Consider the following 57671-nt stretch of genomic DNA (forward strand, 5'->3'; position numbering starts at 1 on the left):
ATTTGCCAAATTGGAGCGCAACACCGACAATGTCCCAACACCGCCGAGATAATCATCACTATCTGCTACAATACGCCCCGTAGCACGCCGCAGAGCGCCACCCATTTTCATAGCGGCTAAAAAAACTGCAACCCTATTTCCCACAGGAGACCAAAATAACCATGTTGAGTATATCGCCGTCAGTGTCGATCCCCGACGACGAAATCGAACTGAGCGCCATTCGCGCGCAGGGTTCGGGCGGTCAAAACGTGAACAAAGTGTCGTCGGCAATCCATTTGCGCTTTGACATCAACGCCTCGTCGCTACCGGAGTTTCACAAGCAGAAACTATTGGCAAAAAGCGACCAACGAATAAACAAAGACGGCATTATCATAATCAAAGCACAGCAATTTCGGACTCAAGAAAAAAACCGTGACGATGCTCTATCAAGACTACGGGACCTTATTAAAGATGCCATTAAAACCCTGCCGCCGCGACGAGCGACCAAACCAACAAAGGGCTCGCAAAAACGGCGCATGGACAGCAAATCCCAACGCGGAAAAATCAAAGCACTGCGGGGCCGCATAGACGACTAGCCCGCAGTATTAAGCACCCCTCGGTTTTATCGTATAGCGCCCCTCAAGAATAACTTCCAGAATAGCAACAAGCTTACTCCGCAAAAACAAGGCGCTACTATGTACCTAGATGAAGACATAAAAAACTTCATGGAAACGCTGGTCGAAGAAGAGTTTTCAGCACAAAGCCTCAACAAGGCTTACGACCACGAATATCTCCAAGACCTATTTTGCATAACATTGAATCAACTAAAGCCCCATTACGTGCGCAACACCATAGACGTAAGAATTAACTTCACGTCAGCTGAGCGCAGCGACATATCAAAGAAAATAGCGGTCGCTATTAATGAAGGGCATAAAATCTTGAATTCTGGCAGACGCTCGGCAGAGCGCGATTAAATACAAGCGCTTATCAATGGGGTCTGAGTCATTGATTTTGATTTTCTCGGAATACTACCGACTTCCCATCTCCTCCTCGCCTCAAAGGCGCAGACCGTCGCCCGGTTTTAGCTTCAATCTGCGCCCTAAACGGTCACTACCCAAAACCCACGCCTTGTTTGTTGCTTCACGTATCGCCGTCAAGTCACGCTCAGGCATCCTGCCTCGAAACAACACGCCGTAAGCACTCTGTCTCTCCTCATCTATTATACCTAACTGGGTATATATCGGATGTGGCGTCGATAACTGAATTGGCTTAGCCAAAGCATTCCCCTGATAACTAGACCAAGGGTATTCAATGATTCGTTCAATCTAAGTTACAAGTAGAAATAGATATTACAACGGTAATCAGCCTCTTCAACGGTGTCGTAATACTTCGGCGTTTTGTATTTATCACCAAGCCCAGCCTTTATGTCTTTTTCTTTCTGCACCGTATAAGCATTTAACTTTACCATTTTCTTTTCTATCGTGGCCTTTGTTTCCTCATCATAGTAATGTTCGAAAATATAGCCACCACAATCTTTAGTCCCTTGGCCCATCGCATGCTTACGCTTCATTACCCAAGATAAAGCCAAACTTTCATCAGACAGAACACTTACATAAATATGCCCCCAAAATCCTTTAGGTACAGCGGATTCTACGTCGATTTTTTTTTCTATCCAAATTCCATCTGACGCCGTCTTCCAACGTACTACGAGATATTCAGGGGCGCGCAAAGCATCCAAAGCACCAATACTCAAGTGTCGATTTTTCCGAATAGGAGGGGATGATGAGGAAAGATAATATACGACTCTATCTTTTTCATCATGCATCTCCACTTGATAAACCTCAGAATCGCTTTGATTATGAACAATAAAGCCAAAAAGCTTCGTTTGTTGCATCACGCAACCAGTGCATAACATGACAACAAACACTCCAAAGCCGTATATTTCAATTATTTTCATTATTGCACCGTGATATTCACATTTTGCTGTAGCCACTGTCGATACTGATCCATATCGATGGTACCTCGCTGGTTGTCGTTGCGGTTTTCGTTAATCATTGAGGAAAGGTCAGGAAACTGCGGTGTGGTTCGCTGCCTTTCCTCTGGACTTAAAGGCTCCCATTGAACACAAGGACCTTTGTAGCGGCGCTCGCACTTCCTACCTGATGTACTAAAAGGATCGTTGGGGTAATAAATAGCCCGATCTGCGTCAAGCCAGTCGCTAAGTAATTCTCGCTCATCATGAAGTACCGGATCAATAACCGTTTGATGCTCCACCGATAGGGAGCCAAGATTTACCCCAGCATTCACGGCCTGCTGGTACATCCATTGCAGGGCAACATCGGACAAATCACTATCGGCATAGCCGCCACCAATGTCAGAATGAGCACCGATAAAGCCTTGTTCTACAACATTACCAGAAGTGATCGTTGCACCCGCCACCGGCGATACAGACGATAGCGGAAATAGCGGCCGATGCTCATTCAATGCAACAGCCTGAGCCACTTGACCAATACGTGAATCAATTGAAAAATCGTACCCCAGATCAGCACTATTACCCGCTAACCCCATTGAGCCCACCGTGTCAAAGAGACCCATAAAACGGATATTGATCGGGTTGCAATCGGTGACGATGTCGCCCCAAAAATCTGCATCGATACGTTCAAATACCTCATTAGCAAACTCCCGCGCTGCCGCTGCGCCGCGACTAAAGCCGACAATATCGATCACACGATCCCATGAATCATTTTCTAATAATATACCTACCTGATCTAGAGCATCATTAATACGCTGCCTGGAACCTAGGCCAGTAGAGCCGCCAACTACGTAGTCAACCCAACCAGCGGTACCCACCCCCGATCGATAAAAAACATCGGAATCAGAATAACCCGTTTTGTAATAATCTCGAAAATGCGCCACATTGGTTGCTGCATTGGCGTTAAACCCGCCCAAGTTCTCAGAGTCATTCCCCGTCCCATCAAAGGCAAATAAAAACAGGCCCCAGGGATCGGTATTAGCCACCGGGTTGGCCATGGCATAGGCAAAGGTGTTGGCACCTCCCATTATTCCGATAGGGTCACTTTGGGTATAGCGGCCTGTTTCCGGATCATAATAGCGATGGTAGTTGTAATGCAGGCCGCTTTCCTCATCAAAATACTGGCCAGCAAAACGCAGATTGAGGTTGGTGAAAGTACTGTCGCCGTCAGGATCTTCATCAGGCAGCCCCACGCCGAACGCATCGCTCTGCCACTGCCAAACCGCTGTTTGATCCTGATTTGTGGCCAGCCGAGGTGTGTTAAGGTGGTCGCTATGCAGGTAGGTAATGATCGGAACTTGCTCACCTTGCTGGTCGATCATCGCAACAGGCATACGCTGCCACCAAAGGTAAAAACGGTTGCTCTGCACCCCATCCTTAGGACTCCAAATCGTTTCCCCCAGTAACTGCCCATCATAATTATAGTGAAAGACAGTATGTTTTGGCCCCTGTTCAGTCATCGCAAGTTTATGCGTGCGCTGCCCCAAACTATTGTATGCGTAGGTCGATTTTAGTCGCCGATTGACGTACACCGCGACCAATTGGTTGATTTGGTTATAGACGTATCGGCGATCTCGACGGGGATGTGACTCAATCAGTGTGCTCCCGTTTCCGCTCAGTAATAATTGCGTGCCGCCGTATGTCTTAATGTGACTACTTTTTATTGAATAGTCTGAACTAATACTTGCCTGTTGATCACCCAAAGATAAGTACTGTGCCAGCCGATTGCCAACGGCATCGTACTTGTATTCTTTAGTGGGCAAGCGGTCTTCGGCAGGCATCTCTGCCACTAGACGTGCTAACGCATCGTAACGGTAATGCGTGCTAGGCTCCCCCACCTTGCCGTGGGTATCAATGAGTTCGATCTGGTTGCGCGTGTCGTAATGATAGTTCTGTTGCCGCAATAGAGCGTCGACCTGAGTATTTTTCAGATATTGTCTAGTTAACCTGCCGTCTAGATCATAGTTGGCACTTGCTTCAGCGCCATTCCCGTAACGCCACGCCGCCGGTGTATCTCCCAAGGCGTAAATAACTTTGTCGATTATCGTTTGCCGAAAACCTGAGCGCTGGTAATAAATTTTGCTTACGCGTTCTCGGTCATAGCTAAATCGTTGCCGGTCACCGCTGGGAAGCTGTATGTAGTCCAACAGACCTTTGCGGTTGTAGTGGTAACCCACACTAAAATTTGCTGTTTGACCGTTGAGCGTAAAAGCGCGCACTTCGTTGGTCAGACGACCAAGGAAGTCGTAACTGTAATCAATGGTGCCACTGGCATCTTTAATGTGGGTAAGCTGCCCGATACCTCGGCCGTGTTCTGCATCCGTACTGTCATAGCTATAGGCAACATCATTTCCAGTATCTGGGTAGTCAATAGCAACAAGACGACTGGCGAGATCATAGCGATACTCTGTGACCATTTGCGCGGAATCCGCCTCTGCAAGTGTAGCGCCACCCCGCGTCCGAATTTTATTGCCCGCACTATCATAATGATGCAGTAGCACGCCCGTATCGGGGCTTTGCATCATGACTATGTCGCCAAAGCCATTGTAAAAGTAGCGAGTCTGCTGGCCTTCGGCATCGGTAATACTGGCCACCCGGCCCTGCAAACTGTAGTCAATAATGGTTTTACCCTGCAAGGCATTCAGGGTTTGGGTGAGCCGACCCAAGCCATCGTATTGCTGAAGGGACGGCTGGTCATTACCCTCCTTCCGCATACTCAGTAATTGCCCGCTTTTGGTGTAGCGGATATCGGTTCGCTGGCCGTATTGACCCAAAACGGAAATCACCCTCCCAAGCGAATCCAGTTGCCGATCGAACTGCCGTACCGGCAAGCCATGACTATCATAAGCAGTTTTCTCCTGCCATTGTCCGCTGACCGGCGAAGGAGTAATGCTCAACATCTCCCCCCTATGATTGACCACCCCAGTCAATTGCCTTGCGGCATTGTAATCAAATTGCTGCCAACTGCCGTCGGGCAGGGTGAGCTTTTGTAGCAGGCCATTGCGGTCGATGTCCAGGTCGAGGGCTTCTTCAAGATCACCGCCCCGGCGGGTCAGGGTATCCAGATGACGGTGAGCATCGTAGCTGAGGCTGACCTGGATGCCGTTGGGGAGTTCGGCTGCCGTAACTTGGCCGTGGCGGTTGTAGGCGGTGAGGTGGGTGGTCTGGCCCAGAGGGTTGGCGATGGACTGGATCAGGCCCTGAGGATTGTAGGTGATGCGGGTGATGTCGTCGCTGCCGTCGTCTTGGGCTGGCAGAGGACCATTGATTTCCACTTCTTTGGGCTGAGCTAGATTGTCTTGAGTGAAATAGTAAGAGTAGCGCCAAGTACGTTGCTGGCCATAGGTGCGGTAAGGCTGCTCTTGTTGGCTGAGGTCGGTATCAGTACGGGTAAGTAGTCGGCCTGCGTCGCTGTAGTGAAACTCACGTTTGAGGTAGGTCTGCCATTCGCCAATGATATAAGTGCTGTAGGTAGCCTCGGTAACCAACGGCAGATCGGGGTGCCATTGTTGTTCAATACGGCGGGCGCCTTCTTCTGGCAGCCATTGACCCGCGTGTTTAGCGAGACCGTCCTCTCGCTGTTCTACCAACCCCCGCTCGTTGCGGGTATAGCGGGCGGCGTGGCCACTGGCATCCACCGCCAGCTTAAGAAAACCCAGAGGATTGTAGCGATGATCCTGGCGGGTTTCCGGGCAGGTGGGGGTGGCCTGGCCATCGGCGCGCACCAAACGGCGGTAGCCAGGCCGGGCAGCTTCGAGATGGAAAACCGTCGTTCGCCCAGCGGCATTGACCATGGCAACAGTGCCATCACGGCGATAATCGAAGGTAAGCTTCTCGGCACCCTCGCCGTGTTGGCTGAGTACAGCCCGGCCTAAATGATCATAAGCCCAGGTAGCGTAGCGCTGGCCTTCAGCATCGGTAAGTCCGGTCAGGGCATGGGCAAAGCGGCTGTCTTCATAGTGGTAGGTGGCAGTGTTATCGCTAAACACCGCCCTCACGCTGGCCCAGAGACCGGGGCCGCTACGCTGATACGCTTGCAGGTTACCCGCATGGCTGTATTGGAAGCGCAGCTGGTCGCCATCCGGCAGGCTGACACGGCTCAGCCAATGCTGCTGGTAATGCAGTTGCAGCGCTGGGCCACGGCTGTCGGTAATGCTGGCCAGGCGCCCTTGTTCATTGTAGGCCAGAGTATGGGTGATACCATTGGGGTAGCGGACGTTTTGTAGCTGCCCCAGGGAATCGTAGCGTTCCACCACGCCATTAACGGTGGTGTAAAGCCAGCCGTCATCCGCTTCAATGAGTTGGTCCACCACGCCATCGCCCTGCCAGTGGCCACCATCTTGGTTAAATACATAAACAGCGCCATCGTCACGCAACATCTTGAGGGTATTGCTGTGTGGCGATGGCCTTGGTGGTGTGACTGTGGTAGCAACGTCTTCTGGCTTTTCCAGTGAGCGCGGCAGTATGACTTGACGACTGTAACTGTGGCGCCAACCGTAACCCAGCGCACTGCGGATGGGGCTTTGCAGGCTGTTGTAGTAACGCTCAAAGACCAGAGGGGTGGCACCGGCATGACGGTAGTCAAATTCCCGCTGAAATTTGTTGCCGGTGCCAATATCAATTGGGTTGCCGAAGGCGGTGTTAGTGGAGGCAACTGACGAGGCCGAGGGTGAACTTAAAGGGTCGCCACTGCCTCCGCCCGTGTCTGCGGCACAGGACTGCCCCCCACCAGGATTGGGATTAAAAGGGTCTTCACTGTCGGGGTTGTCATCATCGCCGCCAATGCCGCCGACACCGCCATCCTCAGATTCGCCACCGGAGCCGTCCTGGCCATCACTGCCCTCACCCGCCGAAGGCCCACCACTGCCGCCGGAACCGCTACCGCCACCTATCGGTGCCAGACCCGCTGTATCCTTGGGATAAAACCAGCCCTGATAGTAGTTGGAGGCCAACTGGCTGGCCATTTCTCCCACATGCTGTTGCAGTGCGGGACCATAGCTTTGCACGCCGGCCAAGCCAACCAATACCCCAATGGACAGAATGGGCAGGTATTCCGCCATTACTGCGCCGCAGATCGCACGCCGTGGCTTGCGTATGGATATACCCAGTATGTTTAATAGCCGAGTTAGCATGGCCAAGTCCCTTTGTTTGCCGGAGGCCAGTGACCTCACCATTCTTTCGAAGGTTTCCGTTCCTTCTCATTAAATCCTTACTTTCATCAACAGGAGGCTTCTGCGCTCTATTCTTGAGGACTAGAGCCGAGCAGTTGCACAGTAACACGCCGATTCTGCTCCCGCCCCGCCGCGAAACGATTATCCGCGTAGGGATTTGCCTCACCCTGTGCCAGCCGTTCAATGTGTAAGCTGTCCAGACCAGCCTGTGATTTTAGCTCGGCGGCGACATGATCCGCCCTGCGCATCGCCAGCGCACGATTGTAAGCCGGCGCGCCATGATTATCGGCATGGCCGGTAATCACCACTTTGCTAACGTTTTCGCGCTGAATCTTTGCCGCCAAGGCGGTGAGTTCGCGCCTGGACTGTTCAAGCAAGTGAGTACTGTCGTATAGAAAGAACAACGATACCCTGTCATCGTCAGCGGCTTGATTTGCAGGCTGAAACGGCGAACTGACAGGCCCGACCAGCCTCAGGAATGAACGTGGCTGGTCATCCAGCTCCACTATATAGAACTGGGCGTAGTACTCTGCATTGCCCGACCCCGTGGCCTTGGCCAACAGATAGTGTTGGGTATCCTCCTTACCAAGCAGCTTGTCGCTAAGATACAACTGCCAGCCGCTTATATCACCGCATTGAAGGTAATCACAGCGGTAGAGCGTTTCAAATTTCAGGCGCTCCAACTGCCGCTCGACATCCCTGTATAAGGGTAGGGCCGTAGTACCAGGCTTGTGGTCGACAATACGTACGGAACTCTGCGCCTCTAGCTGGAGAACCTGTTGAGCCTGATAGCCTTCCGCGCCGTCCTCTGTGCGCAGATACTGGATTTCGCCCGACACCAACTCCAGCATTTTGTGTTGCCGGGTGGATTGATAGAACACTTTGCCAGACGAAAGGCTGCTATAAAGCACGCTTTGATAGGGATCGGCAAAGGCAACTTTCAGGCAACATAACAGTAAAATGGAGACAAGTTTTTTCATACTGGCACCGGATATATTCCTCATTGTCACATGCTACAAGTCATGACCACCCGGGTAAGAAACCCGAGGCTGTCGCGTGCGTTTGCGTTATATACAGGTGCAACCAGCGGAAAAGGCGGTTCCCGGGACACAAACTGCCGGTAAAGCACCTGCAGCTTATCGAAGGTTTCGGCCCGGTATTTTGCAATCGCCTGGGCGCAAGCGGGACCAGCCATCAATGTGGTCGCTAGCGTTTGTTTCTTTAACGCAATGATATTTGCCAATGCACGGTCCGCTTCACGATGGTAATCACGCACCACACCAGGGTTTATGTACTGCAGTTGATACGCAGGCTGCTGCCTCTTGCGATCCAGCTCTTCAGCAACCAGTTCGCCTTCCTTTTGGGCCGCCACCCCCAGCGCACTATCCATCTCCGCCAGCTGGGAAAGTACTTGCTGCGAATCTGCCGACCATGCCGGCAGGCTTAATAAGCAGAAAAAAACCACCCTAAAAATTCTCACAATTCACCCCCGCCTCTTCATCACCTTCACACCGGAACCCCGACTGCATACGTATAACCGTGTGCCCCACAACGGGGATAAAATAGCGATTTTCGCCAAACGCCGCCGTCATGATTTCACAAGCTTGCCAATCAGCTTCTGCGGCATTTACCGCTCGCAATGTACGCCAGATAATAAAGTTGGCCACAGGCACTTCCAGGTCGTAACAGTAACGCGAGCGGACACTCAGCAAATTGGCATCCATCAAGTTCACCTTGCTGCCATCAACGGTGTGAAGAGAGGAATCCCTCGCGTCAAGATTGTCCACCGGAATCTCGAACACACTCTTCACCGCGGGTTTGAAAGCGCCACCATAGTCGCTGAACGGACATCCCGCCCCGGAACACGGCTCAAGGTCTTTAACGGGCACGGCAAAATAATCGAAGACTTCCCTGCTTGGCCAGACCACCTCTATGGGTTTGTAAGTATGGGACGTGGCCAACGCCACTTTGGAAGCCAGCAATTTTGCCTGATCCGGACTGTCAAAAAGCCCCTCTGTGGTGCTACCACTGCGAAGTTCCGGCCTGATCTGCCCCAACGCCACCATCCGAGACCAGAACACCCGCTCCATTTTAGCCATGTAACCATGATTTAACGCTCCGGATCGGGCAGCTAGGAAAGTAGCGTTATTAACCGTGGCCTTGCCCCGATACACGAGCGCAATTTGAACTATGCCCATCACCATGATTACCACCAGAGGAAAAGCTATCAGCATTTCCGGCAGGGCTTGACCCCGCTGCGAGGGGTGACTGTTCAACATCAAACTCGGCATCTACTGGCCAGTAATGGCCGTAATCAGGCCATCCTTGAGCAAGAGGAAATTGCGTTCGTATTCGGGGTTGTCCACCGCCGTGCGCTGATACCCTTCATCGGCAAGACTCATCGCCTCCTTTACTTTTAGCAGGGCGAGGTTGTACCAGGCCTTGGCAACAGAGGAATCAATATTGATGCAACGCCGATACATTCTGTCGGCCGCCGGATACTGGCCAGTACGAACATAAATATTTCCAAGCATGAAATGTACGTCGTAGTTGTCTTCGATCCGGTCACTTAGCTTGAGCAGCACACGCTCGGCATCACTATACAAAGCACGATCGTAATAGGACTGCGCCTCTACCATTGGACTCTGTGGCTTTACATTCGCCGCCGTGGCGCTACACGCGGAAATACCAAGTATCATGAGCAATACCGTTACCGGTCTAAAAATCCACAACATCACCTACCTCCAATTTTTGATTCAACACACCCGCTCCGGACTCGAGAACATAATAAGAACCGGGACATGCCAAGGTTTTAAAAGGGGCGACCGAATCATGGCAAGCCAACACCTTGCGAGACGAATCCAAAAAGACAATACGCAAAGGTCTATTCATAAAAAAAGTATGAATGGATGAACACGGGTATATCACTACCGCTCCCCGCCTTTTAGCCTCCGGCGAAAACATCCCGAGCAAGCGCGACAAAAATCGATTGGCATGAACAGGTGGCGGAGCAAGCTGGATCACGGGCGTTGATGTCGTCATTAAAACGCCTCCATTAATTTCATGCCTATGGGGAAAAAGATAATGATGAACGTGGTTGGAAATATGAACACCACCAAAGGGAAGATCAGTTTTACCGGCGCTTCCATCGCCAGTTTTTCTGCCTTTTGAAATCGCTCAATACGGCGCTGATCAGCTTGGACCTTTAAAGCATCGCCAATAGACGCGCCGGTTTTTTCTGCCTGAATCACGGTGGTAACAAATGCGTTGATTTCGGAAAGTGACAACCTATCTGCCATCAGACGGAAAGCCTCGCTCCGCGGCACACCGGCACGCAAGTCTCGCATACACTTTTTAAATTCGGTTTTAAGGGGAGACTCCGGCCCTTTATCTACAGACTGCGCGATCGCACTACTCATATTCAGGCCTGCCTGAGTGGCCATGGTGAGAAAATCCAGGTACACCGGTAGCGACTTCACCAGCTCACGCTCCCTTCGTTTCTTAAAATCATTTACGCTGATAAGCGGCATAAGAAAGCCAAGCAGAAAACCTGTTGCTACATACAGGTAATCAATTGCCCCCAGCATATAGCCACACAAAGCCGCTACACCAGCCATCACAGTGGCGGCGGTCAATTGCAGTCCAAAATACTGAGTTGAACCCATCATGTAATTTAGCCCCGCCCGCTCTAGATGCTTTTTATAAAACACCAGCCACTCTACCGGCAGTTTGTCGCCAACATAGTAGGAAAACATATTCACAATGGGCCATACCCGTCTTAAAGATTTTGGCAATGGATCCAGATAATCGCGCTCATCACCGGGTACTTCCTCCCGAATACCGTATATAGACACATACATCACAACGATAGAAACTGGCACCATAGCTATCGCCATATATTTAAAAAGAATCTCATCAAACATCGATATTCACTATTTTCTTGATGGTTTTGTAGCCAAGAAATTCAAGAACAACAATCACAAAACACGCTATCCAGCCACGCCAATCGGTATACAGTTTGGCCATTGTTTCAGGTTCTATCAGATAGATAGCAAAGCCCACGCCAATGGGGAGCAGGGTCATCACCCAGCCCTGCAGGGTACCCATCGCGGTAAGGCTTTTAATTTTTCCTTCCATTTCGGCACGCCTGCGAATGGTATCCGAGAGCCTGAACAACACCTCTGACAGGCTACCACCCACTTCCCTGGAAATTTTCATTCCGGCCACAACCAATTCGAGATCAGAAATCGGAACCCGACGATACATATTGTCAAGCGCAGAATTAAAATCGACGCCTAGCTTCAATTCATTCAGGAACAGGCCAAACTCCTGACCAAGGGGGCCGTTGTTCTCATTTACAACTATAGTGAGCGCACCGCTAAGGTTAACCCCCGACTTCAACATACCCGCTGTCGCCATCAATGCATCCGGAAGATCCCTATTAAATTTTTTATAACGGCGATTTTTTAGTATCGTCACCACCTTGGCGGGTGTCAGGAGCACCAGCAAACCAAGCACGATTGACGTCCATACCGAACTACTAATGATGTAAACCAAAAGCGCAATAATGACGAACGCCGCCGCACTGATATATTTAATGGTTTTGTCATCGATAAAAATAAAAATTTCATGCAGTGAAACCGTAGTGACATCTTTTACCTGTTCGTCATACTGGCTGATTGCGGAACGGGTACTCCCTCCCACGGAATAGATAACTGCCAGCAGCGCCAGAAAAGACAGCGTTGCCACCAGAGCGGGAAACATCATCAACCCGCCTGCCGCCTGGAGAAAATATCCAGATCCACTGCTATGCCCCTCGCTGCCAGCTGTTCGTAGAACTCTGGCACCTGCCCCATGGCTTCAAATTGACCGATGACACGACCGTCTTCGTTATAGCCCGATTGCGTAAAACGAAATATTTCAGAAAGTTGGACAATATTCCCCTCAACACCAGTGACTTCCGATATGGATGTGATTTTCCTGGAACCACAGGCAAAGCGTGTCTGCTGTACGATAATATCCACCGCGGAGGCAATTTGTTCGCGAATGGCCGCCACCGGAAGGTCCATGCCCGACATCAATACAAGTACTTCCAGCCTGGAAATACAGTCCCTGGGCGAGTTGGAGTGAACCGTTGTCAATGATCCATCATGACCGGTATTCATCGCCTGCAGCATGTCCAGCGCCTCGCCGCTGCGACACTCCCCAACAACTATCCGGTCAGGCCGCATACGAAGACAGTTTTTCACCAAGTCCCGAATCGTCACCGCACCGGATCCTTCCTGATTTGGAGGGCGAGCCTCCAGTGACACCACATGAGGCTTGTTGAGCTTCAACTCGGCCGCATCCTCAACCGTGACGATTCTCTCGCTATCAGGAATAAAGTTAGACAAGGCATTCAGCAGGGTTGTCTTCCCCGACCCCGTGCCGCCAGAAATAATAATATTCAGGCGCTGATTAACCGCGATATCCAAAAAGTCAGCCATTTCTTTATTCAGCGAAGAAAAGCCGATCAAATGTCCAATCGTCAACTTCTCCTGCATAAATTTTCGTATGGTGATAGTCGGCCCTTTTAGTGCTAGAGGAGGAATTATCGCATTAACCCTCGAACCGTCCTTCAATCTCGCGTCCACCATGGGTGAGCTTTCGTCTATCCGTCGGCCTAATGGCGTGACGATTCTTTCAATGGCACTGAGAACCGCCTTGTCATCGCTAAAACAGATGTCGGATTTTATGAGGCGCCCGCCCTCTTCGTAGTACACTTCATCACAGGAATTCACCATGACTTCACTAATGTCATTGCGGGCCAAAAGCTCTTCCAGCGGCCCCAGCCCAACGGCCTCATCCAGCACCTGTCTAGCAAGGTCACTCTTGGACAAGACACGGGGGAAATCAGCTGACTTTGCGATAGCTTCCGAGATAATTTCCGCCGATAAAGCTCTTAACTCGACATCGTTCAACGTCGAGATATTCGTTCTTCTTAGATCCATTGTTTTGAGCAAAGAGGCGTGAATCTTTAGTTTCCAGGCCCGTATCAGCTCCCGACGCTCAGCGTCGTCATTTGGCATCAGGCTTGAAGCTTCGATATTTATCTTTTCTTTCTCGATGGGAACAGCGCTCGTCGCCAGTGCAGGCTCCACGGGGACTACACCACCCAGAAGCTTCTCAGGCTCAGCTTTAATGGCGAAATCTTCAAGCATGATTATATAATCGCCAATGCCAATTTTGTCGCCTTGTCGAAGCGGGCCATACTCACCCATGATGCGGGTGGCATTAACATAAATCGGATACTTTTGGTCTGCCTCCCTGACAAACACGCCCCCGGAAAGTTTGTTGACCTCTGCGTGACACTTCGAAACCTTCCAACCACTCAGATCAACCAAACAGGCGGAGCCTTTGCCAATCAGGAATGAGTCCGCCTCGCAAAACAGTTTTCCGACCATTGTTCCCTTTTTGGTTTGCACAAGAACCTTCATAGCTATTCCATTAATGCAGCGTCAACGGTGATATGGGCCTGGTTTTCCCTAAGCATTTCGGTAGCAAACGAGCTTAACGCCCGGTCGGTTTCATCGCCTGGGCTGATAAGTTTTGGCGTTAACAACACCACCACCTGCTTGTTATCCGAGTCCTTGTCCTCGACGCCAAAAAGATATTTTAAAATAGGAATTTTACTCAGACCGGGGATACCCGATGTCGCTTCAGAGTCTGCTGTTGCAAACAGTCCCGAAATTGCTACGGTTTGATTGGCTTCAAGCTGAACAACTGTTTGGGTCTTTCTGTTTCTGGTACCGGGAACACCGTTAACGGTCACAGATGGATCTATGTCACTGAGGTCAACGGTAACCTCCATATTGATAATACCGTCATCAATAGTAGGCGATACTTGCAATATCACCCCATAGTCCTGACGTTCGACTGTTGTCGCTCCCAGCGCATTGATGACGGGAATGGGGAATTGCCCGCCTATGTGGAACGATGCCGATTCACCGCTGACCGCAGTGAGCTTCGGCGCGCTGAGTATTCTCGCCTGCCCGGAACTTTGAAGAAAATTAAGGGTAGAGGCAAGATGGGAAGTAATACCGAAATACTGGAAGAAACTACTATCACCAAACGGAATGGCGTTAATAATACCTTCATTTGTTCCATCGGGATCTTCCTGAAATATCCTGAATCTACCTGGCGTTATATCTTTGTGAAAACCGTATATCGGACCCGATGTTGCCGTATCCCATTCGATCCCCAGCTTTTGGACGTCATTATCATTGATCTCAACCAATACCGCATCAACACGAATAATCGGATTTCTTTTAAAGGGACGTTCTTCGAGTATAAAAATAGCATCCGGCGTTAGTGCTCTTACTGCTTCAATGCTGGCCATGTTATTTTTATTAATCTTGCCCTCTACAACCAGTCGGCTATCCATAGAATAAACCTTCAGTCCTGAGATTTTAGCTGTCAGGGCTCTCGCCATGCGCACGCTCTCTGACACGTAGCGATTTTGAACATTAATTTTATAGAGAAGCTTCCGTCCGCCATTACGCCAGATTTGCATGCTGGACTCACCAGGCTCCAACCCAACTATCATCAACTCGCCATTCTCCAGTGTTTTGTACCCTACTTTACTGGGGTCTCCAATAGCCACATGAGTTAAGCCGTTGATCTGGAGTGTTCTCACTTCACCTACTTCTATAGGCATATTACTGGGATAATCTGCATAGCCCAGAGCCGGAAATAGCAAAAGGCATAATCCGAAAATCGCGGGAATCTTTATAAAAAATTGCAACACCCTCTCCTTACTCATGCATTTCTGCCAAGTCATTCCCTGACTCCTGACGAGCTTGATCTACCAACTGATCCCCGCTCAACACCTTGACCAATCTGCCCTTGGCGTTTCTTACCGCCGCGCCGGGTTCTCTTTCTGTACTGGTGACCAGAACAAAATCCTGGTAAGTATTTATAACCCCTTCCGCTGAAGTACCAGCGTACACAGTAACTGCCCCCGAGCCAGTTGGCGATATATTGTAAGTAGCGGATTTAACATCTTTGTCGTTTCTCAAAAGGAAAACCAATTGATACTTTATTTGAGCTTCGTAAATCGACTGTACGTACTCACCTGCGACACCCAATGTGACGGTGGAATATTGCGCATTTTTATACATGCCCCGAACTTTTGGATCGGCCACAGAAAAATTACCCGTAGAGAGAACCCGAACACGATCCAATATCAGCTCGAATGCCGCGCCTTTATTTTTTATGACGCCAAGATCTATGTAGTCCCCTGCCTCAAGCATATGTGCAATACTGCTAACACCATCCACTTCCAACGTAACGGCTCTCTCGCCAAAGGCGAGCAAGTCTGAAAATTTATCAATTCTAGAAACCCCTTCAACCATATATCGCAGCAGGGGCTTTCCCTTTGACATCGGCGCCGATAAATATTTTTCCTCCACGTCCGGATAGGACGTCGGATAGATGACGCCATCGGGAACATATTCACTCGGTATGCTTTTAATCATCATAGTGTCCAGGTCGACCCTTGCCCCGACGGGCAAATCTATTTTCGCCACCACCACATCCACCAGCCTCGCCTCAGACCTGATTTTCTCCCGCAGCCCTTTTTCCCTTACCTCAAAGTAATATCTGGTAAGGAAGAACGCGGCAACCGCACAACAGAGCGCCAGTATCAGTGCAATAGGGTATCGATATTTCGCAATGGACATAGACAGACGTCACTCGTCGACGGGCTGAGAAACAACATACTCATAACCCTTGTAGTTTTTTTGAAAAGACTCGACCAGCACACCAATGATTGCTCGGCCCCCAAAAACCTCTATCGGCGTAAATAAGACCGCCACTACGACCAATGTACCTACAATGTATTCGGGCAAAGCCTGCCCTCGCTGCTCTTTCATTTCTGAGTACATTTTATTTTTCCTGCCATACACCCACAATTCTCGTTGACCCATCCGAATCACTAATCGCAAATTCCAATTGCTGACTTTTATCTTCAGCGCTCACGTATGATAAAAAAATCATACCGCTCTCAGCCCGCTTGATATTTTTTCTACTCACAAGAAAGCCCTCTTCCGAATAATGCTTCTCTAATATTTGAGCTGTTTTTTCGATCGAATTGCTGGAATCAATCCAGTATGTTTCGGACCGCCTTCCCGCATCGACGGATTCCACAACTGACAAAATACTCATACCTGAGAGTAATTTAACTTTATTGACGGCATGTCCCTGCCGATTCTTATCGAGCATTTTCGGTAATGACGAGATGCCCAAAAGAACTCGAATTCCCTTGATACCCTCTTCATGGTACTGAACGGTAAAGTTGTATCCATCTTCAATATGGGAAAGTACATCCCAGTCTCCGAGCTCCATCAGTATAAAAGGCGGTTGTTCATCATCCGCTCCGCGCCGCCAAAGTTCAGAATAGAAATCCAAGAGTGGTTGTTCACCACTGCGCCAGAAATATTCGTATGCCCTTACCGGTATACCATTCACCTGCATTTTTTCTCCCACAACACTGACAGACACCCCGCTGGGCACCGGCAATGTATCTGGCCAGGCCCAGCTATGACATGGCGCCAAGATACAGATAATTATCGCTATACCCCGAGATTGAGATACGCTTCTCATCACATTAAAAGCAGGCCAATTCGCGATCATTCCCGCCCCTCAGCACCCGACTACAGGGCACCACATCGCCCTCGACATATCCGGGTTTGAATCCACCCCATTCCTCAAAGCCAATCAATTCAGCGAAATTTGGCATGCTGTCAAAAACGGCATTGTCGAAAGCTTTTTCTCCAAAAACACTATTTTCAATGGCTTCTTTTAAACGGCTGTCAGTAACTTTTCTCCAAGCTTGTGCATAAATAGCATTTTTAGAATACGTTTCGATCGGATCCTCAAGGCTAAGACGGCTTGTGTTTATGAATGGTATATTCACCTCTACCGAATGCATTCCATCCGACTCCAGATTGAACCCGACAATGCCGTTATCCAATGCCGCCTGCCGCCATTGATGAATTTCAGAATCAGGATCACTATTACGGTGTGATGTAGATGAGAAGGAGCTATCCGATTCCACCAGCGCAGTTTCATATTTTCCGGCTTCTGAATAGAGATAGAGCGGATCCACTCGATCCTTATCAAGATTTGTTGATTTGAGGTCTTTCTCACTGTCAACGTCCTTGTGAAGACCGTACAGAAATCGCTTGTTTATTTCGTTACTAATTTCTGAGGGACTTTTAGTGGTACTAATGCTCTCCCACGCCACATACCTGGCCGCTTCATGTGCCCGGTGCTGCAAATCGCCCACCTTCCCCAGGTACACAATCAGAAATAGCACTGGCACCAATACAAAAGTGGCAGCCACCAATATTTCCAGCAATGCCTGCCCTCGTTCTCCGCTCGCCATGTTCACAGTTCCTGCAAGGCATTTAGAGAGACAGATTCGCCGATATCTATTTTATCCAATCGGGCCTCCCAGAATGGATTGTAGGCGTTACCATATTCCACTCTGCCATCACTACGCTTCGATTCGGCGCGAATCCATTTGTCGTTGCTGCGCTTGAAATATATCGCTGCCGCAGAAGCGCCGTGCAGGGCATCGTTTTGCGCGCCTTTTTCGCGCTCTAAACTTAAATTATCTGATGTGGCAAGAATTTTTCGGTAGGTTTTAAGTTTTCCACGCTCCTTCCTGAGGTAGATAAAAACGTGGTCCGTCTCGTTCACATACCCTTCTTTTTTTAAGTTGAAAAAGGGTGTCAACCCAACACCCTGCTCGGTACCTTGAGAGACGTCCGAGTCAAATTCATTACTTAATTCGTAGCAATTCAGAGCCGTTACGTCCATTAGCTTGAATGCACCGCTATTCTGCGATTTACTCCCACCGCCATAGCCTCTCTCGATATCAGGGTCAGTGCAGGCAGACCCTCTGGGATTTTTATTCCAATATGACTTCCCTTCATGTATCACGTGGTGGCATTTACTGCATTCGTTGCCGACATAGGCGTGACCAACACCCAACTTAACTCTCTCCTTATGACCGGTAGATTTAACACTGCCCTTCCAATCGAGGTAGCGAGTTTCGGCATGAATGGAGATGGCATCTATTGCAGACCAGGTTGTAAACGGGGTGCTGTTTTGCACGTCGGGAGTATCTCCCCCCATGACCGTAGACCCGGATCGCTCTATTGTCAGCGTTGAATACAAAGGTACGCCGCTGACTGCGACCGCGGGAGTGCCTGGCAAAATAATTTTTTCCGGCATACCGGGAAAGGTAAATCGGTAAGTCCTGTTTGAAGAGAATTCGTCCCGTGACGCCATAGTGACATTTCTGAATTGGCGGCACCTTGAAACGGTTTCCTTATTGGCCCTACCACCATCCCGAACTTTATTGGCTTCACCTCTGCAGTCGTTCTGACCATACAAAGCCGATAGATGTACGGCGGTGTCATTTAACAGCGAGACAGCCGCAAAGGAATAATCAATATCACCATCATTGCTTTCAACCACCTCCGACATGATGTCCTGGGCAATAACTGAAACCAGCGGCACCGCTATTTTTTGAATATTGGAGATGCTTCTTATATATGCAGCGACTGTCCTTGTTATGGCTGGCGCAATGGATTCCACTACTCCCTTAGCGTTTTGCGCAATTTGGTTGATGTAGTTAGTTACCGCCGAGACATAGGGAATATACTGGCCAATATCATTTACCGTACTAGCCATCGTAGAGGTCATTCTCGTCCACGACACCATGGTCACAACCTGCGCCATAGTAACCTGGTTAGCCACAAGAGACCGATTGGAAAGGGCAACAAAATTATTACTCTGGGCAAAAACCGTAGCGACACTGTAGGCAGCGGCATCTGCCGCGTTCTGCATTCTCGTCGCTTCATTAGTCACTTTAAACGCATTGAATACATACTGCGCCGCGAATGCGACAATAACCAACACTGCAACCACGTAGGGCAGCACGCTTCCACGGTTTTTCCGCACCATAAAGAGCCTCTTTCGTCCAATCGCAATCGCTCGTCCCTAGAATTCGTCAATTTACGAATCTAGATAAACGATTTCCAGGCCAATAAAAAATCTGAAGAGAATCTATTGGACTGGAAAGATTAATGGCTTACTTCTGGTTTCCAGATGAGTAGTTGGAGAGATCTTTCTTTGTATTTGCCTGATCAACTGCAGAGTCCGCTGCATCTTGGGCTTTGCTGATTTGATCTGTCCCGCTCTGCCCCGACATCTCCTGGGCAAGGCCGCCCATTTGCTCACGCAGAGTATCACCAAACAATCGGAAGACGCCGATGGCGGCCACCGCAATGAGGGCAACCACAATGATGTATTCAGTCATTCCTTGACCGAGTTGCTGACAGCGGGATTTAAACGTTGGATTAACACGAATGGGGTTCATAAGCTCTCCTTAGCACGTACTGATTCCGCTTCCTTGCAGATTCATTTCTTACGCTAAATGGAGAATGCTTATAAATCAAGAAAATTCTTCAATTAAATTGATAACAATAGAATTCATATACCACCGAACACTATACAAGCCCTTATAACTTCAACAGTTCCAGGCGGTATGCTTCACATGAACGCTCGCTGTCCTATAGTTAATTTCTGAGCAATTAGATGAGATTGGAAGCAGGTACACGAAGTATTGTATTACCTTTACCGCCCCCGAAACGATAAGCAGAAATATTCGTTATGAAGGCTTTCACTTACCAACGGACACCGAGTTTTACGTCGCAAGTCGAATTGATAGCGCTAACTTTGTAAGTCTAGAGACCCGCCTAAAATAGCAGGGTTAGAAAGACCGAATGTCGACGCCGACTTTGAGCGCAACACAGGGCCAGTCGATCCAACTCCTGTGGAGTCAGGGCACCTTTGAATGCAGTGTTTCCGAATGTCTTTATTCATCATCGCGCCCCACTCTTCAAGTAACTAACACGTAAAGCGTGAGGCGCGACATTTTTTACTTTTAAAAAATTTAACCACGTAACATTCCAAAAAATGTTACGTGGTCATTCAATTTACAAATCGTAACCAACCTCGTTGTGACAGGTAATATCCAGGCCTTGCGCCTCTTCGTCGGCGGTTACGCGCAAGCCGATTAATTTGTCGATTACAAAGAAGAGTATCCAGCTTACTACGGCTGTATAGGCCAAAGTTGCACCAATACCGATTAATTGAACTTTGAGCTGCGACGCAATGGTGACACCTTCAGCCAGGCCTTGCCCGCTGAATATACCGAGTTCGCTACTCGCGAAAATGCCAGCCAAAAATGTACCTAAAATGCCGCCAACACCGTGCACTGGGAATACATCTAAGGAGTCATCTATTTTGATCACTTGCTTAAGCCACAATGTGCTGTAGAAACACACGATACCTGCGCTTAAACCGATCACCATGGCGCCCGCTGGCCCAACATAGCCAGAGGCCGGTGTAATGGTACCCAAACCTGCAACCATACCCGTTACCGCGCCCAAGGCGCTTGGCTTGCCATAGCGAATCCACTCGATAAACGACCAAGTAAGACAGCCAGCGGCCGCTGATAGGTGAGTTACTAGCATTGCCATACCGGCATCACCATTGGCACCTAATGCGCTGCCCGCGTTGAAGCCAAACCAGCCAACCCAAAGCATACCGGCGCCAATAAAGGTCATCGTCAGATTATGGGGAGGTAATGCCATTTGTCCGAAACCCTGGCGCTTACCCAAGACGATTGCCGCCACTAATGCCGCTACACCAGCGGTGATATGAACCACTGTACCACCGGCAAAATCTAGCAAGCCCATCTGTGACAACCAACCGCCGCCCCAAACCCAGTGTGTCACTGGTGCGTATACCGCAAGCAGCCATAGTGCCGAAAAGAGCATTACGGCAGAAAAACGAATTCGCTCGGCAAAGCCACCAACAATAAGTGCTGGCGTAATAATGGCAAAGGTCATTTGAAACATAATAAAGACAGTTTCTGGAATGTCTCCGCTTAGGCTAGATTCGCCAACGCCGGCCAAAAATGCCTTACTTAGGCCGCCGACAAATGCCGAACCTTCCGAGAAGGCCATGCTGTAGCCTACCGCCACCCAGAGTAGCGAGGCTAAACAGGTTATGCTGAAACACTGCATTAACACGCTGAGTACGTTTTTGCTTCGTACTAATCCGCCATAAAACAAGGCGAGACCGGGGAGTGTCATGAATAACACTAGGGCGGTCGACGTTAATATCCAAGCGGTATTTGCACCGTTAATTTCCTCAGAAAATCCCCATTGTGGGGCGGCCAGCAATATTAAGGCTGCCACACAACGCAACAACGGCCTTATTTTAATGGTTAACATCAAAAATCCTCTCCCAATAATTTCAAAGCGCACCAAATTAGGTCAAAATGTGATTGTATGCGCCATAAAAATGCACAACTTCTAGTGACGAAACTTTAGATTAGGGGCCTAAAGATTCGCAAAATAACGAGGTGCGATGTCTTTTTATGGATGTAATAACGTATTCACGCCATTCGAACTGCATCAGTTTTGTGCGTTAACGGCGTTACCTCTGGGTGCAATAAAAAAACGCACAAACACAAAGCAATTATCATGCCCACATGGGGTGCATTCGCACCAAATTGCAGCGCTAAAAGCAAATAAGGTACGGCAGGGTAAATAATCTTGCCCAAATAAAAGAATAGCGGCTCGTTTTCGATTACTATGCTTTGGCCTGAAATGGCGACTCTTTTTCATGCGTATACGCTGGAGCGGCAATTGTTTTCCAAACCCACTGCGCGGGCACTCGCAATTCTTGACCTCTTAATGGCTCATCCGCACAAGGCCTTTGGTCTTACTGAGTTGACTAGAACCCTCAATCTCAATAAAGCGACGTGTCATGCGATTTTAAGCACCATGACAACGTACGGGTTTCTGATCCAAGACGAGCGGCATAAGCAGTATCGATTAGGTCCATCCATTGTCGCGGCCGGCAATGCCGCGTTTGCGCAATTTCCCGCTCTTGAATACGCCCGCCCCGAGCTAGAGAAACTAACCAGCGAGCTTGGCATAGGTTGCGGCGTAATTGGCCGTAGCGCGAAACACCTGGTGCTATTGGCAAACTACGGCATTCCAAAGCCCCTGGACTTCCCTTTTCAGCTGGGGCTTCGCTTACCAAATACTGGGCCGCTCGGTGCGACGTTTATTGCTTGGTCACCGGCAAAAGCACTCGAAGCATGGCTACAAAAGGCGCAGCCAAGCGAATTTGACGACAAGCTCGATCAGCGTCTGAGAATTGCGGTTATTGGAATACGCGCCCGCGGCTACGAAGTCACCTTGAAAACCCAAGCCGAGCAAGATCTCGAGGTTGCCCTAAGCAACGGTCGCTTAAATTGGAGCTTGGAACAACAAGCGCAGTCGACCGAGCTTTACCGCGAAGCGCTGTGTAGTGAGGAGTATCACTTAAACCGCATTGAGCCCGATCGGATGTATCCGGTGTGCAATATCGCCGTGCCTGTATTTGGCCGAGGCAGCGAGCCCGAACTAGTTTTCTCTACCGGTAGCATTGACGGCTCACTGAGTGGCAAGCAAATCGCTGAGATTGCCACCCAACTGCAACGTGCCGCAAAGAATGTCACGCTCGCGGCCCACTCAGCATCGGGTCTCGATACCCAGCCGCCCTCTTCTTTTTAGGTTCGCTATATCATGAGCAATCCCGAGTACCAACAGCGCAAAGCTTTTTTTGACCAGCTTCTCACCATTTACGGCCGCAAACCTGTTTTAGAAGCGCTACAAGACTCGGCGATGCAAATTTATAAATTACACCTTGCCGACAGCAATAAAGACGACGGGATTATTCGCGATATCAAAAAAATCGCGCAGCAACGCAATATTAATATTGAATTTCATGATCGAAAAGCGCTATCCAGAATTTCTAAAAACGGCAAACAGGATCAAGGCGTCGCCGCAGATTTGCAACTCAGCGGCTACCAGCCGAGCACCGTTATTAGCAAAGACATGCTGAGTAGCGGCAAGCAACGCTACATTGCCTTAGATCGCATTACCAACCCGCAAAACATGGGCATGATCATTCGCTCGGTGGCGGCAAGTGGCATTGACGGTATCATTCTACCGAGGCGCGGTGGCGCACCATTGACCGCCTTGGTGATCAAAGCCAGCGCCGGCACGCTGTTTAGGGCGCCTTTGTTTTACTGTGAGAATCTAGCGAAAGAGTTAGCACGCATGCAAGCTGATGGCGCGCAGATTTGCGGTCTGTCATCCCACGCAAAACATTCGGTTTTTGAAAACCCTGTAAGCACTAGCCAGATTTATATTTTAGGCAATGAAACGGACGGTGTGAGCAACGACATTGAAAGGTTGTGCGACACCATGCTCAAAATACCAATGCACAACGGTGTCGAATCACTGAATGTGGCAGTAACCGCCGCATTAATCGCCTTTTTAGGGCGTTAATGCACTGCGGTGAAGAACGCTGCTATTTGGCCAGGTAGGCCATGGCCTTTTCAAGACCACCCAAGGTCATGGGGAACATATTCCCCTCCATCTGCTGTTCAACCAATTTAATAGACTGCGTCCAGTTCCAGTCCTGTGGGGGGACGGGATTTAACCAAGCAACCTTTTCATAGGTTTCACGTAAACGTTGCATCCACACTTCGCCAGACTCTTCATTCCAGTGCTCAACACTGCCACCGGGCTGAACAATTTCGTAGGGCGACATAGACGCGTCGCCAACAAAAATGACTTTATAGTCAGAGCTGTATTTGTGCAGAATATCGAGCAGTTGGATACGCTCTGAATGCCGGCGAATATTATTGTCCCACACGGACTCATAGATATAGTTGTGGAAGTAATAATATTGCATATGCTTGAATTCAGTCCGCGCAGCAGAGAATAATTCTTCGCATACTTTGATATGAGGATCCATTGATCCGCCGATATCAAAAAACAGCAGCACTTTTACGGCATTGTGACGCTCGGGCACCATTTTTAAATCTAGCATGCCGCCATTTTTTGCCGTTGAAGAAATGGTGTCGTTAATATCTAGCTCGTCTGCCGCGCCGGTACGGGCAAACTTTCGCAAACGGCGCAGCGCAACTTTAATATTTCTGGTGCCCAGCTCGACGTTGTCGTCCAGGTTTTTAAAGTCTCGGCGCTCCCATACCTTCACCGCTTTCTTATTGGTACTTTCGCCACCGATTCGAATGCCTTCAGGGTTATATCCACTGTGACCGTAGGGCGAGGTACCACCGGTGCCAATCCATTTATTACCACCCGCGTGGCGGCCCTTCTGTTCGTCAAGACGCTTCTTAAATTCTTCAATGAGCTTGTCTAAGCCACCCAAGGACTCAATCTTCGCTTTCTCTTCTTCGCTGAGCTGCATGAGAAACTCTTTACGAAGCCAGTCATCTGGAATCATCGCCTCGATAATGTCATCAAGCGTACTCAGCTCCGAGAAGTAACTGGCAAAGGCCTTGTCAAAGCGATCGTAGTATTTTTCATCCTTGACCATACAAATACGCGCAAGCTGATAAAACTCGTCGACGTCAACAAAAGCCAAACGCGCCTCAAGCCCTGAAATCAAATCTAGCAGCTCACGGATAGTGACCGGAATGCCGGCGTTTCTGAGTCCGAGGAAAAATTGAACTAACATATTAGCCGCGACTCTCGCGACGGTGCATAAAGGCCAATCGCTCTAGTAAGTGCACATCTTGTTCGTTCTTCAACAAGGCGCCATATAAAGGTGGAATCGCTTTACTGGTATCACGATTCTTTAATATTTCATCGGGAATCTCATCGGCCATCAACAACTTCAGCCAATCTATTAATTCAGAGGTAGAGGGCTTTTTCTTCAAGCCCGGAATTTGACGAATTTCAAAGAACATCTCCATGGCCTCTGCAACCAGCTGCTTGGAAATATCAGGATAGTGAACCGCGATGATTTTCTGCATGGTATCGCGATCAGGGAAGGTGATGAAATGGAAGAAGCAGCGGCGCAGGAACGCGTCCGGAAGCTCTTTTTCATTGTTACTGGTAATGATGATAATCGGACGCTTTTTCGCTTTAACGGTTTCGCCCGTTTCGTAGACAAAGAATTCCATACGATCCAATTCAACGAGTAAATCGTTGGGAAATTCGATGTCAGCCTTATCAATTTCATCAATCAGCAAAACCACCTGCTCATCCGCTGCAAAGGCTTCCCATAACTTGCCGCGTTTAATGTAGTTGGCAATATCGTTAACCTTTTCATTGCCGAGCTGCGAGTCGCGCAAACGCGATACCGCATCGTACTCATACAGACCTTGTTGCGCCTTTGTGGTTGACTTGATATGCCACTGAATTAAGGGCTTACCCAGCGAGGCTGCGACCTGCTCAGCAAGCAACGTTTTACCCGTGCCCGGCTCGCCTTTAATCAGTAATGGACGCTGTAATGTCACGGCAGCGTTCACAGCCATACTCAGGTCATCGGTTGAAACATAAGAATCGGTACCGGTAAATTTCATTGCTTTTTCCTGGTGAAAATATCGCACTGTTTGCTTATAACGAGGCGAAGTTTAAAATGATTGCGCAGCAGACTACCCAAGCTGGCTTTATAAGGCAATTACAAATCAGGCCAGCTATAGTAAGTGCTTTATACATAAATTCGATAAATATCGCCCTATTCACCCTTTATTGGGCTTATTTTCTAGAAATCAACAGCAATGGAGATCGATATGTCCGCCCCATTCAATGATCTAAGCCTCAGTATTGGCAACACCCCACTGATCAAAATAAACAGAATCAGCCAGCACACTATTTTTGTGAAAATGGAGAGTCGCAACCCAGCCAACAGCGTCAAGTGCAGAATCGGTGCCAATATGATTTGGCAGGCTGAAAAGGACGGGCTACTTAAGGCGGGAATGGAAATCGTCGAACCTACCAGCGGTAATACGGGTATTGCCCTCGCGTTTGTAGCGGCTGCACGGGGTTATCCGATTACACTAACTATGCCAAACAGCATGAGTATGGAGCGCCGAAAAGTACTACTCGCACTGGGTGCCAAGCTTATTCTGAGTGAAGGTAGTAAAGGTATGAAAGGCGCTATTGCCGCTGCCGAGGAGGTGGTTGCCAGCGATCCCGCGAAGTATTTCATGCCACAGCAGTTTAGCAACCCCGCGAACCCCGCGATTCACGAACGCACTACCGGCCCAGAAATTTGGCAGGACACCAATGGTAGCATCGATATTCTGGTGAGCGGTGTTGGCACCGGCGGCACCCTATCCGGTATATCACGATACATCAAAAATACCTGCGGCAAGGCAATCACCACCGTCGCTGTTGAGCCGGCGTCATCGACTCTCATACGCAGCGCGCTCAATGGCAGCGAGCCCAGCCATGCACCTCACAAAATTCAAGGTATTGGCGCTGGGTTTATCCCGGACAATCTTGATTTAAGTATGGTCGATATAGTCGAGGCGGTGACTGATGAGGAAGCCATGCAGTGGGCGCACCGCTTGATGAAAGAAGAAGGTATTCTGGCCGGAATTTCCAGCGGGGCGGCCATGGCGGTAGCGCAGCGCCTAGCATCACAAGCAGAAAATGCCGGCAAAACAATCGTCGCGATTTTGCCAGACTCAGCTGAACGGTATTTAAGCTCTGCCCTGTTTGACGGAGCCTTCACCGAAATCGAAGGCTAGTCAGCGCCGAGTGATGGGTAAAAAAACCTATCACTCGACACCTTTACCCTACTATGTTTTCACCCTATTTCAGTGGCTCTGCTAGCGATTTTTTAAGATCAAGTAACTCGGAATTTTGTGCAAGAGAATCGTACTTCATAAGCTCTTCTAGCTGCTGCAGTCGAAGTGTACGGCCGCTTTCGGTATCACCGACCGCCAAAGCGGCAACGACCTTTTCAACCAAGGCATCGATTTTGGCCATGACCTCTTTGTTCCTTGGGTGCAATGAATACGCTCGATCTAAATAGAATAATGCACCGTTTATGTCGGCGAACTTTAAGGCCTGATCCGCTTCACTTAAATTATCCAACACCTTCTTTTGAATATCTGGAGCGAGCTCTTCAAAGGGAATATCAGGGCCAGCTTCTGGCGTATAAAAGCTGAGATAGCCTGCAAAGGCCAAAACCACCGCTAACAAAGCCAAGCTTAGATGCTTAGCCATACGACCAGCGCCGCTAAATTGGCGATAGAACTGATCTGCATTTTGCCAGCGCATGGTGCGCTCAAAATTTAACGCCTTTGCGATAGCTTTCCACTGATAGTGTGGAATACCTTTGATACGCTTTGGCTGCATACCTGCGTCGCGCGCTACTGTCGCCTTTTTGCGGTCAAAGGGATGTTTTCCGGTAAACAATTGATAAGCAATAACGCCGATCGCATACACGTCGTCGGCTGGATCGGGGTCAGCCCCCTCAAACATATCACAACTCGCATAAGCAGGAGTTAAACCAACCACCTCATCAATTTCATCTTGCACCGCGCCTTCGACAGAAGACAATGCGCGGGCGATACCGAAATCGAGCACTTTTAAAACACCGGCCTCGGTCACAAAAATATTTTGCGGCTTAACATCGGAATGCACGATATTGCGCTGATGCGCGTATGCGAGACCTTGGCTCATTGCATTTATATAAGCAACCGACTGAGCGTGGCTACGAGTCTCATCTTTAATAATTTCGTCTAATGTTTGACCTTTTAATGCCTCCATCGTCATGAAGAAGACATCACCATCTCGGTCAAAATCGTAAACGGTGATTACGTTCGGGTGGGCAAGTTTTTGCGATTTATCGGTTTCTCTTTGCAGTGAAATATACGCGAGAGGATCTTGCGAAAAGTCACCGCTAATGAGTTTAATTGCGACGTAGGGATCGTGATGACGGGCTTCGATTTTACGCTGATCGACGGCTAGAAATACCGCGCCCATGCCCCCCTCGCCCAACATTTTTTCCAGACGAAAACGATCTTTTAACAAATCACCTACTTGAAAGCTCGCTAGTCTATTTGTAGCGGAGTTCGCCACGGTCTTAGCAGAGTCAAAAACGGCTGTTGCATCATCTTGTTGCCTTGCAGTGACGACTGTGGCGTCGTCGAAGCCCACTATTGTGTCGTCGTTTTGGTCAGGGGCAATAGCAACCGTAGCATCGTCATCAAGCGAATGGACCTCAGATATATCATCTATTTCAATGTCGTCGCTTCGGGCAGACTGTAACTCGGTAATTTCATCAATGATTATCGAGCTATCGCCGCAGGCCGCGCTATCATCTAGATCAAACAAAGACTCGTCTAGCTCGGTGTCTTCTTCATGTTCAGCACGCTCCACACCCGCGATCTTTGTTTTATCTTCATCGGTCATTCCGCTACTCCCCCTATAGGGTTTACATCCTTTCGCAACAACTCTGGCCAATACTGCAGCCAGCAACAACTATGATCTACATCTGCAAATATTTTAATCTGCCCGCCATGCAAGGAGACAAAATGAAGCAAGTGAGAAGACGATACATTTTTGTCTTCAGCACCGCCAAAGTGTAAAAAATTTAGTGTACCTGGGTAATTAAGCTTCGCGGGATCTAGCGAATCCGACAGCGGCAAATAGCCATGATGAGCCGTCCACGACGCCACATCAAGATTACCCGCAATGGTGACAACGCTGACTAAGGATGGTATTTGCTGGAAAAACAGATCCGAGGCCATCAACATCGCTAAACTGCCACCACCGCTATAACCGATCAATGTAGATTGATCGATATCGAACTCTGCAGCAATGTCATTTACTGCCGCCACCATACTCTGTACCACAACAGGGGAATATCGCGCTGATGTCCAATAAATATCCTTACAATCGCCATCTTGAAATAAGCCCATATAACAGGGCCTCCCAAGGTAGAGAATATTTTCAGAATCTAGACTCGCCAAGCTCAATGCCAATGGCTGATTGGTCGTCGGGTCTGCGGACACCTCTCTACCACCAAGCCAAGGCCGACCATCTCCTTCTATATAGACATGTATGCGCCGGCTGTGTGGTTGCTTAATTCTCAAGTACGCTACGTGATTAAAGCCGTCACCCTTTATTACGCGGTGCTGCATGCCGTATTCAATTGCGCTTGCGTCTATCTTCTGTGTCGGGCTGCTGCATGCCGAAAGACACAATACGGAAATAAAAAGGCCCAAATGACAGAAAAACAAAATCCTGCATTTGAGCCATTTATAAATGCGTCGTGACATTAACTCTACGCTTGCTAAGTTGCCACGATATCTCATTACTTCCTTCTATAATATCCGCCCAAAGTCATTCCTATGGAAGCTCATATCTCAGGCCAACCGTTGCCGTATATTTGTTTAAGTAATCGTGATAGAACAAACGCTCATATACTGCGTAAGCAGCAAAACCACCGCTAAACTGCGCAGAAGCACCCCACGAAACCAAAACGGTGCTCGAGTCTGGATCGTCGGCTTCATTAGCGAAACTACTGATAGCGCTTTTATCCGAATCATTTAAATTTTGGCCATTTGCAGTATAAGCGTCGCCATCAGTTGCGATTAACTCCACCCTTAAGGAAGGCAACAGCACCCCCCATTCTTGTAAAATGGGGTAGTCGCCTTGAACTGACAAAGTCAGCGTCGTTGAGTCAATATCTTGACTATCTATACTCCGAATTACGCCAAAACCGGAGGCTGACGTTTCGCGATACGCATCGAGCTCCCCAGACAAAAGCAACAGACGAGCCTGAGGCGTAACGCGAAGACCACCGTAATTTTTTTCCATACCCAGTGAGAAGTCACCATACCAATAGCTGCCATCGGTCGACGCAGTAAAGCTATCTCCAACCGTGGTTCTTGCCACATCCACATCTAAAGCGCCGTAGGCAATTAGACCAGCAACAAAATTATCACCCCAGTATTTGGCACCGTGAACCCCAAAGGTGGTAGACGACACTTCGCTGCCTCCGTTTTGGGTGTCCAGGTCACTATCACCGTCAGAGCCACTAAGCGACAGACCTAAAAACGTCGCGTCATCTAATCGGTAATCAAAACCCAAGGTAATGGAATTTATTTCTTGCTCATAACCGCCACTTTTCGATGTGGCGTGCCTATCGCGGTTAGAGTAATCAGCAAAGCTAAACAGGGAAAATCGACTGCCATTTAGCATGGCATTATCTGCGTCGTCGGCTCCTGCCGCACCACCAAGTGCCCGATAATCAAATGCGGTTTTATTAGATTTTTTGCCACTCATATTACGCTGGCTAATTATCTTGGAACCGATCGTCATTGCCACCTCTTGGGCTTGCGTACCTGCCGATTCGCTTACCGTAGCACCACAGGGATCAAACTCATCGTAATATTCCGGATAGCCCGTTTCTGGATAGTAAGGGGTTTCAACAGACGTATTTTCGGCAACGCGCGGCGTACTGGAAGACGCCGCGGCGGCGCTGAATTCTCCGTTCCCCACCCCGCCGGTGGGTGGGGTGTATTCTCCAGGATTATCGTCCCGAGATACGACTTTACTATTACACTCAACATCACTTGCTTCCGCCAAAACAGCGCTGGGAAGTAACAATAGACCACAGCTAATAGCTAAGGCGCTAGAAACTGCTTTGTTAATAGAATAAGTTTTCACGTTGTTATCTCTCTCTAAATTTTGGTATAAAAACTCGGAAAAATTAAACCTATCAGTGAGTAATTAATTTACGTCGACTTTCGGTATAAAGAAAAAGTCGCCAACCTCATGTCCAGCGCCTTTAATAATTTTATAAACTGGCTCTTGAATGAAATTGTTCAGCGCTGCCTGCTGGGTGACCGGCTCTCGAATTTGGGCATATAAATCAGGCGCCGACAACAATCCTTTATTGGCGCGCAATACATTTATCAACTCCCTCGCGAACACCGAATGTCCGTCACCACCCTCGTCAATCACAGGCTTATCGCCACCAGACGACATAAGTAAACGTGAACGCCGAGGCAGCTTGTATTTAACGTACTCGGGATTATCTGACTCCCGACCTTGGCCTAAAAACAACTGACCTGGCGCCGAAGACAACAAGCCGCCATAGCAGGAATCTGCAATCACTAACACGCGCTTGGCTTGCAGCCGGCCTAAATGATTGCTCACAAATTCATTGGATATCCAAAAAGCATCATTCGGTGGTGGATCTGCATTTATTGGCAACCAATAGCCGGTATCCCGCTCACCAACATTAACCATACTGCCGTGACCAGCATAGTAGATAAGTAAATTATCTTTTTCCGTCAACACGCTGTGCAGCTCGTTAATAGCTTGCATTACAGTTAGTCGATCTGAATCAAGCAAGAGCTGGACTTGAAAACCATATTGCTTTTCAAGAATGTCACCAATCTCTCTGGCATCGTTTAGCGGCGTTTCTAAATCATCTAATATCGCGTAATCCCGATTGCCAATTACCAACGCGTAATAGCGACCGAAATCCATATCATCGAATTTAGTTCCGCCGCCAGCGGCAGTAGGAGACGCCTTAGGCATCGATAAAGCAGGTGTCCGCAATCTTGGTATGGTAGATAGTTTGCGTTCTACGCTGGCGCGGTCGTTGTGTACTGATTTAAGCAATTGCTGCAGAGTAGCTAACTCTGCACCGGCGTTTTGTGCAACTGCTGTCGAGGTATTCGCGCTACCCACTTGCTTTTTTAAGGCTGCCACTTGACGATCTAGCAATGCCAACTGCTGATCTTTAGCCTTTAATTGATTTGCCAATTCAGCGCGTAACTCCTGCTGTTCGCGCTGCGCTGTTTCTTGGTAAATTAAGCTGTCTTCTGGCATTCCCCAAGCCTGCCGATAATAATTTATCGCTTGCAGGCGGTCTTTCTCAACACCCAAGCCCTGCTCATACAATGTACCTAGATTAAATAAGGCGCTCTTATTACCTTGATCAGCGGCCTTTTGGTACCAAAATATTGCTACTTCGTAATTCGGTTCGGTGCCAAGCCCCTTCTCAAAAACTTCACCTACCGCAAGCTGTGCCTCTGCATCACCCTGCTCTGCGGACGGCAACCAAACCTTTAATGCTGTTTTATAATCGGCTCGGTCATATGCGACATACTCACCGCCGCGAATTCGACAATCTGCTGCAGTGGTTTTGACAGGACGTCTTGGCGACATGTACGACATATTGCCTAACTTGCGCAGCTGGCCCGGCAGCAAACAATCAACAATTTGCAAGCCCGCTATTACATCTTCTGTGCTAGCAGGTACCGCACCCACGTCATTTTCTTGTGTGTTTGAACACGCCGATACGCCACTAAAAAGCATGATAATCAAGCAACCAAGCCACCAGCGACGGTAACTACCCTTAAGACTAGCCATGACTGCCTCCGCAATACCCTAGATTATGGTTCCATCCCGAGCGAGCCGCATATCCAACTGCGCTCCGCTTACTACAATATTATTTTTATCTATTTCAACTTACGGAAAACCATATCAACGCGGCCAAGACTAACCACGCACTGATCCCGCAGGATAACACTTGCACTGGCTTCGTCGTCGACACGCAGGCCGTTCGTCGAACCCGCGTCCTCTAACGCCCAATCTCCTGCTTTATATAATAGCTTAGCGTGTTGTGAGGAGATGCTAGGATCATCGACGCGAATTTTAACGTCTTGACCTCGGCCTATCGTCCAAAAAGCGTCGCTTTTCTTGGCGGAAATACCGTAAACCAGCGGCCGAGATTGATTAATATAAAAAACCAGCACCACATCGGGGTCAAGCTGCTTTGCCGTAATGGTTCGCGTGATCAGCTTATCAACCGCTTCTTTGGTATAGGCAGGATTCTGGGTGGACACATTTGTCCAACCAGATGGCAATTGGTAGGATTGTTGAAAAGAAGTTTGATCTCCGTCGGGCTCTTCATCAATAACCACAGAGCCACCTGACGAGATATCTTTCTGTGGTAGACGGGAAGCAACTATTGTTCTGCCATCGTCGGCACTACTTTTTAAATAGTATGCTGTCTCACCAAACTTGATTACGTCCCCCACCTTAACCTTTGTTGGACGTGTGATTTGACGATTATTCACCGAGGTGCCATTGGTGGAATTTAAATCCTCCAACAACCATTCTTCGTCAATAAAACTTAGCTTAGCGTGGCGCCGCGACAGTAAATCTTTAGCGATAGTGATGTCATTGCCACTATCGCGGCCAATCACTACGGATGTGGCAGTAATCACATGTGATTCACCACCATCTACGCCTACTAATTCCAGATCCATCGACTTCCCTAAAAACGTCTTTAAAACCCGAACCCGCTTCTGACACCATTTACGGCGTTACGACCAGGCTTTTCCTTATTATTAATATTGGTGCAATTCTCTCGCAAAGTATAGCGAATCTACGGCGATTTAAAAGCAATCAGGCAAGATCCTCATCATTGTCGAAAAGGGACTCAATCCGAACCTATGCTGGGCTCTGTTCGCCCACTGGCCGCGACTTTACTCGACGCGACCTTATTGCCGTCCCTGTTCTGACGAGGGAAAACAAAGGCAAGTACAACACCAAGCACTAAGGCAAGTATTTGACCCGCTACGATGATGATTAGCATGGGCACCGCCTTTGCTACACCATCTGTAAAAATCGTCAGGACCGCAGCCCCCGCTGACGGCACCCATAATTCAGCCACATCGGGGTGACGAGCGGGTAAAAATAGGAAAACCACGCCAGCAATCATCAGCCAGTACCTCACCACGCCTATTTGCACGCGGCGCAGTAACATACACCAGATCAAGCCGGCTAATAATCCAACACCAAGATATACCTGCCAAGCGAGCTTGTAATCACTCATGTCAACCATGTAGGTCCCTACTCCACCCAGTTAATAATACGATCTTCGTAATCTGTATCTTTAAGCTCGTTTTCACTAATGCAACGACCACGGATAGACACACCGGCCTCATGAACGCTATTTACATCACCAGAAATCAGGGGATGCCAATCTTCCAACATACGCCCCTCTGCCAATACGCGGTAAGCACAACTTTCAGGTAACCAATACATGTCATCGGGTTCGCTATGCCTTAAAGACACGCAATCTGGCACTAATTTCCGCCGCGCGCTGTAGTCGCTGCAGCGACATAAATTCGTATCCAGCAAACGACAAGCCACATCCGTGTAAAACACGTCACCATTGTCGTGATCTTCCAATTTATGCAGACAACACTTACCACAGCCGTCGCAAACTGACTCCCACTCCTCGGCTGACATTTCCACCAAGGTCTTTTGCTCCCAAAATGGGCGTCGAACAATGTCTGCCATAGCCTAATTTAGTCGTCAGTTTCCGGCCCTACCCGCGGGTTTAATCGCTCTGGCTGGGGCGGAAGTTGCAGGTAAAAGCCGTTATTTTCGATCTCGCCCATCACCCTTGCGACATCGGCCCGGGCCAATTTTCGCTCGGCATGCAAAACAATGGTCATAGAACGCTGAGGTTTACCGAAACGAGAAAGTAATTCCTCTGGTACCCGCGCTAGATCTTCCTGGTGATCCACGTACAAATACATGCCTTCAGTACGTGAGCTACGATAAACCGCGCAAATTCGTTTCATGCTTTTTTCTCACTTAACGCGAGTAATTTATCGCCAATCAAAGGCTTGCGCCATGTTGTAAGCGCATCCGGTAAACGAGCGCTGCGAATTATCTCTTCAATATCACGCTTTTTAACAAATACTTCAGGCGCCACCCCCAGCTGATCAGCAACCTCTTCTGCGACCGCCTTGAATTGCTTGTAGCACTGCGTTTGTGCTGGTGTCAGAGGTTTTGGTGCTGGCGAAGGCAATTCACTGTCATCGGCTGAGCGCCCCTTAGCAAGCAAATCAAGTATTGCCTCACCATACCGCCGAATACTACCTGGCGATAACTCTTTTATTCGGCTGAATTGGCTACTATCTGCGGGCTGCAGTCTTGCGATCTCAAAGCAGGCGGCGTCTTTTAATACGCGACCTCTTGGAATATTTCGTTCTCTAGCTTCAGTCTCACGCCACGCGCACAGTATTTTCAAGATATATTGCTGCCTAGTACTCAACTTCCAAAGAGACTTGATACGCAGATAATATTCGCTGGCATCAGTTGGCTTTTCCGCCTGCGCGGTAATGGCAGCGCAATCCTCTTGCCACCATCCCAGCGCTCCCTTCTCCTCTAAGCGCTTACACAGAATGGGGTATATCCGCTGTAAGTACAGCACATCCAGCGCTGCGTAAACGCATTGACTCTCGCTCAGTGGACGACGCAACCAATCGGATCGGGTCTCACCTTTTTCAACATGTACTCCCAAGCAATCCATCACTAGCCGCTGATAACTTAAGCCCGCACCCATACCCGCCAATGCAGCGCCAATTTGGGTATCGAGCAGTGGCTGAGGAACGCACTGTAATAAGACGTTAAATACCTCTAAATCCTCACTGCAGGAATGAATAACTTTCGGTAAATCCATCCGCCGCAGTAAAGCGGTAAAGGCAGACCAATCGCTAATAGAGAGAGGGTCAATCAGGTATAGCTCACCATTTGCTCCAACCTGCAGTAATCCCGCAATCGGATAGAAGGTGTCGGTGCGAATAAACTCAGTATCGATGGCTAAAAATGCGGCAGTCGCCCAATTTTTACAGGCAGCGTTCAGCGCCGCGTCGGTATCGATATAAACGCGGGATTCAAGAGGATCAGTCAATGGGACGGCGTCCTTTAAGTGCATGTGCCAGCGTGCCGCTGTCCACGTATTCTAATTCACCACCCAAGGGTACCCCGTGGGCTATGCGACTCACGGCGATTCCGCGACTGCGCATTTGCTCGGTAATATAATAGGCGGTAGCCTCACCCTCGACGGTCGGGTTAGTAGCTAGTATTAGCTCGCTTACCGACAATTCAGCCGTGCGCTGAAGTAATCTGTCTATACCTATTTCTGCGGGACCAATTCCGTCGATGGGTGACAAATGGCCCATCAATACAAAGTACAAGCCCTTGTAATCGCCGCTGTGCTCAAAAGCGACAACGTCCGCAGGTGACTCAACGACACAGATTGTTTGCTGATCACGGCGCTGGTCAGCGCAAATAAAACACTGCTCATTCTCAGTCAAGGTGCGGCAACTATTACAGTGTCCAACATGCTCCGCCGCCTTACTCAGGGCAGCGGCCAAACGCGCTGCCCCCGGACGATTCCGTTCCAACAACTGAAAGGTCATACGCTGCGCAGATTTTGCACCCACACCCGGCAAACAGCGCAGGGCATCAATCATTTCATCTATTAGCGGGCTATAGCTCATATTCAGAACGGCATCTTAAAGCCGGCGGGCATACCTAGCCCAGACATCATGCCGCCCATTTTATCTTGGTTGTTTTTTTCAACTTTACGAACAGCATCGTTCACCGCCGCAGCCAATAGATCTTCCAATATTTCTTTGTCTTCCGACATCAGGCTTGCGTCAATCGCCACTCTGCGTACATCGTGACGGCCAGTCATAGTGACCTTCACTAAGCCCGCGCCAGACTCGCCTTGCACTTCAACATTGGCGAGCTCATCCTGCGCCTTTTGCATTTTTTCCTGCATTTCGGCAGCTTTCTTCATTAATTCATTCAAATCAGGCTTCATAGTTCTATCTCATTCAGATCTTTTGAAATCTAGTTAAAAAGTAACGCTCTATTCATGCACTTAAGCTGCTCAGCGTTGCCATCCCATCGTCAACAAAGTCTAAGCAACCGGGGCTGGTCATTACGGTCTAGTCGACAAGGCGCACGGAGTCTTCATCTAGCACACCATCAAATTCGGCTATGATACGATTCACATAGTTGTCTGCGCGCAGGGCATTTTTAGCAAGGACTAGGCGCTCATCCAAACATCTCTGTTTAAAGCCCGCTGGGGTTTCAATATCAAGCTCGGCAATTGTAACGGTGACGTGGAGCGACTTACCGAAATACGCTGAAAGCAGCTCACCTAGTCGCTCAACGTTACGATCGCTTAGGAACGCGGTGTTCGCAGAATCCACAACGAACTCGACACCGTTGTCCGACTTTGCCGCTATTTGGCAGAGCCCTGCCAAGTTTCCTAACATCCCAGGTAATTGAAACACGTCAAATTGTTCGCGCCAGACCTTCTCATTAAGTTGCGAAAAATCGATTCGCTCTGTAGTCAATTCTACTCTTGAGTCACGAGCCTGTGCTATCGGCTCAATTGCTGCAACTTGCTGATCTTCGACTACAGTCGCGACTTTCTCGAAAGCTAGATCAGACGCCGCGTCAAAGCCAACCGAGCTTGCAGGTTTTTCGACGCGAGATGGTGCTGTATCGCTTGGCATATCATTCGCTGGCATCACGTCAGGCGACTCATCTATCGCCGGCTGTGCCTGTACTTGAGAAATGCTCTCAACAGCTTGTTTTTCCGACGGTGAAACCGTCAAATTTTCAGGTCTTACGTTCGGCTTAGCGCTGATGCTTGTCGGCGCATCATCTGCCGAATCAAGCGTCTGCGGCTTTTTTACCGGAGCAGCGGCCTCCGCCACTGCAGATACAGGCCTAGGTAATACTTGGCGAGGCGCGTCAATAACCCCCTGGGGTTTAAACGCGAGCATTCTGAGCAGAACCATTTCAAGACCTGCTCTGGGGTCGGGCGCCAAGCCCATATCGCGACGCCCTGCCAGTCCTATCTGGTAATAAAACTGCACATCTTCTGCTGTAAGTTTGCCCGCTAACTCTATGATTTTGGAGCGATCACCAAGGCTATTATCCAAGCCATCAGGTACTGTTTGCGCCACGGCCAAGCGATGCATAACAAGTAATAGCTCACTGATTACACCGGGGAAATCAGCCCCCATTTCGGCAAGATCCGCCACCACAGCCAGTAGCCCAGCACCATCACTGCTGGCCAAGGCTTCAATTAGCCGATAAACAGAATTATGGTCGATGGTACCTAACATCTGCCGCACATCCGCCTCACCGAGCTTGCCGGAACCGAAGGCAATAGCCTGATCCGTTAAACTAAGTGCATCGCGCATACTGCCGTCGGCGGCACGACCCAATAACCACAGCGATGACTCATCGAACTGAACCATCTCTTGGTCGAGTACAGTCTTTAAGTAGTCGACAATTCGCTCAGGCGTCAGGTTTTTTAAATTGAACTGCAAACAGCGCGATAAAATCGTCGCCGGCAACTTTTGAGGATCGGTGGTCGCCAGTAAAAACTTCACATGCGCCGGAGGTTCTTCCAGCGTTTTCAGCAGCGCATTAAAACTGCTGCTACTGAGCATGTGCACCTCATCTATGAGGTAAACCTTATAGCGGCCTTGGCTCGGCGTGTACTGGACGTTATCTAAAATTTCACGGGTGTCTTCAACCTTGGTTCGCGACGCCGCATCGACCTCTAGCAGATCAACGAATCGACCCTCGCTAATTGCGACACAGGCATTGCATTGCCCGCAAGGTTCAGAGCTAACGCCAACTTCACAGTTGAGACATTTGGCTAAAATACGGGCGATGGTGGTTTTACCCACACCACGGGTACCGGTAAACAAATAGGCATGATGAAGGCGATCGTGATCTAGGGCATTTACTAATGCCTTTAAAACGTGATTCTGCCCCGCCATTTCACGAAAGGTTTTCGGGCGCCATTTCCGCGCCAACACCTGATAGCTCATTGAACAATTCCTAACATGCAAGCAGCAAGGATACACCAGCCCAGCATGGACATAAACCAATGAAGGTAGAGGAAAATAAACGTAGACAGGGGATTAAGCAGAACTTGGTGGCGGTCCAACCAGCCACACCCCGGCACACGAGTTGATAACTACCGTTGCTCCCTTCCGGGCCTGGCGGGGTTTGCTATCTATCGTTGCGAGGGGACCGGAAGGACCACCGCAGAAGACACGCTGTGGCAGTGCCTCAACGCGGGCGCTATTGTCGGCGAAACACTTGGCACATGCAAGGGACCCGCCGACGAAATCAAAGGAAAATGTCGAATAATATCAACGCGCCACCGCAGAACCCGGTGGGAACTTAGCAAGAATCGCTGACACCGTTTCAAGTACATACAAGCGCCGTTCTTCTGGCGTTTTCAGGCTGGGAATAACCCGCTTTGTCATACCGCGCCACAATAATTTTTTCGATGCTGGGTCAATCACATCGATCATTAAGGTGCTTTCTTTGTAGTTTCGTACCCAGATATCGTCATCGTAAAAATGACTGCGGCCGAAATAGCCGAACCCGGGGCGATAACCACAGTGGTAGCATGGGTAATAGCCATAATGGGTATACCAGGAACCAAAATTATCGATGGCTATTTTATCCTCTTGCCCCAACTGGTAACTCACCAATACAGACGCTTGGCTGACATCTGCGACCTGCTTCAAACCTTTAGCGGTAAATTGTGCGTCTACCGCATCCACAACTCGCTGCCGAACCAAGTCATTGTCAATTTCTGGATCGGCATGCTTGGCGGGCAATAGCCACGCATAAGTCGATACACCGCTGAAATCAAACTCCTGAGAATAATCGGTCGAAACCGGAACCCCAGCGCAGGCCGTCAACAAAGCCAACACAACAGCCATTACTATCTTTTTCATTACCGTCTCCCCAAGCGCTTCTAAAATACCCATTAAAACTACGACTGCAAAACAACCCAAAGCGCTAATTGGCCCCGCACGACTCGCAGCAACAAACGCCCCTTACTCGCAGACAATATCTCACTAAATTCTTTAACATCGGCAACGCGGCGCTGGTTTACTGACACGATCAAATCACCTTGCGCCAATTTTCCCGCAGCTTCTGCTGTATTCGCCACCTCAGTCACCAACACGCCCTGACCATTTTCGGCGTCGCGGAGTGTTACACCCTTGAGGAGCTCACTGGTCGCCTCGCCAACAGTAGCGACAGGTGATGTCACCACTGCAGCGAGCTCCGCGCGAAACTCCTTGCGTTTGCCCTCTCTCAAGGCTGTAACAATAATACGATCACCAACCCGCTTTAGACCAACCGCATTGCGTAATTGTGCAGAACTAAGAATATCCTTGCCATCAACCTCGACGACGACATCCCCTGCCTGCAAACCGGCTTGTTCGGCGGCAGACCCGCTCTGAACCTCAGCAATCACCGCGCCGCGCTGATGTTTACCGACCTTAAAGGCATCGGCCAACTCCGGCGTTAAATCCTGAATAACCACACCGAGTTGACCACGACGCACCTCGCCGTGCTCTAAAATTTGATCGATACTAACTTTCGCCATATTGATCGGTATGGCAAAACCAATTCCTACATTGCCACCAGCAGGCGCTAAAATCGCGGTATTTACCCCAATCAGTTCGCCCCGCAAATTAACAAGCGCACCGCCGGAGTTCCCCGGATTTATTGAGGCGTCGGTCTGGATAAAATTTTCATAACCTTCAATTCCCAAGCCGGTACGGCCCAAGGCGCTCACGATACCGGTTGTTACGGTTTGCCCTAAGCCAAAGGGATTACCGATGGCAACAACGTAGTCACCTACCTCTAATTTCTCAGAGTCCGCCAATTTAACACTGTGCAAATTCTTGGCATCTATTTTCAACACTGCAATATCGACATCAGGATCGGAGCCAACCAGAGTCGCAGTGAAATTGCGGCCATCTTCCATACTGACAGTAATTTCATCCGCGCCGTTGATGACATGATGATTAGTCAGAACAATGCCTTTTTTGGCATCAATGATAACGCCCGAGCCAGCCGCCTGGGTGCGACGTTGCTGGGGACGCTGCATCTGCTGTTCAGGCACATTAAAGAAACGTCGAAAAAATGGATCGTTCAGCAACGGGTTTTGACGAATAGTCTGCGTTGTATAGGTCGATATATTAACGACAGCCGGGTTGACGGTTTTTAGCATTGGCGCAAGGCTGGGAAGCTCGCGACCACTACCATCCTGCTGAGGGAAAAATGCCAAGCTGACCTGTGCAAGACCAGCTAAAAAACAAAATATCAATACGCGAAGTAGTTTGTGGCGTGATGCGCGAAGCGACAGAAGCATATTAGTCATATCTTATTTCAGACTCCCAATAGTCATTAACTGTGACCGTTAGAGTCCCGCTTTAGCTAAAAAATTCCACAGAGGCATGAATTGCGCCTTATCTTTCTTAAACTAGCTTTTCAGCCATTGAGCGTGATATTTCTTTTTGAATTGTCGACTTGAAGGCACCCATCATTAGGCCCAACTTGATATCAACCTTCACTTCGTCGATCCCCAAGGTAATTCGTCCTTTTACCCCAGAACGTGCAACCTCAAGCTCATCATTACTTAGCCAGCGAGAATTCAACTGATAACGCTCTTCTAATTTGATCGCCATCTGCCGGATTAACTCGCGAAGTTCTTCGGGTTTTTTATTATGGCGTTGACGAAGAGATATATTCGACACAGATTGATTACCCCACAAAAAGAGACGTAGCTTGATAAGACACTTGCATTATGACAGCTCACACGAAAATTGCCCAATTACTGTGCACAATTTTGGCACAGCTGAAACCGTTGCATAGGGTCACTAAATTGCAGGCAAAAAAAAACCGCTTTTACGCGGTTTTTAAAACTTTGGTGGAGCTAGGCGGGATCGAACCGCCGACCTCTTGCATGCCATGCAAGCGCTCTCCCAGCTGAGCTATAGCCCCAAAGTGGAGGCTGCGCATATTACGGTCAGCCCCAGAACTTGTCAACACATCGACTTGAAATCACTGCATTTTTCTATTCATTGTCGCAAGGGAATCCCCGCTCCAACTATGAGCCAGCTCCCCACATTGCAGGAATTTGCTATGTGAGCTCCTGATACTGCTTTTCCAGCTTTTTCAGGCGCTTTTTGCCTACCCCACCCAAGACTTCTATGGCATGACGCAATCTCGCTCTGCTCATATCTGGCCCCAAGACCTCCATAGAATCCACAACAGAAATTGATGATGTGGTTCCAGCAATGGCAATAAATAAAGGCGGCATAAAATCCTTTAATTTGATTCCCAAGCCATCGGCCAAGGATTTCACCTCTGCGAAAATTCGATCACGCTGCCAATCATTCAGCGATTCCAAACGCCACGCCGCGCACTGCAACAAGGTGACTAACTCCTCTTCACTTAGACTTGAAGCGGCAAAGCTCGCGGGAGTGAGCGGCAACATCCCCGACAAAAAGAACGCCGCTAACGGTGCCATATCGCTAAACACTTCGATTCGAGACTGCACATGTGGCAGCATTTTCATTAGTGTCTCGCGGTTAAAGGCCCACTCTTGCATACGATCCGCCAACTGCTCAAGACTGCAATCTTCACGAAGCCACAAGCCGTTTAGCCAGCGCAGTTTTTCAACATCGAATATCGGCCCACCCAAACTCACTCGGGTGATATCGAAATTGTCGATCATGGTTTGCAAACTGAATTTCTCGCTTTCATCCGGCATCGACCAGCCCATGCGGCCTAAATAATTCAACAGCGCCTCGGGTAGAAACCCCATGCGCTGGTAGTACCAAATACTGGTCGGATTTTTGCGTTTACTAAGCTTGCTTTTATCGGGATTTCGCAACAGGGGCAGATGGCATAACACCGGCATTTCCCAGCCAAAATACTCATACAATAATTTGTGTTTAGGGGCAGAATTAATCCACTCCTCACCGCGCAGCACATGGGTGATCTGCATCAAGTGGTCATCGACCACGTTTGCCAAATGGTAGGTCGGCAAACCATCAGATTTTAATAGGATCTGGGCATCTACCTGCCCCCATTCCAGTTCAATTTTACCCCGCAGCATATCGTCGACTTCGCAGCGGCCATCGTCCTCAGGCACGTGCATTCGAATCACATAAGCATCGCCAGCCGCTTCGCGACGCGCATGCTCAGCATCGTCTAGTTTCAGATCTGAATATTTAAGAGCGGTATGCCCACCTGCCTCGCGACGAGCTTCACGCAGCACATCCAATTCTTCAGCTGTCCGGTAACAGCGAAAGGCATGTCCGGCAGCAATAAGTTGCTCACAATGCGCTTTGTAAATATCACTGCGTTCGCTCTGGCGATACGGCCCGTGCGGCCCACCAACGTCTGGCCCCTCTGCCCACTCTAAACCCAGCCAGCGCAGTGAATCCAAAATTGCTTGCTCCGATTCAGGAGTGGAACGCTGTTGGTCGGTATCTTCAATGCGCAGCAAAAACTCGCCACCTTGACTTTTCGCAAAACAATAATTGAACAGTGCGATATAAGCCGTGCCTACATGCGGGTCACCGGTGGGCGAAGGAGCAATACGAGTGCGAACAGTCATGGAGTGTTTATTACCATTTGAATACAATAGACATTTAGCCTCACATCAATTTGCGTGAGCGGGCCATTCAGGCCGCCATTATACGTGCCGGACGAGGCAAGATTCACCCACCCGCAGAGGTATTTCGCGGCAGATGCACAAAAAATTACTTAATCGCCGCTTTTGCGTCGCCCCCATGCTGGACTGGTCTGACCGGCACTGCCGTGTCTTTTGGCGCCAACTGACCACAGAAGCGGTGCTGTACACCGAAATGATCACTACCGGCGCGCTGATCCATGGCGATGCCGAGCGCCACCTCAATTTTAGCGATATTGAACACCCTGTCGCCCTGCAACTTGGTGGCAGTGACCCCAAGGCACTGGCCCACTCAGCACAACTGGCTGAAAAATGGGGATACGACGAAGTGAATTTAAACTGCGGCTGCCCTTCGGATCGCGTTCAGAATGGTTTTTTTGGCGCCTGCCTCATGTCTCGCCCTGCCCTCGTTGCCGATTGTGTAAAGGCAATGAAAGACGCTAGTTCGCTCCCCATTACCGTTAAGCACCGTATCGGTATTGATGAACAAGAAGGCTACGGGCCGCTGCAGGAGTTTGTCGCCGCCATTGACGAGGCCGGCACTGACGCGATCATCGTTCACGCCCGCAAGGCGTGGCTGCAAGGCTTGAGCCCAAAGGAAAATCGCGAAATTCCGCCGCTGAACTACAACTTGGTACACCAGCTAAAACAGGACTTTCCCAAGCTCGAAATTATCATCAATGGCGGCATTCAGAACATCGAAGATGCCACCTCGCAATTGTCATACGTGGATGGCATTATGATGGGCCGAAGCGCGTATCAAACCCCGTTTATTCTGGCCAATGTGGATTCGCAATTTTACGGCCAAGACCGACAGGTCGCTTTGCGCAGTGACGTCATTCGCGGCCTATTCCCCTATATAGAAGCGGAACTTACACAAGGTACGCGGCTCAATCATATGACCCGACATATGCTGGGATTATTTAATGGACAACCCGGTGGTCGACTATTTCGACGTTATATAAGCGAGCACGGCCATCGCCCCGACGCCGGCATTGAGGTATTGGAGCAGGCATTAAACCTTACCGAAGAAGCCCTGCAGACCATGATGACAAAAAGGACAGTAAGTAATGAGCAGTAAGTTAGAACAACTAAAGCAGTTCACCGATGTGGTTGCCGATACCGGCGATATAGATGCAATCCGGCGTTTTTCTCCTCAAGATGCCACGACAAATCCATCACTCATTCTTAAAGCCGCTCAACTTGCCCAATATCAACCGCTAATACAGCGCGTCATTTCCGCCCAGAGTAAAGGCCCCCGAGACGCCCAGTGGCTGCAAAAAACCGCGACTCAACTAGCGGTAGAAATTGGCGCGGAAATCTGCAAATTGGTACCCGGCAAAGTGTCTACTGAAGTCGACGCCCGCCTCTCATTCAATACCGAGGCGATGATTACCGAAGGCCGCTACATAGCCGAGCTTTACCAGCAAAAAGGTATCGCCAAAGACCGGCTACTCATTAAAATCGCCTCAACGTGGGAAGGCATTCAAGCCGCCGCCGTATTAGAAAAAGAAGGTGTAGAGTGCAACCTGACACTGCTCTTCAGCCTTATTCAGGCTGCCGCCTGCGCAGAAGCTGGCGCAACCTTAATATCACCCTTTGTTGGTCGTATTTTAGATTGGCATGTCGCCCGTGGTCTTGCACCTGAAACGGCACATGATGATCCAGGGGTTCAGTCTGTCATTGCCATTTACAGCTATTACAAGCAACACGACTACAAAACCGTTGTAATGGGAGCAAGTTTTCGCAATATCGGTGAAATTGAGGCTTTAGCGGGCTGCGATCGCCTAACAATAAGCCCAGCACTGCTAACTGAACTGAGTGAAGATACACAAGCCTTACCGCGCCAACTCGGTCCAGATATGAACTTCATCCCCCATCCAAAACTCGACATTACCGAATCCGGATTTCGCTGGGCCTTGAATGACGATGCCATGGCAACAGAAAAACTTGCCGAGGGTATACGGGCCTTTGCCGCCGACCAAGTGAAACTTGAAACCCTGCTTAGCGAATGGAACTAGTACTCCTTCAATATGATATTGCCTAATGTCAAAGTTCGTAGGTATGAGTTGAGGTACGACATGCCTTCAGACTGGACGCCCGTCAGGGCGCCCCGAAGGGGTTTACCAAACCCAACATGATGGGATGCTCTCCCACCGTTTGTTGGGTATCGCTCGCTACCGCTCCACCCAACCTAGCGAATCACACATCATTTTCAAATTGAAAGAGTACTAGGATATGTTTGAAAAATTAAAGCAGCTTTTTTCCAGCGTGGAAGAAGACGACAACAAAACCACGATGTCGCTGGAGTTAGCGGCAGCCGCTCTACTTATCGAAGTGAGCAAATCTGATTTCGAACAAGACCCCAAAGAAATCGAAAAAATACAAGAATTGCTGGTTCGGTGTTTTTCAGTGTCGCTCGCGAATATTGAAGAATTCATGACGAAGGCAACGGCCCTTAATAAAGACAGCACCTCCTTGTATCCGTTTACCCGTTACATAAACGACAATTGCAATAATATTGAAAAATATGAGCTGATTGTCGCGCTTTGGGAAGTGGCCATTGAGGATGGGCAAATAGACAAATACGAAGATCACTTGATCCGGAAGATCTCTGATCTCATTTATTTACCTCACACCGAATTCATCCGAGCAAAGCTGACAACGACAGAAAAAGCTGCTGGCAAATAGATTAAGGATAGCGTTTTTGTAGAGAAAGAATTAAAAACACTGACCTTCTAGTAACGACACTAATTCACGAAACTTAGCGTGATTGCTGTCGCTTAGCCCCATCAGCGTGCGATGTGCTTCTAGCACCCGCTTCTTAACGGCATCTTCACTACACGGTAAGACCGGCAACTCGCCTAAGTCTTCATCGTCGAGTAGTGGCTCTTCTCGAATTCTAAACACCCTATCGAAACCCATGCTTTCGAGCACTCGGGTGATATCGGGATTAGTGGATAAAATAAGAGGGACAAACTTAAAACGCTCTTTGGCTTTAATCGCTAATTTAGCAAGTAAACCCAAAGTCGTACTGTCGACATTTAGGGCATCAGAAAGATCAACGACAACACTGGCAAAGCCTTCAACAGATAACATCTCGTCGAAAAACTCGTCCAAGGTGGTACACAGCGTCAACCGCACGTCACCAACTAGTTTGATAACAAACGCGCCGTCTTGTCCTGCTACCAATATCCTACCGGGCTGCATTTGCCTATAACCTGCACACGACTAAAATTGCGATATCGTCTGGCGCTTCGTCTATTTCTAGTAAACCGAAGGTTTTCGCCAGTCCTGTCGACATACTTTCACCCTCGCCGAGAATATCGAGCAGCTTCAGCTCTTTCTCTTCGAGGGTGTCACTGTCTAACACTTCTAGAATACCATCCGAGAACAACGTTAGCACTGCGCCCGGTGGGAAAGTGATCATATGATCACTGTACTCGGCATCGGCAAATAAACCAACAGGCATGTCGTGTTCAGGCAGAAATTCCGCCTTACCGTCTACCGCCATTGCCGGCGCGGGAAGATGACCTGCGACCGAATAACAGAGCTGATGGCACTTAAGATCAAAAGTACCGACACACATTGTTACGTGTTTGCCGATGCCCATTTCCAGTAACTCGCGATTTGCTATGGCAAGCATCTTCGCTGGCGACAAAATAGCAGTGGAACCGCGATGTAAAAAATCACTGCGCTTGCGTGCAAACAAATTTTTGAGGAATACCGTCACGAAGGCCGAACTAGCGCCGTGCCCTGACACGTCTGCAACAAAGAACACCGCGTGATCTTCACCGACAATAAAGTAGTCGACAAAATCGCCGCTCAGATACAAAGACGGCAATATAAAGTGACAAAAACTGTAGCCGCCAATTTGCTTTGGCGTATCTGGGAGCAGAAGCTGCTGAACGTGCTTTCCCGCCTGCTGGTCTTGTTGTAACAATGTCAAACTTTCAAGTAAATCGCGGTTCGCGTTTTCAAGCTTAGTGCGATAGGCCAAGTTTTCGCGTTTTAGGGCGCCACGCTCCACCGCCCGATCAATAACGTGGCGAATAACGTCCAAATTTTCTGGCGGGAGCATCAGATAATCAGTTGCACCGTGCCTAACAGCCTCAACAACGTCAGCAAGACTTTTACGACGAGAAACGCCGATTAGAGGCAATTCACGGGGGTCAGCTGCCATTTTTCCAAGAAGATCAATACCGCGATCATCGGGGAAATCGATATCAACCATCACAATATCGATATCTTCTTCGCGAAACCCCACCATTGCCGTCGAGCAATCCGCAATCGCAAGCACGGACATACCCAGCTTCTCCAAGGAGGACACTAGCTCGTTGTGGACAGCATCAGCCTGCTGAACCAATAAGATACTCTGGGGAAACGTAGCTTTCATGCGGACTTTTTACTCGCATCAGCAAGAACACACAAGCCGTATTTATGCGCAGAATTTACGCCGGGGAAACCAGGCGAGGAATTAGAAATCAAAGGATTCGAAATCTTCATCGCCAAAATCATCTTTAAGCTTGCCGTCATTGATAAGAAAATCTCGGCGCTGCAAATAAACATCCTTGAAGAAGGTGTATTTATCTCCCGACACCAACTCTTCTGTCCCAAGTAAAGAGGCTCGAACTTGAATCAAATCCAGAAGGGTCATGCCGTACTGCGCACTTTCAGGATCAACACTGCGCATCACATCGGTATAAGAATCAACCCCCCTTCCCGCGCCATCCCGCAAAGTGCTGGGACCTAGAAACGGTAGCATTATGTAGGGGCCATTACCCACCCCCCACACCGCAAGGGTTTGACCAAAATCCTCGGAGTCACGCACTAAACCAATCGCTCCAGCGACATCAAAAATGCCTAAGACACCAACTGTTGTATTAATAATGAACCGCCCGCCACTGACCAGGACATGGCTGCCATCACCCTGCAATACATTATTGCCTATATTCTTAATTTCACCGAGATTATTAAAAAAATTGGCTAAACTTTGATCAACAAACGTCGGCGTAATATTGCGATAGCCTTTCGCGACAGGCTTTAACACATACTGATCCGCCGTGTCATTGAATGCAAAGACAGCACGATTGAGGCCCTCCCAAGGGTCGCGAGGATCGCTATCATTTACAGACGCATTTACGCCCTGAAATGTAGACAGCAGCATCAATAGCAAGGCACAAGCTATTCGTTCCATTGGAGTCATATCCATCAATTCTAAAAAGCGGCTAACACTATACGCAATGCGCGCTTGCTTGGCACTAACTGCATGATTACGACTCAGCAACAATCAATATATCGAGACCAACCAACTGTGCCACAAGCTCGCGACCAAACCCCACCACAGCTTCAGGTTCAACACCAAGCTCGGCGGCAATTCCCTTAAGTACTCCGTACGCATTGTGCGAAGACGCGTCATCAAACAACGCAAGTAACCGCGCCGTGACTGCATTGATCTCTAAAAACTCAACACTATCGGCACGGTTGCGATACACCACGATATAAGTGATGTCGCCGGTCACTTCTGCGGGACGGTTATCCCTGCTAATTTGATGGACGGGAAAACCGTAAGCTAGCGGCCAAGCGAGTGAAGACAGACGCCACCTCGCATCCAAAATATCGCTGGGAGGCTCTACCGCGGAAGGAAGTTCGTCAACAGCGACATCGAGTGCCAGCTCTACCCATTCATAATGGGCAAGCTCGGCTAAAAACGGCGGATCTACGTCTATACCACTGCGCTGATGCTGAAGATATTCAAGAAACTCTTCCGCAATTTTAAGAAAGTAAGGGCTCGCGCACTGATGCCGAATCATAAAGTCCCGCACCATCGAGTCCCAATCCGAATCGCTGTACAAGCTGCGACAGACCGGGAAGCCATTACTTAAAAAGCCATTGATATTGTTAAAAAACAAATCGCGATAAATAGCTAAACGACGGCCCTCTATACCCGGCACCCCAGAAGAAGCGTCGGGATTACGGATAAACTGGGTTAGTTCGCGCTGAACATGCTGAAAATTGTTCATCTCACAGCAAACCGGTGTGAAGCGACACTACCCTCGTTGATTGCTTGAGCACGCTTGATACGCTCTACCTCTAATAACAACTCTGCCATCGGCGGGAAATTAAAGTCCCGCTCCAATAAAGTTGGCAAAGGACCGCAGCGCTCATAAGCCGCGTCTAGCAAGGCCCAGACAGGATCAATGACATCTGAACCATGTGTATCGACACGTAGATCCTCGGCCTCATCGTAATGGCCGGCGATATGCACATATCTCGCGCGCTCCAGAGGAAGTGAATGCAAAAACTCATGGGGATCGTAGCGATGGTTAATGCTGTTCACGTAGATATTATTTACATCTAGTAACAGCTCGCAATCTGCTTCGGTCAGCACCGCATTAATAAACTCACTTTCACTCATTTCCTGAGCCGGAGCTGCGTAATAAGACGCATTTTCTAGCAATATACGACTACCTAAAACATCTTGTACTTGCTTAACTCGGTCAGCGACGTGGTGAACTGCCTCTTCAGTAAACGGAATGGGCAGCAAATCATATAATTGTCCCTCATCACCGCAATAGGTCAAATGTTCTGAATACAGAGGGCAGTCAAAATCCGCCATAAACTGCTTAATATCTTTCAGCAAGCTTGCGTCGAGGGGCGAAAAACCACCAATGTTTAATGACAGCCCATGTAAATAAACGGGATAACGCTCAGCTATTTCACGAAATGAGCGGCCGTAACGACCGCCAATCCCTATCCAATTCTCAGGGGCAACCTCAATAAAATCAATATCATCTGGGCTCAGCTGTTTAAACGCCGACATGAGACCTCGACGCAAACCGAGACCTGCCAAAGCAGATCTATTATTTAAGTTAAGCTCATCCATTGATATTGTCACTGCCTCTCAGAGAACCGTTACCACTAAGAAAATAATGCTTATTTCGCAGCACCGCATGACGCTTCCTTCGCCGCTTTGTCGCCGCCACACTGTCCCTCCATTGCCCCCTTATCAGCGCCACACTTCGCTTCACCACACTTACCTTCGTGGGCGGCCTTTGCCTTGTCAGCGCCGCACTTAGCTTCGCCGCATTTGCCTTCGTGCTCAGCTTTATCAGCTCCACACTTTGCCTCACCGGCTTTATCAGCCCCACATTTCGCTTCCGATTTAGCCGCTTTATCGGAGCTTCCCATCGCAAGTTCATAGCCCGCGCTTAATTGCTTGGCCGCGAAAGGGTTGCTATCAGCCATCGCGGGGCTCACAGCAGAAGCCAACATCGCCGCACCAAAGGCCGCAACTAGAGGTTTTTTCGTAAAAGACGCCATTATTATTTCTCCATTCCGGCTTTGCACCGAGTTAGTCATCAAGTAAATTAAAATTCTGCTCAAAAAACAGCCATGTATCTGAGCTAAACGGTAAAAACCGCATTTTCAGCATAGCCGGATCTCAAAATTTAACAATGCAATGATCAGCTTACGAGAACACCAAGGTTTCCGATCTTTACCATAAATTACGTCGCAGCTATACCAGACACGAATAGCTTGATTGGCACTACTATGCTCAAAGAATCAGCTACCTAGCTAGCTGTGCCCCGCAGAGACGGGAGGAATACGACTTGGTATTCCACGTGGGCGAAGAGCAGGCGAACGGCGCCATTTTGCGTTAACTAGAATTGCCAGGGCCATTTTCCCACCCAGCAATGACAATCAAACTATCGCGACCATACCCAATAGACCTGACTAGACTTTGAATGTTACATCTTGAGTGACACTTTTCCATAATTGCTTCAATCGCTTTTCTGATACCGGCGACCGCGTGCCAATATTTTGAGCAAACAGAGAAATGCGGAATTCCTCTAGCTGCCAGCGATAATCTCTAAGGGCTGGATGGGAAGCAAGTTCATCGGGCGCTTTTAGTAAAAAGTCACTCAACTGGCTTTGCAATGGCTCTAAGACAAGGGTGCACTGACGATCTCGCTGATAGTGGCCATCCAGTTTTGCAAGGCGCTGCAAAACCCCCTTCAAATATCGAGGATATTGACTCAGCTCTTCACCATTTAACGCTGTTATAAAACCGTCGAAAAACAAGCCGTCAAGCTGCTTATTTACGTCGTTAATACTGTGAATCCAGCTCAGCGAGTTCAGCTTTTTCAAAGCCCGCCGAATATCGGAATAATGACCCAATATTTCCGTGAGCATTTCCGCATAGCGCTCAGCGTCTGCGGTAAAACTTGCACGCCCCGCTTGCCACAGTTTGTCGAAGTGGGCTTCTGTTTCAGGTAAGTTGTCAGGATCTATCGCAAAACTTTGTCGAGCTGCGGCTATTAAACTGTCTTCGAGCCATTTCTTTTTATCTTCACCCACAGCGGCGAATTGCAATTGCACCGCGTTATGTCGAAACAAACTCGCCCGCAATAATTTTGTCTGTTGAGACAGTCGCAACAATAGTAGTCTCAGCACCCCGTAAAGGCTCTTCTGTTTTGCGTCCTGCGCCGACTCTGCCAACTCTAAAACAACATTGTCGCCGTCATCCCGCAGACACGGATATGCCGTCAATGTTGCGCCGCCGCGTTTAAACTCATGACGTGTTTCTAAGCGCCCAAAATTCCAATCTTGAAGTACTTTACTGTTAAAACTGCCACTGCTTTCTTCCGCAATACCCTGCTGAACTTGATCGGCAAGTTGGGTATTTAACAGTCTTAAATCACGCCCCTGTGCCAATAGTTTTCCGGTATTGTCCAGCACACGAACATTCATTAAGTAGTAATCGTCAATGCGATTGGCAGCCCACTCATTAATATCGATCCGCAAACCGCTCAAGCGCAACAAGGCTGTGGCAAGCTGAGCAAGCAGCCCCTGTTCGCCCACATTAAGCATCGGCATAGCGCGATCAACATAGTCCGGCACCGGCACCAACTGCTTGCGCTGTGCCTTTGGCAGGGTTTTTACCAGGGCAATGCACTTTTCTCGCAACAAACCCGGCACCAGCCATTCGAGTCGCCCCGCTGGCAACCGCGCTAAATTCCCCAACGGCACCGATACACTGACACCGTCGGCGGGGTGACCTGGCTCGAAGTGATAGCTAAGCGCGAAGCTAATGCCGCCACATATTAAGGTATCTGGAAATTGCTGTTCGGTGACATCACCACCGCCGTGGCGCATCAATTCGCCGCGAGTCAAATAAAGCGTGTTTGGAGGAGCCGTTGCTTTTAGCCAGTGCTCAAGGTGTTTGGCTGTGACGATACCCGCCGGAATACGCTCGTCGTAAAACCGAAATAGCTCATCATCAGACACCAATATATCTCGACGACGAGCCTTGTCTTCTATCTCCGCAATATCAGCGATTAGCGCTTTGTTATGTTTATAAAAATCAGCGCGGCCTTGGTATCGACCTTCGACTAATGCTTGCCGAATAAGAATTTCGCGGCTTTCTTCAGGTGCGATCGGGCCGTAGTGAACACGCTTTTTATCGCGAATGACCAAGCCGTATAACGCGGTTTGTTCGAAGGCCATAACGCGGCCGCTGCGAGCCTGCCAATGTGGCTCTGAGTAACTGCGCTTAAGCAGACTATCATTGACACCAAACACCCACTCGGGATCAATTTTTGCGACACAGCGCGCATACAATTGGCTTGTTTCGGCTAACTCCGCCGCCACGATCCATTTTGGCGGCTTTTTGAATAATCCCGAGCCAGGAAAAATATGTAACTTTCGATTGCGTGCACCGGTGAATTCACGATTCTCGTCCTTGGTCGCTAGTTGACCGAGGAAACCAGGTAACAAGGCGCGGTGAATACTCTCAAAACCGGCGGCTTCTTTATTCTGCTTTAAGCCTAACTGCCGACACATCAGGGTTAGCTGATGATGCACTTCTCGCCACTCACGCATTCTCGTCCACGACAGAAATTCACGCTGACAAAGCTTTCGCCACTGATTTGCCGACAGCGCCTGACGCTGTTCCTCTGCGTAATCCCACAGCGCCACAAAGGCGGCAAAATCTGAATCCTCCTGCCAGAAGCGACGATGCTTCTCATCCGAAGCCTGCTGCTTATCGGCGGGGCGCTCACGAGGGTCTTGAATACTCAAAGCACTTGCAATTACCAGCATTTCGCGAAGACACGAAGCGTCTGCAGCTGCCAATAGAAGACGGCCAATACGCGGATCAACGGGAAAACTCCCAAGCTGTTCACCAAGTTTTGTTAAGCGCCCCTCATCAACCGCGCCCAGCTCTGCCAGCAGCGCAAAGCCGTCGTTGACAAACTTTTTATCCGGCGCGTCAACGAAGGGGAAATCTGAAATATCGCCCAACTTCAACTGCAGCATTTGTAAAATAACAGCCGCTAAATTTGTACGTTGAATTTCCGGCTCGGTGTACTCTGGCCGGCTCAAATAGTCGGCTTCACTGTAAAGGCGATACGCAATACCCGGCGCAACGCGACCACAACGACCCGCTCGTTGATTGGCGCTGGCCTGCGAAATGGCCTCTATCGGCAGACGCTGCACTTTGCTGCGCACACTGTAACGACTGACCCTCGCTGTACCCGCGTCTATAACGTAACGAATCCCGGGCACGGTGAGCGAGGTTTCTGCCACGTTGGTGGCCAATATCACCCGCCACCCGCGCCGTCCCCGCAAATCAAATATCCGTTGTTGTTCTGTGCCACTTAAGCGCGAATACAGCGGTAATATCTCTGCCCCCGGCAATTCGGCGCGTTTGAGGTGGCGGGTTAACTCGCGAATATCCCGTTCACCGCTAAGAAATACCAGCGTGTCACCGTGACGCTGAGCGCCCTCAGCCATCAGTTCCCGAAGCACCAACTCCACTGCTTCGGCCAAATCATTGTCGGCACTCAGCTCCTCCTGAGGTCGATAGCGATACTCCACCGGATAGCTGCGACCAGACACTTCAATAATAGGAGCATCATTGAAGTGCGCGGAAAAGCGCTGCACATCAATTGTCGCGGAGGTAATGATGAGCTTTAAATCAGGCCGCTTCGGTAAAAGCGTTTTTAAGTAACCCAATAAAAAGTCAATGTTCAGACTACGTTCGTGGGCCTCATCAATAATAATGGTGTCGTATTGACTGAGAAATCGGTCGCGCTGGATAGCAGCCAGCAAAATACCGTCAGTCATTACCTTAATATAGCTATTCGGCGAGGCTACTTCTTGAAAGCGAATTTGAAAAGCAACGCCTTCGCCGAGCTGGGTGTTGAGTTCTTCTGCTAAACGCTGAGCCACCGCCCTCGCCGCCAAACGTCGGGGCTGAGTGTGGGCAATTAAGCCCGCAACACCACGTCCCATCTCTAGGCAAATTTTCGGTATTTGAGTCGTTTTACCCGACCCCGTTTCCCCGGCGAGTACCACGACCTGATGCTCGCTAATTGCCTTGCGAATATCATCCAGCCGCTGCGCAACGGGCAGATCCTGAGGATAGACAATTTTAGGTAGGTTATCTTGGCGCGCCTTCCGCCTAAGTACGGACGCGTTAATACGCTGAGCCAGCGCGAGCAATTTATCGCCAATGTCAGTGTTTTCTCGATCTTGCTTGGCGAGCTGACGACACTGCCTCGCGAATGCAAACTGATCGCCCAACATACAATCGTCAACACTGGCCAGTAGTGAGGCCACGGTAATTTCTGACATACATTCCAAATAAATAAAAAAGGCGCCATCAGGCGCCTTTTTGCAATGAGCTGAAAATTTAATCAGCCTTGGCGAGCTTGGCAAGCTCCTCGTCTCGAAGTGAACGACGCAAAACCTTACCAACATTGGTTTTAGGTAATTCATCGCGAACTTCTATATAACGCGGCATTTTATAGCCGGTTAAGCGTTCACGCAAAAATGCTTTCAGCTCATCCTTATCAATGTCGCCATTTTTAGCAGCAACAAAGATTTTTACCGCTTCGCCTGACTTCTCATCAGGTACACCAATTGCTGCGCACTCTGCGATATTGGGATGGCCACTCAGCACATCTTCAATTTCATTGGGGTAAACATTAAAGCCAGAAACGATAATCATGTCTTTCATGCGATCAACGATCCGCATATAACCGTCTTCCTGCACAACCGCAACATCACCGGTATGCAACCAGCCATTTTTAATGGTCTTATCAGTTTCATCCTGGCGCTGCCAATAGCCCATCATCACCTGCGGGCCTCGCACGCAAAGCTCACCCCGCTCACCGATTCCCACGTCTTCACCACCCTCGGTGACGATACGAATCTCGGTGCCTGGCAGGGCAATCCCGATAGTGCCGATTTGATTGGCGCCACCTGGGTTAATTGATACCACCGGCGAGGTTTCAGTTAAGCCGTAGCCTTCGTAAACCTGCGCCCCAGTCATCTCCATCCACTCTTTCGCCGCACCCGCAGTTAATGCCATACCACCTGACAACGTGGCTTTGACTGAGGAGAAATCGAGTGTTTTAAATTCAGGGTGATTACAAAGCTGAACGAAAAGCGTATTGATACCGCTCATGCCGCTCCAGCGCCAGCGCTTCATTTCTTTAATCACACTGCCCAAGTCACGCGGATTTGGAATAAGCACCGCGTGATTACCCTGCATCATGACGCAGAATGACAACATAAAAGAGTAAATATGGTAAAGCGGCAGCGGTGACAAAAAGGTTTCTGTCGCCTCTTTCAAGCCATAGCTTTCAAATAGCTGCTTACTTTGCAGGACATTGGCCATTAGATTGCGATGACTGATCATGGCGCCTTTAGACACACCAGTTGTACCGCCGGTGTACTGCAATAAAGCGACGTCTTCTGCACCCGGTGCAGAAGGAGTGTATTTGCCGCCTTTACCCAAGGACAACGCCTTTCGGTATGAAATCTGATTTTTAAAGCTAAAATCAGGCACCATTTTCTTAACACGCTTAACTACGACGTTAATTAATGGCCGCTTAAGGCCGGTGTGCAGATCAGCTATTTCAGTGACAATCACCGTTTCTACTGGTGTCTCTGGGACAACCGCCGCAGCTGCCTCGGCAACGTTTGCCAAAACAACCAGCGCTTTCGCACCTGAGTCATTCAATTGATGTTTTAGTTCGCGCTCGCTATAAAGTGGGTTGGTGTTAACCACGATCAGGCCCGCGCGGATTGCGCCAAAAAGCGCGACTGGATATTGGATAATGTTTGGCATTTGCAAGGCAATACGGTCACCGGTCTTCAGGTTGGTATGGTTCTGAAGGTATGACGCGAATTGGGCAGATAAGATATCTAGTTCGCGATAGGTAATAGTTTTACCCATACACGATATAACCGGGTGGTCCGCAAATGTTGTTGCACAGTAGGCAAACATGTCCACCAGATTAGCGTACTGCGCAAGATCAACACTGCTTGGCACATTTGCGTTTTTCCGCGCCGCACTTATTGCTGCTGCGATTTCTTCCATTGCTGCTGACAAAGTCGTCCCCTCGTAAGGCCTTTTTGTTATTAAGACAGGGTCAGATGACAGGCACTCTGACCACGCCTACTAAAGGTGGCAAGCTATCGATATTTGTACTCACTGTCAACACTAGTGCACTTTGCGAGCGGCTTTGTGATGTTCCCCTAGCTTATCCCTCAACGCTAGCGGGTTCAGCTACACGATATTGCTCAGGATCAATAAACATGAGCTGCAAGACCAGCTCACCACTTCGCCGCAGATCCGCGGCCAAAACCAGCGCATTAAGATGACCATCGATATGGCTTATAGCTGGAATATTAAATACAAGTTGCTGGCCGCTATCATCGCTCATCACAATTGGCTCTGATTTAGCCTGTATCACCTTGACCAACTCGGCGCACAACATCTGCAACTGCAGTTTAAACGCACTGAAATTTAAGTGACCGCGAAACTCTTCAGGCATTAACTGCAATCTAACCCGCACTGTAGATTTATCCGGCATCTCCATTTTGGTCAAAAACAGCTCCCGACCGGCCTCTAGCTCCTTAAAATAACGTTTCGCCTCGGTGCGGCCCACATCTAACAAGCAGGTCTTAAATAAATTTACTGAAATTGTCAGTACGCTCGATGTATCCATATTCACTTTCATAAAATGACTATCCAATATTAATATTTTCAGAGGGCTGGCTAACTACCCTATTATTTTAAGACCTCAACGCCTAGCCGATAAAACCTCAATACCAACGCTATGCCCTGGATCTAAGAATTTCAATATCCACTA

The 57671-nt window shown here is 49.1% G+C and carries 55 protein-coding genes, 1 tRNA gene and 1 other RNA gene (1 of these 57 only partly in view); 8 read left to right on the forward strand and 49 right to left on the reverse strand.

What is annotated here, in order from left to right:
- The first annotated feature begins 161 nt into the window (after positions 1-161).
- Positions 162-575, forward strand: a complete 414-nt coding sequence (gene arfB, locus KXJ70_RS01415; RefSeq protein ID WP_219041675.1) for an alternative ribosome rescue aminoacyl-tRNA hydrolase ArfB — start codon at positions 162-164, stop codon at positions 573-575.
- Between the two features lie 99 nt (positions 576-674).
- Entirely contained in the window at positions 675-953 is a 279-nt protein-coding gene (locus KXJ70_RS01420) for a late competence development ComFB family protein (protein WP_219041676.1), read from the forward strand.
- Positions 954-1034: 81 nt separating this feature from the next.
- On the opposite strand, the gene KXJ70_RS01425 is transcribed toward KXJ70_RS01420, so the two are convergent.
- From KXJ70_RS01425 to KXJ70_RS01515, 19 genes are all read right to left on the reverse strand, one after another.
- A complete protein-coding gene (locus KXJ70_RS01425) occupies positions 1035-1256 on the reverse strand; it encodes a hypothetical protein (protein WP_219041677.1) in 222 nt (73 codons plus the stop codon).
- A gap of 53 nt (positions 1257-1309) precedes the next feature.
- Positions 1310-1936 (reverse strand): hypothetical protein, encoded by a 627-nt coding sequence (locus KXJ70_RS01430; protein ID WP_219041678.1) that lies wholly within the window; start codon positions 1934-1936, stop codon positions 1310-1312.
- Positions 1936-7143: a phospholipase effector Tle1 domain-containing protein gene (locus KXJ70_RS01435; protein ID WP_219041679.1), complete on the reverse strand. Its 5208-nt coding sequence runs from the start codon at positions 7141-7143 to the stop codon at positions 1936-1938. Before KXJ70_RS01435 ends, KXJ70_RS01430 begins: the two co-directional genes overlap by 1 nt.
- 107 nt (positions 7144-7250) lie before the next feature.
- The gene (locus tag KXJ70_RS01440; RefSeq protein WP_219041680.1) at positions 7251-8162 is read right to left on the reverse strand and encodes an OmpA family protein; all 912 of its coding nucleotides are present in this window, start codon (positions 8160-8162) and stop codon (positions 7251-7253) included.
- 26 nt (positions 8163-8188) lie between these two features.
- Positions 8189-8662, reverse strand: a complete 474-nt coding sequence (locus tag KXJ70_RS01445) for a hypothetical protein (protein WP_219041681.1) — start codon at positions 8660-8662, stop codon at positions 8189-8191.
- Positions 8649-9473 (reverse strand): TadE/TadG family type IV pilus assembly protein, encoded by an 825-nt coding sequence (locus tag KXJ70_RS01450; RefSeq protein WP_219041682.1) that lies wholly within the window; start codon positions 9471-9473, stop codon positions 8649-8651. Before KXJ70_RS01450 ends, KXJ70_RS01445 begins: the two co-directional genes overlap by 14 nt.
- A complete protein-coding gene (locus tag KXJ70_RS01455; protein ID WP_219041683.1) occupies positions 9474-9917 on the reverse strand; it encodes a tetratricopeptide repeat protein in 444 nt (147 codons plus the stop codon).
- On the reverse strand, positions 9901-10224 hold the full coding sequence (locus KXJ70_RS01460) for a DUF192 domain-containing protein (RefSeq protein ID WP_219041684.1): 324 nt from the start codon (positions 10222-10224) through the stop codon (positions 9901-9903). Before KXJ70_RS01460 ends, KXJ70_RS01455 begins: the two co-directional genes overlap by 17 nt.
- Positions 10224-11066 (reverse strand): type II secretion system F family protein, encoded by an 843-nt coding sequence (locus tag KXJ70_RS01465; protein WP_219041685.1) that lies wholly within the window; start codon positions 11064-11066, stop codon positions 10224-10226. The genes KXJ70_RS01460 and KXJ70_RS01465 overlap by 1 nt, the downstream gene beginning before the upstream one ends.
- 31 nt (positions 11067-11097) lie before the next feature.
- The gene (locus KXJ70_RS01470; protein ID WP_219041686.1) at positions 11098-11949 is read right to left on the reverse strand and encodes a type II secretion system F family protein; all 852 of its coding nucleotides are present in this window, start codon (positions 11947-11949) and stop codon (positions 11098-11100) included.
- Entirely contained in the window at positions 11949-13658 is a 1710-nt protein-coding gene (locus KXJ70_RS01475) for a TadA family conjugal transfer-associated ATPase (protein ID WP_219041687.1), read from the reverse strand. Before KXJ70_RS01475 ends, KXJ70_RS01470 begins: the two co-directional genes overlap by 1 nt.
- A 2-nt stretch (positions 13659-13660) precedes the next feature.
- A complete protein-coding gene (locus tag KXJ70_RS01480; protein WP_219041688.1) occupies positions 13661-15001 on the reverse strand; it encodes a secretin GspD/PilQ domain-containing protein in 1341 nt (446 codons plus the stop codon).
- Positions 14976-15902 (reverse strand): Flp pilus assembly protein CpaB, encoded by a 927-nt coding sequence (gene cpaB, locus KXJ70_RS01485; protein ID WP_219041689.1) that lies wholly within the window; start codon positions 15900-15902, stop codon positions 14976-14978. The genes KXJ70_RS01480 and cpaB overlap by 26 nt, the downstream gene beginning before the upstream one ends.
- A 9-nt stretch (positions 15903-15911) precedes the next feature.
- Positions 15912-16106, reverse strand: coding sequence for a hypothetical protein (locus KXJ70_RS01490; RefSeq protein ID WP_219041690.1), 195 nt, complete (start codon positions 16104-16106; stop codon positions 15912-15914).
- A gap of 1 nt (position 16107) precedes the next feature.
- Positions 16108-16695 carry a hypothetical protein gene (locus KXJ70_RS01495; protein WP_219041691.1) on the reverse strand — a complete coding sequence of 196 codons (588 nt, stop codon included), beginning with the start codon at positions 16693-16695 and terminating at the stop codon, positions 16108-16110.
- Between the two features lie 133 nt (positions 16696-16828).
- The gene (locus tag KXJ70_RS01500) at positions 16829-17608 is read right to left on the reverse strand and encodes a hypothetical protein (RefSeq protein WP_219041692.1); all 780 of its coding nucleotides are present in this window, start codon (positions 17606-17608) and stop codon (positions 16829-16831) included.
- A gap of 2 nt (positions 17609-17610) precedes the next feature.
- Complete coding sequence (locus KXJ70_RS01505; RefSeq protein ID WP_219041693.1) at positions 17611-19197, reverse strand: pilus assembly protein TadG-related protein; 1587 nt, start codon at positions 19195-19197, stop codon at positions 17611-17613.
- Between the two features lie 127 nt (positions 19198-19324).
- The gene (locus KXJ70_RS01510; RefSeq protein ID WP_219041694.1) at positions 19325-19612 is read right to left on the reverse strand and encodes a Flp family type IVb pilin; all 288 of its coding nucleotides are present in this window, start codon (positions 19610-19612) and stop codon (positions 19325-19327) included.
- A 619-nt stretch (positions 19613-20231) separates the two neighbouring features.
- Positions 20232-21536, reverse strand: a complete 1305-nt coding sequence (locus KXJ70_RS01515) for an ammonium transporter (RefSeq protein WP_255558158.1) — start codon at positions 21534-21536, stop codon at positions 20232-20234.
- Between the two features lie 417 nt (positions 21537-21953).
- On the opposite strand from KXJ70_RS01515, the gene KXJ70_RS01520 reads away from it, so the two are divergent.
- Together KXJ70_RS01520 and KXJ70_RS01525 are read left to right on the forward strand one after the other, a co-directional pair.
- Entirely contained in the window at positions 21954-22868 is a 915-nt protein-coding gene (locus KXJ70_RS01520; protein ID WP_219041695.1) for an IclR family transcriptional regulator, read from the forward strand.
- 12 nt (positions 22869-22880) lie between these two features.
- Entirely contained in the window at positions 22881-23648 is a 768-nt protein-coding gene (locus KXJ70_RS01525) for a TrmH family RNA methyltransferase (RefSeq protein ID WP_219041696.1), read from the forward strand.
- Between the two features lie 22 nt (positions 23649-23670).
- Here the strand turns inward: KXJ70_RS01525 and KXJ70_RS01530 are convergent, their stop codons facing one another.
- Positions 23671-24846, reverse strand: coding sequence for a vWA domain-containing protein (locus KXJ70_RS01530; RefSeq protein ID WP_219041697.1), 1176 nt, complete (start codon positions 24844-24846; stop codon positions 23671-23673).
- Position 24847: 1 nt separating this feature from the next.
- Positions 24848-25696: an AAA family ATPase gene (locus KXJ70_RS01535; RefSeq protein WP_219041698.1), complete on the reverse strand. Its 849-nt coding sequence runs from the start codon at positions 25694-25696 to the stop codon at positions 24848-24850.
- A 210-nt stretch (positions 25697-25906) separates the two neighbouring features.
- Here KXJ70_RS01535 and cysK point away from each other — a divergent pair, with 210 nt between their 5' ends.
- The gene (gene cysK, locus KXJ70_RS01540; RefSeq protein ID WP_219041699.1) at positions 25907-26869 is read left to right on the forward strand and encodes a cysteine synthase A; all 963 of its coding nucleotides are present in this window, start codon (positions 25907-25909) and stop codon (positions 26867-26869) included.
- A gap of 64 nt (positions 26870-26933) precedes the next feature.
- Here cysK and KXJ70_RS01545 read toward each other — a convergent pair whose 3' ends face one another.
- The 18 genes from KXJ70_RS01545 to gltX all read right to left on the reverse strand — a co-directional run bounded on the left by KXJ70_RS01545 (position 26934) and on the right by gltX (position 43428).
- Entirely contained in the window at positions 26934-28541 is a 1608-nt protein-coding gene (locus tag KXJ70_RS01545; protein ID WP_219041700.1) for a serine/threonine-protein kinase, read from the reverse strand.
- The gene (locus KXJ70_RS01550) at positions 28538-29272 is read right to left on the reverse strand and encodes an alpha/beta fold hydrolase (RefSeq protein WP_219041701.1); all 735 of its coding nucleotides are present in this window, start codon (positions 29270-29272) and stop codon (positions 28538-28540) included. The genes KXJ70_RS01545 and KXJ70_RS01550 overlap by 4 nt, the downstream gene beginning before the upstream one ends.
- A gap of 208 nt (positions 29273-29480) precedes the next feature.
- Positions 29481-30803 carry an autotransporter outer membrane beta-barrel domain-containing protein gene (locus KXJ70_RS19490; RefSeq protein WP_219041702.1) on the reverse strand — a complete coding sequence of 441 codons (1323 nt, stop codon included), beginning with the start codon at positions 30801-30803 and terminating at the stop codon, positions 29481-29483.
- Between the two features lie 63 nt (positions 30804-30866).
- Positions 30867-32519, reverse strand: a complete 1653-nt coding sequence (locus tag KXJ70_RS01560; protein ID WP_255558159.1) for a caspase family protein — start codon at positions 32517-32519, stop codon at positions 30867-30869.
- Between the two features lie 89 nt (positions 32520-32608).
- A complete protein-coding gene (locus KXJ70_RS01565) occupies positions 32609-33421 on the reverse strand; it encodes an FHA domain-containing protein (RefSeq protein WP_219041703.1) in 813 nt (270 codons plus the stop codon).
- Positions 33422-33594: 173 nt separating this feature from the next.
- Positions 33595-33999 (reverse strand): hypothetical protein, encoded by a 405-nt coding sequence (locus tag KXJ70_RS01570; RefSeq protein WP_219041704.1) that lies wholly within the window; start codon positions 33997-33999, stop codon positions 33595-33597.
- An 8-nt stretch (positions 34000-34007) separates the two neighbouring features.
- Positions 34008-34460, reverse strand: a complete 453-nt coding sequence (locus KXJ70_RS01575) for a YcgN family cysteine cluster protein (RefSeq protein WP_219041705.1) — start codon at positions 34458-34460, stop codon at positions 34008-34010.
- An 8-nt stretch (positions 34461-34468) separates the two neighbouring features.
- Complete coding sequence (locus tag KXJ70_RS01580; RefSeq protein ID WP_219041706.1) at positions 34469-34747, reverse strand: YcgL domain-containing protein; 279 nt, start codon at positions 34745-34747, stop codon at positions 34469-34471.
- Positions 34744-35862 (reverse strand): ribonuclease D, encoded by a 1119-nt coding sequence (gene rnd, locus KXJ70_RS01585; protein WP_219041707.1) that lies wholly within the window; start codon positions 35860-35862, stop codon positions 34744-34746. Before rnd ends, KXJ70_RS01580 begins: the two co-directional genes overlap by 4 nt.
- Positions 35855-36454 (reverse strand): recombination mediator RecR, encoded by a 600-nt coding sequence (gene recR / locus KXJ70_RS01590; protein WP_219041708.1) that lies wholly within the window; start codon positions 36452-36454, stop codon positions 35855-35857. The genes rnd and recR overlap by 8 nt, the downstream gene beginning before the upstream one ends.
- Positions 36455-36456: 2 nt before the next feature.
- The gene (locus tag KXJ70_RS01595) at positions 36457-36780 is read right to left on the reverse strand and encodes a YbaB/EbfC family nucleoid-associated protein (RefSeq protein WP_219041709.1); all 324 of its coding nucleotides are present in this window, start codon (positions 36778-36780) and stop codon (positions 36457-36459) included.
- 127 nt (positions 36781-36907) lie between these two features.
- Positions 36908-38818 carry a DNA polymerase III subunit gamma/tau gene (gene dnaX / locus KXJ70_RS01600; protein WP_219041710.1) on the reverse strand — a complete coding sequence of 637 codons (1911 nt, stop codon included), beginning with the start codon at positions 38816-38818 and terminating at the stop codon, positions 36908-36910.
- A 114-nt stretch (positions 38819-38932) separates the two neighbouring features.
- An RNA gene (gene ffs, locus KXJ70_RS01605) (signal recognition particle sRNA small type) lies at positions 38933-39029 on the reverse strand.
- A 116-nt stretch (positions 39030-39145) separates the two neighbouring features.
- Complete coding sequence (locus KXJ70_RS01610; protein WP_219041711.1) at positions 39146-39742, reverse strand: DUF4136 domain-containing protein; 597 nt, start codon at positions 39740-39742, stop codon at positions 39146-39148.
- Between the two features lie 38 nt (positions 39743-39780).
- Positions 39781-41181, reverse strand: a complete 1401-nt coding sequence (locus KXJ70_RS01615; protein WP_219041712.1) for a DegQ family serine endoprotease — start codon at positions 41179-41181, stop codon at positions 39781-39783.
- Between the two features lie 97 nt (positions 41182-41278).
- Positions 41279-41557, reverse strand: coding sequence for a polyhydroxyalkanoic acid system family protein (locus KXJ70_RS01620; protein ID WP_219041713.1), 279 nt, complete (start codon positions 41555-41557; stop codon positions 41279-41281).
- A 171-nt stretch (positions 41558-41728) separates the two neighbouring features.
- A tRNA-Ala gene (locus tag KXJ70_RS01625) sits at positions 41729-41804 on the reverse strand.
- Between the two features lie 139 nt (positions 41805-41943).
- Positions 41944-43428 (reverse strand): glutamate--tRNA ligase, encoded by a 1485-nt coding sequence (gene gltX, locus KXJ70_RS01630; RefSeq protein WP_219041714.1) that lies wholly within the window; start codon positions 43426-43428, stop codon positions 41944-41946.
- Positions 43429-43561: 133 nt separating this feature from the next.
- Between gltX and dusA the strand changes: the two genes are divergently transcribed.
- The 3 genes from dusA (at position 43562) to KXJ70_RS01645 (ending at position 46194) form a co-directional block, all read left to right on the forward strand.
- Positions 43562-44584, forward strand: a complete 1023-nt coding sequence (dusA, locus tag KXJ70_RS01635) for a tRNA dihydrouridine(20/20a) synthase DusA (RefSeq protein WP_219041715.1) — start codon at positions 43562-43564, stop codon at positions 44582-44584.
- Positions 44574-45524, forward strand: a complete 951-nt coding sequence (tal, locus tag KXJ70_RS01640) for a transaldolase (RefSeq protein ID WP_219041716.1) — start codon at positions 44574-44576, stop codon at positions 45522-45524. The genes dusA and tal overlap by 11 nt, the downstream gene beginning before the upstream one ends.
- A gap of 217 nt (positions 45525-45741) precedes the next feature.
- Complete coding sequence (locus KXJ70_RS01645; protein ID WP_219041717.1) at positions 45742-46194, forward strand: tellurite resistance TerB family protein; 453 nt, start codon at positions 45742-45744, stop codon at positions 46192-46194.
- A 30-nt stretch (positions 46195-46224) separates the two neighbouring features.
- Here KXJ70_RS01645 and KXJ70_RS01650 read toward each other — a convergent pair whose 3' ends face one another.
- The 10 genes from KXJ70_RS01650 to KXJ70_RS01695 form a co-directional block, all read right to left on the reverse strand.
- Complete coding sequence (locus KXJ70_RS01650) at positions 46225-46713, reverse strand: STAS domain-containing protein (RefSeq protein ID WP_103684048.1); 489 nt, start codon at positions 46711-46713, stop codon at positions 46225-46227.
- Between the two features lie 4 nt (positions 46714-46717).
- The gene (locus tag KXJ70_RS01655; RefSeq protein ID WP_219041718.1) at positions 46718-47899 is read right to left on the reverse strand and encodes a PP2C family protein-serine/threonine phosphatase; all 1182 of its coding nucleotides are present in this window, start codon (positions 47897-47899) and stop codon (positions 46718-46720) included.
- A gap of 81 nt (positions 47900-47980) precedes the next feature.
- Positions 47981-48700 (reverse strand): MlaA family lipoprotein, encoded by a 720-nt coding sequence (locus KXJ70_RS01660; protein WP_255558161.1) that lies wholly within the window; start codon positions 48698-48700, stop codon positions 47981-47983.
- A gap of 76 nt (positions 48701-48776) precedes the next feature.
- Positions 48777-49526, reverse strand: coding sequence for an HvfC family RiPP maturation protein (locus KXJ70_RS01665; protein WP_219041720.1), 750 nt, complete (start codon positions 49524-49526; stop codon positions 48777-48779).
- On the reverse strand, positions 49523-50389 hold the full coding sequence (locus KXJ70_RS01670) for an HvfB family MNIO-type RiPP peptide maturase (RefSeq protein WP_219041721.1): 867 nt from the start codon (positions 50387-50389) through the stop codon (positions 49523-49525). The genes KXJ70_RS01665 and KXJ70_RS01670 overlap by 4 nt, the downstream gene beginning before the upstream one ends.
- A 50-nt stretch (positions 50390-50439) precedes the next feature.
- Complete coding sequence (locus KXJ70_RS01675) at positions 50440-50826, reverse strand: HvfA family oxazolone/thioamide-modified RiPP metallophore (RefSeq protein ID WP_219041722.1); 387 nt, start codon at positions 50824-50826, stop codon at positions 50440-50442.
- A gap of 414 nt (positions 50827-51240) precedes the next feature.
- Positions 51241-55143 (reverse strand): ATP-dependent RNA helicase HrpA, encoded by a 3903-nt coding sequence (hrpA, locus tag KXJ70_RS01680; RefSeq protein WP_219041723.1) that lies wholly within the window; start codon positions 55141-55143, stop codon positions 51241-51243.
- A gap of 58 nt (positions 55144-55201) precedes the next feature.
- The gene (locus KXJ70_RS01685) at positions 55202-56908 is read right to left on the reverse strand and encodes an AMP-binding protein (RefSeq protein WP_369409739.1); all 1707 of its coding nucleotides are present in this window, start codon (positions 56906-56908) and stop codon (positions 55202-55204) included.
- A gap of 151 nt (positions 56909-57059) precedes the next feature.
- Positions 57060-57527, reverse strand: a complete 468-nt coding sequence (locus KXJ70_RS01690) for a hypothetical protein (protein ID WP_219041724.1) — start codon at positions 57525-57527, stop codon at positions 57060-57062.
- Positions 57528-57636: 109 nt separating this feature from the next.
- Positions 57637-57671, reverse strand: the end of a protein-coding gene (locus KXJ70_RS01695; protein ID WP_219041725.1) for an oligopeptide/dipeptide ABC transporter ATP-binding protein. Its footprint extends 949 nt past the window's final position; 35 of the gene's 984 nt are visible here — the last part of the coding sequence; the start codon falls outside the window, past its right edge; the stop codon is at positions 57637-57639.

Source organism: Zhongshania aquimaris (assembly GCF_019312595.1).
Taxonomy (GTDB): domain Bacteria; phylum Pseudomonadota; class Gammaproteobacteria; order Pseudomonadales; family Spongiibacteraceae; genus Spongiibacter; species Spongiibacter aquimaris.

Coding starts and splice junctions, on each gene's coding strand:
- arfB (WP_219041675.1), top strand. CDS start 162: ATGTTGAGTATATCGCCGTCAGTGTCGATCCCCGACGACGAAATCGAA.
- KXJ70_RS01420 (WP_219041676.1), top strand. CDS start 675: ATGTACCTAGATGAAGACATAAAAAACTTCATGGAAACGCTGGTCGAA.
- KXJ70_RS01430 (WP_219041678.1), bottom strand. CDS start 1,936: ATGAAAATAATTGAAATATACGGCTTTGGAGTGTTTGTTGTCATGTTA.
- KXJ70_RS01435 (WP_219041679.1), bottom strand. CDS start 7,143: ATGCTAACTCGGCTATTAAACATACTGGGTATATCCATACGCAAGCCA.
- KXJ70_RS01440 (WP_219041680.1), bottom strand. CDS start 8,162: ATGAAAAAACTTGTCTCCATTTTACTGTTATGTTGCCTGAAAGTTGCC.
- KXJ70_RS01450 (WP_219041682.1), bottom strand. CDS start 9,473: ATGCCGAGTTTGATGTTGAACAGTCACCCCTCGCAGCGGGGTCAAGCC.
- KXJ70_RS01455 (WP_219041683.1), bottom strand. CDS start 9,917: ATGTTGTGGATTTTTAGACCGGTAACGGTATTGCTCATGATACTTGGT.
- KXJ70_RS01460 (WP_219041684.1), bottom strand. CDS start 10,224: ATGACGACATCAACGCCCGTGATCCAGCTTGCTCCGCCACCTGTTCAT.
- KXJ70_RS01465 (WP_219041685.1), bottom strand. CDS start 11,066: ATGGTGCCAGTTTCTATCGTTGTGATGTATGTGTCTATATACGGTATT.
- KXJ70_RS01470 (WP_219041686.1), bottom strand. CDS start 11,949: ATGATGTTTCCCGCTCTGGTGGCAACGCTGTCTTTTCTGGCGCTGCTG.
- KXJ70_RS01475 (WP_219041687.1), bottom strand. CDS start 13,658: ATGAAGGTTCTTGTGCAAACCAAAAAGGGAACAATGGTCGGAAAACTG.
- KXJ70_RS01480 (WP_219041688.1), bottom strand. CDS start 15,001: ATGACTTGGCAGAAATGCATGAGTAAGGAGAGGGTGTTGCAATTTTTT.
- cpaB (WP_219041689.1), bottom strand. CDS start 15,902: ATGTCCATTGCGAAATATCGATACCCTATTGCACTGATACTGGCGCTC.
- KXJ70_RS01490 (WP_219041690.1), bottom strand. CDS start 16,106: ATGTACTCAGAAATGAAAGAGCAGCGAGGGCAGGCTTTGCCCGAATAC.
- KXJ70_RS01495 (WP_219041691.1), bottom strand. CDS start 16,695: ATGCAGGTGAATGGTATACCGGTAAGGGCATACGAATATTTCTGGCGC.
- KXJ70_RS01500 (WP_219041692.1), bottom strand. CDS start 17,608: ATGGCGAGCGGAGAACGAGGGCAGGCATTGCTGGAAATATTGGTGGCT.
- KXJ70_RS01505 (WP_219041693.1), bottom strand. CDS start 19,197: ATGGTGCGGAAAAACCGTGGAAGCGTGCTGCCCTACGTGGTTGCAGTG.
- KXJ70_RS01510 (WP_219041694.1), bottom strand. CDS start 19,612: ATGAACCCCATTCGTGTTAATCCAACGTTTAAATCCCGCTGTCAGCAA.
- KXJ70_RS01515 (WP_255558158.1), bottom strand. CDS start 21,536: ATGTTAACCATTAAAATAAGGCCGTTGTTGCGTTGTGTGGCAGCCTTA.
- KXJ70_RS01525 (WP_219041696.1), top strand. CDS start 22,881: ATGAGCAATCCCGAGTACCAACAGCGCAAAGCTTTTTTTGACCAGCTT.
- KXJ70_RS01530 (WP_219041697.1), bottom strand. CDS start 24,846: ATGTTAGTTCAATTTTTCCTCGGACTCAGAAACGCCGGCATTCCGGTC.
- KXJ70_RS01535 (WP_219041698.1), bottom strand. CDS start 25,696: ATGAAATTTACCGGTACCGATTCTTATGTTTCAACCGATGACCTGAGT.
- cysK (WP_219041699.1), top strand. CDS start 25,907: ATGTCCGCCCCATTCAATGATCTAAGCCTCAGTATTGGCAACACCCCA.
- KXJ70_RS01545 (WP_219041700.1), bottom strand. CDS start 28,541: ATGACCGATGAAGATAAAACAAAGATCGCGGGTGTGGAGCGTGCTGAA.
- KXJ70_RS01550 (WP_219041701.1), bottom strand. CDS start 29,272: ATGCAGCACCGCGTAATAAAGGGTGACGGCTTTAATCACGTAGCGTAC.
- KXJ70_RS01560 (WP_255558159.1), bottom strand. CDS start 32,519: ATGGCTAGTCTTAAGGGTAGTTACCGTCGCTGGTGGCTTGGTTGCTTG.
- KXJ70_RS01565 (WP_219041703.1), bottom strand. CDS start 33,421: ATGGATCTGGAATTAGTAGGCGTAGATGGTGGTGAATCACATGTGATT.
- KXJ70_RS01570 (WP_219041704.1), bottom strand. CDS start 33,999: ATGGTTGACATGAGTGATTACAAGCTCGCTTGGCAGGTATATCTTGGT.
- KXJ70_RS01575 (WP_219041705.1), bottom strand. CDS start 34,460: ATGGCAGACATTGTTCGACGCCCATTTTGGGAGCAAAAGACCTTGGTG.
- KXJ70_RS01580 (WP_219041706.1), bottom strand. CDS start 34,747: ATGAAACGAATTTGCGCGGTTTATCGTAGCTCACGTACTGAAGGCATG.
- recR (WP_219041708.1), bottom strand. CDS start 36,454: ATGAGCTATAGCCCGCTAATAGATGAAATGATTGATGCCCTGCGCTGT.
- KXJ70_RS01595 (WP_219041709.1), bottom strand. CDS start 36,780: ATGAAGCCTGATTTGAATGAATTAATGAAGAAAGCTGCCGAAATGCAG.
- dnaX (WP_219041710.1), bottom strand. CDS start 38,818: ATGAGCTATCAGGTGTTGGCGCGGAAATGGCGCCCGAAAACCTTTCGT.
- KXJ70_RS01610 (WP_219041711.1), bottom strand. CDS start 39,742: ATGAAAAAGATAGTAATGGCTGTTGTGTTGGCTTTGTTGACGGCCTGC.
- KXJ70_RS01615 (WP_219041712.1), bottom strand. CDS start 41,181: ATGACTAATATGCTTCTGTCGCTTCGCGCATCACGCCACAAACTACTT.
- gltX (WP_219041714.1), bottom strand. CDS start 43,428: ATGACTGTTCGCACTCGTATTGCTCCTTCGCCCACCGGTGACCCGCAT.
- dusA (WP_219041715.1), top strand. CDS start 43,562: ATGCACAAAAAATTACTTAATCGCCGCTTTTGCGTCGCCCCCATGCTG.
- tal (WP_219041716.1), top strand. CDS start 44,574: ATGAGCAGTAAGTTAGAACAACTAAAGCAGTTCACCGATGTGGTTGCC.
- KXJ70_RS01645 (WP_219041717.1), top strand. CDS start 45,742: ATGTTTGAAAAATTAAAGCAGCTTTTTTCCAGCGTGGAAGAAGACGAC.
- KXJ70_RS01650 (WP_103684048.1), bottom strand. CDS start 46,713: ATGCAGCCCGGTAGGATATTGGTAGCAGGACAAGACGGCGCGTTTGTT.
- KXJ70_RS01655 (WP_219041718.1), bottom strand. CDS start 47,899: ATGAAAGCTACGTTTCCCCAGAGTATCTTATTGGTTCAGCAGGCTGAT.
- KXJ70_RS01660 (WP_255558161.1), bottom strand. CDS start 48,700: ATGGAACGAATAGCTTGTGCCTTGCTATTGATGCTGCTGTCTACATTT.
- KXJ70_RS01665 (WP_219041720.1), bottom strand. CDS start 49,526: ATGAACAATTTTCAGCATGTTCAGCGCGAACTAACCCAGTTTATCCGT.
- KXJ70_RS01670 (WP_219041721.1), bottom strand. CDS start 50,389: ATGGATGAGCTTAACTTAAATAATAGATCTGCTTTGGCAGGTCTCGGT.
- KXJ70_RS01675 (WP_219041722.1), bottom strand. CDS start 50,826: ATGGCGTCTTTTACGAAAAAACCTCTAGTTGCGGCCTTTGGTGCGGCG.
- hrpA (WP_219041723.1), bottom strand. CDS start 55,143: ATGTCAGAAATTACCGTGGCCTCACTACTGGCCAGTGTTGACGATTGT.
- KXJ70_RS01690 (WP_219041724.1), bottom strand. CDS start 57,527: ATGGATACATCGAGCGTACTGACAATTTCAGTAAATTTATTTAAGACC.